The sequence below is a fragment of the Pseudomonas sivasensis genome, from assembly GCF_052938085.1.
Map to the genome: position 1 here is coordinate 3,693,732 of NZ_CP176442.1, position 57,671 is coordinate 3,751,402.

The 57,671-nt window shown below is 60.4% G+C and carries 48 protein-coding genes (2 of these 48 cut by a window edge); 19 read left to right on the forward strand and 29 right to left on the reverse strand.

The genetic code is table 11. From position 1 onward, the window contains the following. The 5 genes from ACKZ62_RS17140 to ACKZ62_RS17160 form a co-directional block, all read left to right on the forward strand. Positions 1 to 1,312, forward strand: the 3' portion of a protein-coding gene (locus tag ACKZ62_RS17140) for an ABC transporter ATP-binding protein (protein WP_032885813.1). Its footprint begins 290 nt before the window's first position; 1,312 of the gene's 1,602 nt are visible here — the last part of the coding sequence; its start codon lies off the left edge, out of view; its stop codon occupies positions 1,310 to 1,312. Between the two features lie 216 nt (positions 1,313 to 1,528). Then, positions 1,529 to 2,050 (forward strand): sigma-70 family RNA polymerase sigma factor, encoded by a 522-nt coding sequence (locus ACKZ62_RS17145; RefSeq protein ID WP_122754354.1) that lies wholly within the window; start codon positions 1,529 to 1,531, stop codon positions 2,048 to 2,050. Then, positions 2,047 to 2,997 (forward strand): FecR domain-containing protein, encoded by a 951-nt coding sequence (locus ACKZ62_RS17150; RefSeq protein ID WP_447095566.1) that lies wholly within the window; start codon positions 2,047 to 2,049, stop codon positions 2,995 to 2,997. Before ACKZ62_RS17145 ends, ACKZ62_RS17150 begins: the two co-directional genes overlap by 4 nt. A 98-nt stretch (positions 2,998 to 3,095) precedes the next feature. After that, the gene (locus tag ACKZ62_RS17155) at positions 3,096 to 5,558 is read left to right on the forward strand and encodes a TonB-dependent siderophore receptor (protein WP_447095567.1); all 2,463 of its coding nucleotides are present in this window, start codon (positions 3,096 to 3,098) and stop codon (positions 5,556 to 5,558) included. 65 nt (positions 5,559 to 5,623) lie between these two features. Further along, entirely contained in the window at positions 5,624 to 6,511 is an 888-nt protein-coding gene (locus ACKZ62_RS17160) for an AraC family transcriptional regulator (protein WP_095185938.1), read from the forward strand. Here the strand turns inward: ACKZ62_RS17160 and ACKZ62_RS17165 are convergent. The 3 genes from ACKZ62_RS17165 to ACKZ62_RS17175 all read right to left on the reverse strand — a co-directional run bounded on the left by ACKZ62_RS17165 (position 6,453) and on the right by ACKZ62_RS17175 (position 8,797). Further along, positions 6,453 to 7,040, reverse strand: a complete 588-nt coding sequence (locus tag ACKZ62_RS17165; RefSeq protein WP_032885806.1) for a LysE family translocator — start codon at positions 7,038 to 7,040, stop codon at positions 6,453 to 6,455. The two genes, ACKZ62_RS17160 and ACKZ62_RS17165, sit on opposite strands and share 59 nt — an antisense overlap. A gap of 110 nt (positions 7,041 to 7,150) precedes the next feature. After that, entirely contained in the window at positions 7,151 to 7,780 is a 630-nt protein-coding gene (locus tag ACKZ62_RS17170; protein WP_447095568.1) for a ribonuclease T2 family protein, read from the reverse strand. A 36-nt stretch (positions 7,781 to 7,816) separates the two neighbouring features. Next, entirely contained in the window at positions 7,817 to 8,797 is a 981-nt protein-coding gene (locus ACKZ62_RS17175; protein ID WP_122755931.1) for a Gfo/Idh/MocA family protein, read from the reverse strand. 126 nt (positions 8,798 to 8,923) lie between these two features. On the opposite strand from ACKZ62_RS17175, the gene ACKZ62_RS17180 reads away from it, so the two are divergent. Further along, positions 8,924 to 9,286: an NUDIX hydrolase gene (locus ACKZ62_RS17180; protein ID WP_032885802.1), complete on the forward strand. Its 363-nt coding sequence runs from the start codon at positions 8,924 to 8,926 to the stop codon at positions 9,284 to 9,286. A gap of 276 nt (positions 9,287 to 9,562) precedes the next feature. After that, on the forward strand, positions 9,563 to 10,507 hold the full coding sequence (locus ACKZ62_RS17185; protein ID WP_095185941.1) for a sensor domain-containing diguanylate cyclase: 945 nt from the start codon (positions 9,563 to 9,565) through the stop codon (positions 10,505 to 10,507). A gap of 304 nt (positions 10,508 to 10,811) precedes the next feature. Here ACKZ62_RS17185 and ACKZ62_RS17190 read toward each other — a convergent pair whose 3' ends face one another. The 4 genes from ACKZ62_RS17190 to ACKZ62_RS17205 form a co-directional block, all read right to left on the reverse strand. Beyond that, positions 10,812 to 11,255, reverse strand: a complete 444-nt coding sequence (locus ACKZ62_RS17190; protein ID WP_447095569.1) for a GNAT family N-acetyltransferase — start codon at positions 11,253 to 11,255, stop codon at positions 10,812 to 10,814. Positions 11,256 to 11,350: 95 nt separating this feature from the next. Continuing rightward, the gene (locus ACKZ62_RS17195; protein ID WP_032885840.1) at positions 11,351 to 11,680 is read right to left on the reverse strand and encodes a hypothetical protein; all 330 of its coding nucleotides are present in this window, start codon (positions 11,678 to 11,680) and stop codon (positions 11,351 to 11,353) included. Between the two features lie 148 nt (positions 11,681 to 11,828). After that, positions 11,829 to 14,330, reverse strand: a complete 2,502-nt coding sequence (locus ACKZ62_RS17200; protein WP_095185942.1) for a TonB-dependent siderophore receptor — start codon at positions 14,328 to 14,330, stop codon at positions 11,829 to 11,831. A 237-nt stretch (positions 14,331 to 14,567) separates the two neighbouring features. Then, positions 14,568 to 15,005, reverse strand: a complete 438-nt coding sequence (locus ACKZ62_RS17205) for a DUF3995 domain-containing protein (RefSeq protein WP_032885797.1) — start codon at positions 15,003 to 15,005, stop codon at positions 14,568 to 14,570. 91 nt (positions 15,006 to 15,096) lie between these two features. Between ACKZ62_RS17205 and ACKZ62_RS17210 the strand changes: the two genes are divergently transcribed. Both ACKZ62_RS17210 and ACKZ62_RS17215 read left to right on the forward strand, forming a co-directional pair. Further along, entirely contained in the window at positions 15,097 to 15,486 is a 390-nt protein-coding gene (locus ACKZ62_RS17210; protein ID WP_095185943.1) for a DUF2946 domain-containing protein, read from the forward strand. A 95-nt stretch (positions 15,487 to 15,581) separates the two neighbouring features. Beyond that, the gene (locus ACKZ62_RS17215) at positions 15,582 to 17,708 is read left to right on the forward strand and encodes a TonB-dependent receptor (RefSeq protein ID WP_032885795.1); all 2,127 of its coding nucleotides are present in this window, start codon (positions 15,582 to 15,584) and stop codon (positions 17,706 to 17,708) included. 68 nt (positions 17,709 to 17,776) lie between these two features. On the opposite strand, the gene ACKZ62_RS17220 is transcribed toward ACKZ62_RS17215, so the two are convergent. Next, positions 17,777 to 18,778 carry an ABC transporter substrate-binding protein gene (locus tag ACKZ62_RS17220; RefSeq protein ID WP_032885793.1) on the reverse strand — a complete coding sequence of 334 codons (1,002 nt, stop codon included), beginning with the start codon at positions 18,776 to 18,778 and terminating at the stop codon, positions 17,777 to 17,779. A 132-nt stretch (positions 18,779 to 18,910) separates the two neighbouring features. Further along, positions 18,911 to 19,360 (reverse strand): hypothetical protein, encoded by a 450-nt coding sequence (locus ACKZ62_RS17225; protein ID WP_032885792.1) that lies wholly within the window; start codon positions 19,358 to 19,360, stop codon positions 18,911 to 18,913. Between the two features lie 420 nt (positions 19,361 to 19,780). Here ACKZ62_RS17225 and ACKZ62_RS17230 point away from each other — a divergent pair, with 420 nt between their 5' ends. From ACKZ62_RS17230 to ACKZ62_RS17240, 3 genes are all read left to right on the forward strand, one after another. Beyond that, positions 19,781 to 20,047: a hypothetical protein gene (locus ACKZ62_RS17230; protein WP_163033237.1), complete on the forward strand. Its 267-nt coding sequence runs from the start codon at positions 19,781 to 19,783 to the stop codon at positions 20,045 to 20,047. Between the two features lie 114 nt (positions 20,048 to 20,161). Next, positions 20,162 to 20,392: a hypothetical protein gene (locus tag ACKZ62_RS17235; RefSeq protein ID WP_032885791.1), complete on the forward strand. Its 231-nt coding sequence runs from the start codon at positions 20,162 to 20,164 to the stop codon at positions 20,390 to 20,392. Between the two features lie 72 nt (positions 20,393 to 20,464). Continuing rightward, the gene (locus ACKZ62_RS17240) at positions 20,465 to 20,701 is read left to right on the forward strand and encodes a DUF2789 domain-containing protein (RefSeq protein ID WP_032885790.1); all 237 of its coding nucleotides are present in this window, start codon (positions 20,465 to 20,467) and stop codon (positions 20,699 to 20,701) included. Positions 20,702 to 20,758: 57 nt separating this feature from the next. On the opposite strand, the gene ACKZ62_RS17245 is transcribed toward ACKZ62_RS17240, so the two are convergent. The 13 genes from ACKZ62_RS17245 to ACKZ62_RS17305 form a co-directional block, all read right to left on the reverse strand. Beyond that, a complete protein-coding gene (locus ACKZ62_RS17245; protein ID WP_447095570.1) occupies positions 20,759 to 22,441 on the reverse strand; it encodes a methyl-accepting chemotaxis protein in 1,683 nt (560 codons plus the stop codon). 96 nt (positions 22,442 to 22,537) lie between these two features. Beyond that, positions 22,538 to 22,942, reverse strand: coding sequence for a TraR/DksA family transcriptional regulator (locus tag ACKZ62_RS17250; RefSeq protein ID WP_010564800.1), 405 nt, complete (start codon positions 22,940 to 22,942; stop codon positions 22,538 to 22,540). Between the two features lie 381 nt (positions 22,943 to 23,323). Next, positions 23,324 to 24,346 carry an ABC transporter permease gene (locus tag ACKZ62_RS17255; RefSeq protein ID WP_032885788.1) on the reverse strand — a complete coding sequence of 341 codons (1,023 nt, stop codon included), beginning with the start codon at positions 24,344 to 24,346 and terminating at the stop codon, positions 23,324 to 23,326. Positions 24,347 to 24,404: 58 nt separating this feature from the next. Then, positions 24,405 to 25,958 (reverse strand): sugar ABC transporter ATP-binding protein, encoded by a 1,554-nt coding sequence (locus ACKZ62_RS17260; RefSeq protein ID WP_032885787.1) that lies wholly within the window; start codon positions 25,956 to 25,958, stop codon positions 24,405 to 24,407. A gap of 65 nt (positions 25,959 to 26,023) precedes the next feature. Then, entirely contained in the window at positions 26,024 to 26,959 is a 936-nt protein-coding gene (locus ACKZ62_RS17265) for a sugar ABC transporter substrate-binding protein (RefSeq protein WP_122754346.1), read from the reverse strand. Between the two features lie 48 nt (positions 26,960 to 27,007). Next, positions 27,008 to 27,184, reverse strand: coding sequence for a hypothetical protein (locus ACKZ62_RS17270; protein ID WP_163033238.1), 177 nt, complete (start codon positions 27,182 to 27,184; stop codon positions 27,008 to 27,010). Between the two features lie 128 nt (positions 27,185 to 27,312). Next, positions 27,313 to 28,341, reverse strand: coding sequence for a Gfo/Idh/MocA family protein (locus ACKZ62_RS17275; protein WP_032885785.1), 1,029 nt, complete (start codon positions 28,339 to 28,341; stop codon positions 27,313 to 27,315). 136 nt (positions 28,342 to 28,477) lie between these two features. Then, a complete protein-coding gene (locus ACKZ62_RS17280) occupies positions 28,478 to 29,488 on the reverse strand; it encodes a bifunctional inositol 2-dehydrogenase/D-chiro-inositol 1-dehydrogenase (RefSeq protein ID WP_447095571.1) in 1,011 nt (336 codons plus the stop codon). A 19-nt stretch (positions 29,489 to 29,507) separates the two neighbouring features. Further along, positions 29,508 to 31,439, reverse strand: a complete 1,932-nt coding sequence (iolD, locus tag ACKZ62_RS17285; RefSeq protein WP_447095572.1) for a 3D-(3,5/4)-trihydroxycyclohexane-1,2-dione acylhydrolase (decyclizing) — start codon at positions 31,437 to 31,439, stop codon at positions 29,508 to 29,510. Positions 31,440 to 31,449: 10 nt separating this feature from the next. Then, positions 31,450 to 32,265, reverse strand: a complete 816-nt coding sequence (locus ACKZ62_RS17290) for a TIM barrel protein (protein ID WP_095185950.1) — start codon at positions 32,263 to 32,265, stop codon at positions 31,450 to 31,452. Positions 32,266 to 32,289: 24 nt separating this feature from the next. Then, positions 32,290 to 33,078: a 5-deoxy-glucuronate isomerase gene (gene iolB, locus ACKZ62_RS17295; protein ID WP_442117574.1), complete on the reverse strand. Its 789-nt coding sequence runs from the start codon at positions 33,076 to 33,078 to the stop codon at positions 32,290 to 32,292. Next, positions 33,075 to 33,968 carry a myo-inosose-2 dehydratase gene (gene iolE, locus ACKZ62_RS17300; protein ID WP_447095573.1) on the reverse strand — a complete coding sequence of 298 codons (894 nt, stop codon included), beginning with the start codon at positions 33,966 to 33,968 and terminating at the stop codon, positions 33,075 to 33,077. The genes iolB and iolE overlap by 4 nt, the downstream gene beginning before the upstream one ends. Positions 33,969 to 34,152: 184 nt before the next feature. Beyond that, positions 34,153 to 36,090, reverse strand: a complete 1,938-nt coding sequence (locus tag ACKZ62_RS17305; RefSeq protein ID WP_032885777.1) for a bifunctional 5-dehydro-2-deoxygluconokinase/5-dehydro-2-deoxyphosphogluconate aldolase — start codon at positions 36,088 to 36,090, stop codon at positions 34,153 to 34,155. Here ACKZ62_RS17305 and ACKZ62_RS17310 point away from each other — a divergent pair. Both ACKZ62_RS17310 and ACKZ62_RS17315 read left to right on the forward strand, forming a co-directional pair. Further along, the gene (locus tag ACKZ62_RS17310) at positions 36,089 to 36,292 is read left to right on the forward strand and encodes a hypothetical protein (RefSeq protein WP_143499427.1); all 204 of its coding nucleotides are present in this window, start codon (positions 36,089 to 36,091) and stop codon (positions 36,290 to 36,292) included. The two genes, ACKZ62_RS17305 and ACKZ62_RS17310, sit on opposite strands and share 2 nt — an antisense overlap. A gap of 82 nt (positions 36,293 to 36,374) precedes the next feature. Then, positions 36,375 to 37,283, forward strand: a complete 909-nt coding sequence (locus tag ACKZ62_RS17315; RefSeq protein ID WP_032885775.1) for a MurR/RpiR family transcriptional regulator — start codon at positions 36,375 to 36,377, stop codon at positions 37,281 to 37,283. Between the two features lie 223 nt (positions 37,284 to 37,506). Here ACKZ62_RS17315 and ACKZ62_RS17320 read toward each other — a convergent pair whose 3' ends face one another. Beyond that, complete coding sequence (locus ACKZ62_RS17320; RefSeq protein WP_339483954.1) at positions 37,507 to 38,412, reverse strand: hypothetical protein; 906 nt, start codon at positions 38,410 to 38,412, stop codon at positions 37,507 to 37,509. Positions 38,413 to 38,725: 313 nt separating this feature from the next. On the opposite strand from ACKZ62_RS17320, the gene ACKZ62_RS17325 reads away from it, so the two are divergent. Together ACKZ62_RS17325 and ACKZ62_RS17330 are read left to right on the forward strand one after the other, a co-directional pair. Next, the gene (locus ACKZ62_RS17325; protein ID WP_010564812.1) at positions 38,726 to 39,409 is read left to right on the forward strand and encodes a response regulator transcription factor; all 684 of its coding nucleotides are present in this window, start codon (positions 38,726 to 38,728) and stop codon (positions 39,407 to 39,409) included. Further along, positions 39,387 to 40,778 (forward strand): sensor histidine kinase, encoded by a 1,392-nt coding sequence (locus tag ACKZ62_RS17330; RefSeq protein ID WP_032885772.1) that lies wholly within the window; start codon positions 39,387 to 39,389, stop codon positions 40,776 to 40,778. Before ACKZ62_RS17325 ends, ACKZ62_RS17330 begins: the two co-directional genes overlap by 23 nt. A 612-nt stretch (positions 40,779 to 41,390) precedes the next feature. Here the strand turns inward: ACKZ62_RS17330 and ACKZ62_RS17335 are convergent. Next, on the reverse strand, positions 41,391 to 41,801 hold the full coding sequence (locus ACKZ62_RS17335) for an SRPBCC family protein (RefSeq protein ID WP_032885770.1): 411 nt from the start codon (positions 41,799 to 41,801) through the stop codon (positions 41,391 to 41,393). A gap of 240 nt (positions 41,802 to 42,041) precedes the next feature. On the opposite strand from ACKZ62_RS17335, the gene ACKZ62_RS17340 reads away from it, so the two are divergent. Further along, the gene (locus ACKZ62_RS17340) at positions 42,042 to 44,204 is read left to right on the forward strand and encodes a TonB-dependent siderophore receptor (protein WP_447095574.1); all 2,163 of its coding nucleotides are present in this window, start codon (positions 42,042 to 42,044) and stop codon (positions 44,202 to 44,204) included. A gap of 3 nt (positions 44,205 to 44,207) precedes the next feature. Here ACKZ62_RS17340 and ACKZ62_RS17345 read toward each other — a convergent pair whose 3' ends face one another. Together ACKZ62_RS17345 and ACKZ62_RS17350 are read right to left on the reverse strand one after the other, a co-directional pair. After that, positions 44,208 to 44,645, reverse strand: coding sequence for a carboxymuconolactone decarboxylase family protein (locus ACKZ62_RS17345; RefSeq protein WP_095185955.1), 438 nt, complete (start codon positions 44,643 to 44,645; stop codon positions 44,208 to 44,210). 96 nt (positions 44,646 to 44,741) lie between these two features. After that, positions 44,742 to 45,212 (reverse strand): Lrp/AsnC family transcriptional regulator, encoded by a 471-nt coding sequence (locus tag ACKZ62_RS17350; RefSeq protein WP_032885766.1) that lies wholly within the window; start codon positions 45,210 to 45,212, stop codon positions 44,742 to 44,744. A 123-nt stretch (positions 45,213 to 45,335) separates the two neighbouring features. On the opposite strand from ACKZ62_RS17350, the gene ACKZ62_RS17355 reads away from it, so the two are divergent. Together ACKZ62_RS17355 and ACKZ62_RS17360 are read left to right on the forward strand one after the other, a co-directional pair. Next, positions 45,336 to 46,580: a methionine gamma-lyase gene (locus ACKZ62_RS17355; protein ID WP_447095575.1), complete on the forward strand. Its 1,245-nt coding sequence runs from the start codon at positions 45,336 to 45,338 to the stop codon at positions 46,578 to 46,580. A gap of 141 nt (positions 46,581 to 46,721) precedes the next feature. Then, positions 46,722 to 47,390 (forward strand): response regulator transcription factor, encoded by a 669-nt coding sequence (locus ACKZ62_RS17360; RefSeq protein ID WP_177326421.1) that lies wholly within the window; start codon positions 46,722 to 46,724, stop codon positions 47,388 to 47,390. Between the two features lie 117 nt (positions 47,391 to 47,507). On the opposite strand, the gene ACKZ62_RS17365 is transcribed toward ACKZ62_RS17360, so the two are convergent. The 3 genes from ACKZ62_RS17365 to ACKZ62_RS17375 all read right to left on the reverse strand — a co-directional run. Next, positions 47,508 to 49,466 (reverse strand): MacB family efflux pump subunit, encoded by a 1,959-nt coding sequence (locus ACKZ62_RS17365; protein ID WP_032885760.1) that lies wholly within the window; start codon positions 49,464 to 49,466, stop codon positions 47,508 to 47,510. Between the two features lie 3 nt (positions 49,467 to 49,469). Next, positions 49,470 to 50,621, reverse strand: a complete 1,152-nt coding sequence (gene macA / locus ACKZ62_RS17370) for a macrolide transporter subunit MacA (protein ID WP_122681425.1) — start codon at positions 50,619 to 50,621, stop codon at positions 49,470 to 49,472. 474 nt (positions 50,622 to 51,095) lie between these two features. Then, positions 51,096 to 57,671, reverse strand: partial view of a non-ribosomal peptide synthetase gene (locus ACKZ62_RS17375; RefSeq protein ID WP_447095576.1) — the 3' portion only. Its footprint extends 4,752 nt past the window's final position; only the last 6,576 of its 11,328 coding nucleotides appear in the window; its start codon lies beyond the right edge, outside the window; its stop codon occupies positions 51,096 to 51,098.

The following is a 57,671-nucleotide window of genomic DNA, read 5'->3' on the forward strand; positions in this document are numbered from 1 at the left end:
GATCTTCCAGGAGCCGATGACCTCGTTGAACCCACTGCACTCCATCGAGAAGCAGATCAACGAAGTGCTCGGCCTGCACAAGGGGCTCACCGGCAAGGTTGCCACGCAGCGCACCCTGGAATTGCTCGAACTGGTGGGCATTCCCGAACCGCACAAGCGCCTAAAGGCCCTGCCTCACGAGTTGTCCGGCGGTCAGCGCCAGCGGGTAATGATTGCCATGGCATTGGCCAACGAGCCGGAACTGTTGATCGCCGACGAGCCGACCACGGCCCTCGACGTGACCGTGCAGTTAAAAATTCTGGAGCTGCTCAAGGAGTTGCAGGCACGCCTGGGCATGGCCTTGCTGCTGATCAGCCACGACCTGAACCTGGTGCGGCGCATTGCCCATCGCGTCTGTGTGATGCAGAAAGGTTGCATCGTCGAGCAGGCCGAATGCGAGACGCTGTTCCAGTCGCCTCAACACCCGTACACCCAGGAATTGCTGGCGGCCGAACCCAGCGGTGGCCCGGCCAATAATGTAGTCGGGCCGCCGCTGCTGGAGGTCGATGACCTGAAGGTGTGGTTCCCGATCAAGAAGGGCTTTTTGCGCAACACCGTCGATTACGTCAAGGCGGTCGATGGCATCAACTTTAGCCTGCCCCAAGGGCAAACCCTGGGCATCGTCGGCGAAAGTGGTTCGGGCAAATCCACCCTCGGCCTGGCGATTTTGCGCTTGATCGGAAGCAAAGGTGGGATTCGCTTCGAAGGCCAGCAGCTTGACCGCCTGACGCAACAGCAGGTGCGCCCGCTGCGCCGGGAAATGCAGGTGGTGTTCCAGGACCCGTTCGGCAGCCTGAGCCCGCGCATGAGCGTCAGTGAGATCGTTGGTGAAGGTCTGCGCATTCACAAAATGGGCACGCCGGCCGAGCAGGAAGCGGCGATTATCGCGGCGCTCAAGGAAGTGGGCCTGGACCCGGAGTCCCGCCATCGCTACCCCCACGAATTTTCCGGCGGGCAACGCCAACGCATCGCCATCGCCCGCGCGTTGGTGCTCAAGCCGCGCCTGATCCTGCTGGACGAACCTACCTCGGCGCTGGACCGCACGGTGCAACGCCAGGTCGTGGAATTGCTGCGCAGCCTGCAGGCCAAGTACAACCTGACCTACCTGTTCATCAGCCATGACCTGGCGGTCGTGAAGGCATTGAGTCACCAATTGATGGTGGTCAAGCATGGCCAGGTGGTGGAACAAGGCGATGCGCGGGCGATTTTTGCTGATCCGCAGCACGCGTATACCCGGCAGTTGCTGGAAGCGGCGTTCCTCGTTCCTGCCTGAATGCACGCAGACCAAATGTGGGAGGGGGCTTGCCCCCGATGAGGGATTGTCAGCTGATGCAGCTGTGGCTGACCCATACAATCGAGAGCCCCCCCTCCCACCTTCAGCCCTACTCCTTTAAGCCTGCCTAGTAGCGAACCAATATCATTTGCGCTCACCCCATCCTTTTGCTTTAATCGCGACCAATTCTTATTTACACCGTTTCTCTCGCGCTGGATGGCTAGTGTGTCGACCTCCTTCACCCACCTCTACGGCACCCACCACGGCTGGCTGCTCGGTCTGTTGCGCAGACGCCTGAACGACCGCTGGGATGCCGCCGACCTGGCCCACGACACCTTTATCCGCCTACTCAGCCGCCCACCGACCGAGACCGATCACGCGCGCCAGCGCTCCTACCTGGCCACCATAGCCCGTGGTTTGTGCATCGACCATTGGCGACGTCGCCAACTGGAAAAAGCCTGGCTCGATAGCCTCGCCCTGCGTCCCGAAAGTACCCAGCCGTCGCCGGAACAGCGGGCAATCATCGTCGAAACCCTCTACGAAGTGGACGCCATGCTCGCCCGCCTGCCGAGCAAGGTTCGCGAAGCATTCCTGCTGGCCCAACTGCATGGCCTGCCCTACAAAGCCATTGGCGAGCAACTGGGCGTGGGCGAACGCATGGTCAAGAAATACATGGCCCAGGCCTTGCTGCATTGCGCGATCCTCGAAGCCGAGCTGGATGGGATGCTGGTGCAATGAATACCCCCGGCAAGCTCAGCCATGCCAGCCTGGAACAGGCCGCGCACTGGTACGTGCGCCTGCAGGACCAAGGCAGCGCCCAGGAGCAGCAACGCTGGCAGGCCTGGATGGCGCAGAACCCGGAGCATCTGGCGGCCTGGCAGTATGTGGAGCGCGTCAGCCAGCGTTTCGCGCCGCTGATGGACCAAGCCCCGAGCGCCAGCCGCGCCTTGCGCAGTTCGCGGCGCCAGACACTCAAAACATTGCTGGTGTTGTGTGCCGGTTCAACCCTGGCGTGGGGCACTTGGCGCAACACCGCCCTGCCCCGGCTGGTGGGCGGCTGGAGCGCCGACTACGCCACCGGCAGCGGCGAGACCCGCGATGCCGTGCTGGCCGATGGCAGTCATGTATGGCTCAACGCCCTGAGCGCGCTGGATGTACGCTTCAATCCCCTGCAACGCCTGTTGCACCTGCGCTTTGGCGAAGTACTGATTGATACGGCCAAGGACGCCGGCCGACCCTTCCTGGTAGACACCGAACACGGCCGCCTGCAGGCCCTGGGCACTCACTTCAGTGTGTTGCAAGGCGAAGACCACACTGAGCTCAACGTCTTTGAGGGCCGGGTGCACGTGCGCACCGCCAGCCAGCAGGTGCGCATCATCGACGCCGGCCAGCAAATCGCGTTCAACCGCGATGGCTTCAACCCAACCACCGCGGTATCCCCCGCGCGTGAAGCCTGGAGCCGTGGCGTGCTGCTGGCCGACAATTTGCCCCTGGGCCAGTTGGTGGCCGAGCTCAACCGCTATCGCCCCGGCCACCTGGGCTGTGACCCGGCGGTGGCGCACTTGCCGGTGATGGGTTCATTCCCGCTGATGGACAGTGACCACGCCCTGCATCTGCTGAAAGCCGCGCTGCCGGTTCGGGTCGATCGGCTGATGCCATGGTGGGTCACCGTCGGCCCACGGTAAGTTTTTCCCCGCCGCCAGTTCCCTTTTTCAAAACTCGTTCGGTTAACCCTGTAGACGCTTTCAATTCGCCGATCGACTTGATCCAAAGGGAAACATTCATGTCGCAACCTGCTCGCTTCGCGCTGCGCCCATTGGCGCTGGCCACTTCGCTGTTTTGCCTCGGTGTGCCGGTGGTGCATGCCGCCGAATCGCCTTCGACCCAGGAGACCACGCGCAGCTACCGCATCGCTGCTGGTTCGCTGATCAGTGTGCTGAACCGCTTTGCCGAGCAGTCGGGCATTTTCATTGCCGGCCACAACAGCCTGGCCGCCGGCAAGACCAGCCCTGGCCTGTCGGGCAACTACACCGCCGCCAGTGGCTTGCAACACGTGCTGCAAGGCAGCGGCTTGCAGGCCCTGCCCCAGGGCAACAATGGCTACGTGCTGGAACTGATCCCGGCCAGCACCGGGGCCCTGGAGCTGGGCGCTACCACCATTTCTGGCCAGGACTTGGGCGCTACCACTGAAGACACCCACTCCTACACCACAGGCTCGATGGCCTCGGCCACCGGTCTACCGTTATCAATGCGTGAAACCCCGCAATCGGTCACCGTGATCACCCGCCAGCAGATGGACGATCAGGGTTCCAATAGCATTGCCGATACCCTGCGCCGCGCCCCTGGCGTGAGCGTGCAGAACTACGACAGCGAGCGCTGGGAGTTCTCCAGCCGTGGCCTGCCGATCACCAATTTCCAGTACGACGGCGTCAACTCCACCTACGACGGCGTGTACGACTACGGCACCACCAGCACCGACATGGCGGTGTACGACCACCTGGAAATCATCAAAGGTTCGGCTGGCCTGTTAAGCGGCTCCGGCGACCCGTCCGCCACCGTCAACCTGATCCGCAAAAAGCCCACCAAGGACTTCAAGGCCTCGGTCACCCAGACGTTCGGCTCTTGGGACAACTACCGCACCGAAGGCGATATCTCCGGCTCTTTGACCGAGTCTGGCAATGTACGCGGGCGCTTTGTCGGCGTGTATCAGGACCGCCAGTCCTACCTGGACCATTACCAGAACACCAAAGACATCGCCTACGGCATCCTGGAAGCGGACCTGACGCCCGACACCCTGCTGACCTTTGGCATCGACCAGCAGAACACTCGCTCGCGCGGCGCCAGTTGGACCGGTTTCCCGATGTACTTCAGCGACGGCTCGCGCACGAATTTCTCGCGCTCGTTCAACCCGGCTGCCGACTGGAGCCGCCGTGACTTCCAAAACCAGACGCTCTTCGCCTCGGTACAGCACAACTTGGCCAATGACTGGTCGCTCAAAGTCAGTCTCGACCGCAAACGCAGCCAGCACGACACCCTGCTGGCCTCCGCCAGCGGCGGCAACCCGGACCCGGTCACCGGCGACGGCATGTACATGTTCATGGGCAAGTACAAGGGCGACCAGGTGCAGAACACCCTGGACGTCAATCTCAGTGGACCGTTCAGCCTGTTCGGCCGCGAGCATGAGTTGATCATGGGCTTCATGGCCACACGCTCGAAACAGGACGTGCCGGTGTACGGCTCGATCTACCCCGGCGTGGGCGGCAGCATCTTCGACTGGCAAGGTGAATACGCCAAACCGAACATCCCACGCAGTGGCCAGAACGATATCGTGCAACGCCAGACGGGTGCCTACCTGGCCACTCGTCTGAAGCCTACCGATGACCTATCGGTGATTCTCGGCACCCGCGTGAGCAATTTCAGCGGCACCGACAGCACCGACTTCTACGACCCGACCCAGACCGACAACCGCACCACCTACCACCAGAGTGGCGTGGTCACGCCGTACGCCGGGATCGTCTATGACCTCAACGACACCTGGTCGGTGTACACCAGCTACACCCAAATCTACCGACCACAAACCAGCAAAGACGCTGACCGCAAATTGCTCGACCCAGTGGAAGGCCAAACCTACGAAGCCGGGCTCAAGGCCGCGTTCTACGACGGTCGCTTGAACGCCAGCTTCGCCGCGTTCCGCATCGAACAGGACAACGTGGCCGAGTATGTCTCAGGCTTCGATACCGACTCGATTTACCGCCCCATCGCCGGCGCGACCACCAAGGGCTTTGAAGCCGAACTGTCGGGCGAGGTGCTGGACGGCTGGAATATCGCCGCCGGCTACACCTACCAGCACACCCGCGATGCCGATGACGGCTACGTGTACAGCTCGGTGCTGCAGACCACCACGCCACAGCAAGTGGTGCGCCTGTTCAGTTCCTATCGCCTGCCCGGCGCACTGGAAAATGTCACCGTGGGCGGTGGCGTGAACTGGCAGAGCGCGTTCTTCGGCAACGTGTTCCAGCCCGATCCGAGCGATACCGTCAACTTCGGCCACGACTCGCGCATCACCCAGGACAGCTACTACCTGGTAGACCTGATGGCGCGCTACCGCTTCAACGAGCACCTGAGCACCACGTTGAACGTGAAGAACCTGTTCGACAAAAAGTACTACACGGGCCTCGGCAACTTCGGCACTGGTTTCTACGGCGAACCGCGCAGCCTGCAGCTGGCGACCAAGTGGGACTTCTAAGCTGACGCCATTGGCGGCGTGTGTAATGATCATCCCTCGTTCTTCCAAGGGATGGAGCCACCGCTATGTCACCGGACACTTGCGCGACACACTCGCCCCGCTTCTGGCGTGACGAGCGCTTGCCGTTCATAGAAGCGCGGACCATCGCCGACGGGCGCAAGGTCACTTACACCCGTCACGCCCATGAGCATTTTTCTATCGGCGCGATCACCACCGGACGCAGCTATTACCACTACGGCGCCGAGACCTTCCAGATCAGCGTCGGCACGGTGGTATTGATGAACCCTGGCGACGTGCATGCCTGCAACCCTATTGAGAACGAGCATTGGTCCTACCATATGCTCTATCTCGATACCCCGTGGCTCACGAACCTGCAATACCAACTGGGCTTCAGTACCGAACAGGGTTACCGGCCATTCAATACGCCCCATACCCGTGACCCGGTGTTGTTCAGCGGCCTGTTGGCGCTGTACAGCACATTGGTGGACGAACAGGCCGAACTGCTGCAAAAGCAAAGTGCATTGATCAGTTATTTCAGTGAAGTTCAGCAGCGCCTGAACCCATCGCTTACGCCAGTGCGGGAGGTGAACCACAAGCTGGAACGCGCCGCCGAATTCATCCGCGCGCACTGCACCCTTGCGTTGAAACTGGAAGATATTTGCCAGGCGGCCGAGCTGTCGCCGTCGTACCTGATCCGCGCGTTCAAGCAGTATTACGGGCTGACGCCCCATGCGTTTGTGGTCAATGAGCGTATCCAGTTTGCCCGCAGCCAACTACGCCAGGGCGAACTGATCGCCGATGTGGCCCTGGCCGCAGGCTTTGCCGACCAAGCGCATTTCCAGCGTGCCTTCAAACAGCACTTCGCCGCCACGCCCGGCCAGTACCGCGACCGGCTCAAGCCATCAGCAAATAACCCACACTGGCCACCAGCAACGCGGCCATTGAGCGGTTGAACACGCGCACGCCCTGGGGGTTACTCAAGTAGCGGCGCAGGAAGGTGCCCGCATAGGCCCAGCACGCCACCGACAGGTAACAGATCACCAGGTAGAGGCTTGCAAACAGCCACACCTGACCGGCGTCGCCATCAGCCACGAACAGACCCATTCCCGCCACGCAAGCCAGCCAAGCCTTGGGGTTGAGCCATTGCATAATCGCGCCGTAAAGCATTGATGGCGCAGTGGCGGTGCCCTCGGCGTCCAGGCGGCCATCATCGACGGCCAGTTTCCAGGCCATGTACAGCAAAAAGGCCACGCCGCCCCATTGAATCAATTGGGTCAGGATTGGCCAGCGCACCAACACTTCATGCAGGCCCAGGCCGATCAGCACCAACAGCAGGGTGAAACCGACGGCAGCGCCGAACACGTGTTTCTGGCTGGCGGCAAAACCGAAGCGCGCGCCGGAACTCAGGGCCACGACATTGACCGGTCCCGGTGTGATAGAGGTGGCCAGGGCGAAGGCGGCCATGGAAATAATCAAGCTCATTGCGGATCCCTTTTTATGGTGATGCATGAAGAGGGATCCACGGTATAAGGCCGAGCCGAAACGGTATTGAACAAAATCACCCTGGCCCCCAGTCTCGTGACGAGGCTGCCTCAGCGCTGCGCAGGAATGCGGATATCGCCCTCCCGGCATTGGGTTTTCACACTGCGCGGGCAGCCGGCGAACGCCAGCTCCTTGGTCAGGCAGACGCGCACTTCCGACAGCACCTTGCCTTTGCAGATCACGGCCAACCCATGATTGCCCATGCGCGGGTTGCTCTCGCGAAACAACGCCTCGATTTCACGGGCAGGCAACGAAGGCGGTGTATTGAACGGTTGCAGTTGCGGCGGAATGGCGACAACGCCCAGTGCCACATCGGTCTTTTCCAGATACGCCATTGGATCCAGCCCACTGCAAGTACCGTGCTTGGCCCATTCGTGCTTGAGCAGGGAACGCGTGGGAAACAGCGCCGCGCCCTTGTCCATCTCTTCGCGAGACAAGCGTGACTGGGAATCACAGGACGCCGGCCACCCGCCCTTCGCGTATTGCGGCCACAGACCGTGAAGCACAAAACCGTAGCCTTTACCTGAACACTGTTCGTTATTCGGGTGCGTCAGGCAAAACGTCGGCGACCATGACAGCGACAACACGTAGAAATCAAACTCTCCAGGCGTACCCTGACTTCTTGGGGCCGCCATTGCGCCTGTAGCGAACACAAGGCACAACACCATCCAGTATCTCATCCGTCTATTCCTTGAGAAAAAACACGTATATCGCATCTAGCCGGGATGATGGGGGTTGCGCTGTAGCACCTTGTCCAGAATCCGGTCGGTTTTCAATGCCTCGATGGCCAGCGAAGGATGCTCGGCTTCACCACGGATATGCGCGTTCATGGCCAACACGTGGTGCCACTGGATATGCGCGTGGCACGGCACGTCCAGCACTTCGTTGGTCTCGCCTTCAAGGCGCAGCGGTTGGTCTTCGAAAACGGCAAACGTAATGCGACCCTTACTGCCGATCAGCTCGACGTTGTCTTCGCGTCGGTCGGCAACAAAGTTCCAGCAACCCATGCCCAGCGCGCCCGAGCTGAAGGTCCAGCAAGCTGTAACCGCGTCCTCGGCCACATAGCGACCTGCCTGGCGTGCGGTAAAACCGGACACCTCGACGATATCCCCGGCCAGGTACTGGAACAGGTCAAAACCGTGGCTGGCCAGGTCGGCAAAGTAGCCACCACCGGCGATCAGCGGGTCGGTGCGCCAGTTGGCGGCGCTGGCGTCCTCGGCAGCCGGTGGTTTGCACAGGGTCCAGGTAAGCTGACGCAGCTCGCCGATGCGCCCATCCCGCAGCCAATCGCGAACTTGCTGAAAGCGCGGCAGCGAACGGCGGTAGTAGGAGACAAACAAATGCAGCCCGGCACGCTCGAAGGTACGTTGCATCAATGCGCTTTGCTCGGCATTCAGCGCCATGGGTTTCTCGACGCAGCAATGCTTGCCGGCCGCGGCCACCATCAGGCTGTATTCCAAGTGGCTGTCGGGCGGTGTGGCGATGTAGACCGCGTCCACCTCAGGGTCGTTGATCAGCGCCTGGGCGTCGGTATAGGAACGGGCAATGCCATGGCGTGTTGCATAATCGCGCACGGCGGCCTCGCGACGCCCCATCACGGCCACCAGGGCCGAACCTGGCGCTTTGTAGAAAGCGGGCCCACTCTTCAATTCAGTGACACTGCCACAGCCGATCATGCCCCAACGTACGGTGCTCATCTGTTTCCCTCGTGCGTTTTGTTCAGTCGGGCAGTATCCACATACCCATCCCTGCGCGCCATAACCACTTAGCATGACAATTGCATTACACTTTTATGACATTCATGCCGCTGCGGGACACAGACGATGAAAATCAGGGCAACGGTCATATGCGAACACGAGGGGCATATCCTCTTCGTGCGCAAGGCCAGATCAAAATGGGCGTTGCCGGGTGGCAAGGTCGAACGCGACGAACGCCCGGTGGGCGCCGCCGAACGCGAGCTGGAAGAAGAAACCGGATTGAACGTGGACGGCCTGCTCTATCTGCAGGAACTCAAAGCCCGCGACACGCTGCATCATGTGTTCGAAGCGTCAGTGGTGAACATCGCGGACGCGCGACCCTGTAACGAGATTGTCGACTGCCAGTGGCACGCTTATGGCGCGCTCGACCAGTTGGACACCACCGACGCCACCAAACACATCGTCAAATCCTTTCTACGCCGCCTGTAAATCGACGCTCTGGTCGCTGGCCAACACCCCTCGTATCACCAAGCCATTTGCTCTCTGCCGTTCGACAAAGGATTTGACGAACGCGGCAGCGGCTGCCTGCACCAACGGTACTGTCAGTGTTCAAAAATCCAGCGTCTATTTGTAGCGAAAACGCCGAAACACCCGCGCCAAAAAGCCTCCTTCACGACCTCTCGTCTGCTGCCTCGGCTTACGCTTGACTCCAAGCGACGATCAAAAGAGGCTCTTGGCTATTCGCCATCATCCCCGAGCACTCCCATGAGCATCGATCACCCAAGCCAGCCCGACAGTGACGTGTACCGAACGCTGTTGGAGTCGACCAAAGCCATCCCCTGGCGTATCGATTGGCAAACCATGACGTTCAGCTACATCGGCCCGCAGATCGAAACATTGCTGGGCTGGACCCCGCAGAGCTGGGTCAGCGTGGACGACTGGGTCGAGCGCATGCACCCGGATGACCGTGAATACGTGGTGAATTTCTGTGTGTCGCAGTCCCGCGCCGGCGTGGACCACGAGGCGGATTACCGGGCACTGACCGTCAACGGCGACTACGTGTGGATTCGTGACGTGGTGCACGTGGTGCGCAAGGACGGCGAGGTCGAAGCCCTGATCGGCTTTATGTTCGATATCAGCGAACGCAAGAAAACCGAAGAGCACTTGGTACGCCTGCAAAAGCAACTTGAGGAATATTCCTACCAGGACGGCCTGACCGGCATCGCCAACCGACGCATGTTCGACACCGTGCTTGAGCGCGAATGGGCCAGCGCCCAGCGCAGCCAGTTGCCGCTGTCGTTGATCATCCTGGATATCGATTTTTTCAAGCAGTACAACGATCACTACGGCCATATCAAGGGCGACGAATGCTTGCGCCAGGTCGCACGTACCCTGTCGCTGGCAGCCAACCGGCCACGGGATTTCATCGCGCGGATCGGCGGTGAAGAGTTTGTATGGCTACTACCGGAAACCGACGCGGCGTCGGCCAAACAGGTAGCACGACGTTGCCTGCACCTGATCTGCCAGCAGCAGATCGAGCATGGTTTTTCGGCGGTGTCGAACCTGCTGACCATGAGCCTGGGCGTCGGTACACGTATCGTCACACCAGATAGTCCGATGCTGGAATTTGTCGAGGGTGTCGACAAATTGCTCTACCAGGCCAAACGCAATGGACGGATGCGCGCGGAGTTTGCCGAGGGTGAAGTTTGACGCGGAGGTCAAATCGCGGGCAAAAAAAATCCCAAGTAGCTGATGGAAACTTGGGATTTAAAAATGCATAAACCGTGGGAGGTGAACGCCCGGCTATAGTAACGACTGTAAAAACGTGTAACAAGACTATTTCAATCCTTTCGTCGGATTGGAAGTGTTGTAAGTCCTTCAATAACCACATGTTTTTTAGGGTAGTGACGGATACAAGTGCCACTTTTTGGTGCAACTACCGGGTATATTTCCACTTATAAAAAAGGGTTATTAATAAAAATAACGACGCATCCTTCGATGGGTCCACGCGTGATTACACCCTGTTTTTTTCGTAGCGTACGTCGTCACACTCAACCTGCCCTACTTTCGACCAGCCCAGGCGTTGGTAAAAACCGTTTGCACGAATGTGGTCACGCCCGTCGGTGATCAGAAACAGTGTGGTGTGGTGTTCAAACAACACGGCTTCGGCAACAGCCATCAGTTTCCGACCGAGGCCGAGACGCTCGTGAGTCGGCAGTACGAACATCGCAAACACTTCGCCTTCGGCCAGGTAGACCATCGCAAAGGCTGCAGGTTGACCGTCTACCTCAGCGATCCATGCACAGGGCGCGTCACGAATGCTCTCGGCCAGAACTTGGGGCGTAATGCCCAGGTCGGCCATCTGCGCAACGCTCAAATGGTTTTGCACCACAGACGTACGGATGGCGAAGAGCGTGGCGACATCGTCCTGCGTCGCTACCCGGATAGTGGTTTGCATACTGGCTCCCTGTCCTTGGATAAAGGCGCAATTGTAGACAAATGAGAAGCCAGGGGTTGGGATGGTTTTGTAAGCCGAGTGCTGGTGGCCGAGGCCTATTTACGCGCCACTTTGTAGCGTACGCAATCCTGGTAGAAGCTTTGGCGGATCGCCTCCGGCTTGAGGCGTGAACGGCTGTCGTAGGTCTGTTCGGTGATGCCCATGGCCATCATGCGCATCCAGGATTTGTTGAACTTGAGGGTCTGGATCTTCTGCCGAGCGGCGTACAACGACACCCCCGACAGCTTGAGTTCCTGGGCCCTGGCAGCGGTGCCAGCGCCCCAACTGCACATGTACTTGTCACCCTCGCGCAGCTCCCGTGCCTGCACGACAGCCGCGCCCCCTGCCAGGGAGCAGGCGATCAGCATGATTCCAACATTGCGCATTTGCATCCCCGCCTAACCACCTGAAAATAAAAGCGATTCTGGCGAGAATTTTGTTACAAAGGGGCCATTAAATTGCCTTATCGAGTGAACGGGTTGTTGGCGAGTACGCTCGCCACACAGCGTTCACCCATTACAACGTTGCAGGCAGTCACCACTGATAAGTCGCACTCGCTTGCACCGTGCGCTGCGAGCCATACCAGCACCACGAGTAGGAATAGCACGACGCGACATACTCTTTATTCGCCAGGTTGGTAGCGTTCAGCGCCAGGCGCAGGTTGTCCTTGAGGTTGACGATGTTCTTGATGTCGTAGTGCACCGCCGCATCGAACAAGGTGTAGCCCGGTACTTTCAGGGTGTTAGCCGTATCGCCCCACGAAGAGCCGACATAACGCGCACCGGCGCCGGCACCAAAACCCTTGAGGTTGCCGTCATGGAAGGTGTAGTCCGCCCACGCCGAGGCGGTGTGACGCGGAACCGCGTAAGTGGTGGTGCCCTCTGCGTTGATGGCCGGGCCTACGCCGATGTCGCTGATGGGTGCATAGCGCACGGTATTGTTGGACTTGCTGATGCGGTTATCCAGGTACGCGTACGCCGCAGTGATGTCCAAGTTGTCATTGAGGCTGGCCTTACCTTCCAACTCAAAACCACGGGATTGCACTTCGCCGTCCTGGCTCTGGCAACGACCGGTACCGCACAGGTGCGTAGGGTCCGGATCGGTCGTCAGTACGTTGCTCTGGCGCAGGTCAAAGATCGCCGCCGTGATAAAGCTGTTACTGCCCGGCGGCTGGTATTTGATGCCGATTTCATACTGTTTACCTTCGGTCGGCTTGAACACCGAGCCGCCATACCCGGTGCCCGACTGCGGGTTGAAGGATTCCGAATAGCTGGCATACGGCGCCAAGCCATTATCGAAGAGATAGACCAGGCCGACACGACCGGTGAAGGCCTTGCTGTCCAGCGAGGATTGACTCTTGACGCCCGTGCGAAGAGTTTTGGTGCTGCTCTCGGTGCTGGCCCAGTCATAACGACCACCCAGCAGCAACACCCACTTATCCCACTTCATCTGCTCTTGCAGGTAGACGCCGGTCTGTTCGCTACGCGACGTGCCGTCGGTGGTGTACGCCGGTACCGCAACGGCTGCGCCGTAGACCGGGTTGAAAATATCCAGGGTTGGCCCGGCAGTGTAGGTGCCTGAGCCGGACAGGGTGTCAGTGCTGGTGTTCTGATAATCGAGCCCCATCAGCAAGGTGTGCTGCAACGGGCCCGTGTCGAATTTGGCCTGGACCTGGTTGTCGAGGGTATGAGCGTCCATGTCCACATCAGTGGCGATAGTCGAACGGCGGATAGTCCGATAATCCGTCAGCAGGTAGTTGCTGTAGAGGCTACGGTATTGGCCTTCACTGCGCAGGTAACGCGCGTTTTGGCGTACGGTCCACACGTCATCGAAGTGATGTTCGAAGGCGTAACCGATGGAGTAATACTCGCGGTCGCTCTTCTCAAAGCTCTTTTCACCGTCGTAGAAATCCACATCAATGCTGCGCCCGGTTGGACTGTGCAATACCGAGCCCCAGGCGGGCACTGATCCGTAGGACGCGCCCTTGGGGTCCTTTTGAAAATGCCCGAGCAGCGTCAGCGACGTGGCATCGTCCGGGCGCCAGGTGAACGCGGTCGACAGCGACTGGCGGCGGGTCTCGGTGTGTTCAACCTGACCATCGGCATCGTCGAAAAGTCCGGCAACACGGTACGAGTACACGCCCTGATCGTCTATCGGCCCGCTCAAATCGAAGGTGGTGCGCTTCTTGTTGAAGGTGCCGTATTCGACGCCCACTTCATGAAACGGCGTGTCCAGCGGGCGCTTGGTGACCATGTTAATTACCCCGCTCGGTGTCCCTTGACCGTAGAGCACCGACGCCGGACCACGCAGCACTTCAACACGCTCCAGGTCGAAGGCGTCTTTTTGCGGCAAGGCATCACGACTCGATGGCATCCGCAGGCCATCAAGGTAGGTGGCCGGAGCGAACCCGCGGATGGTCAATTGGTCCAGACGCGAGGCGGTAGCGCCACGGGTTTCCGGGACCACGGCGGCGCTGTAGCGCAGGATCTGGTTGAGGCTCTCGGCGTTCTGCGCACGCATCTGGTCTCGGGTCACGATGGAGATCGACTGCGGGGTTTCAATCAGCGCGGTGTCGGTCTTGGTTCCCGACAGGCTGCGCGTGGCCACATAGCCGGACACCGGCCCAGTGGGGCTTTCAGCCTGGTAGGCAGCGCTGATGGTGGTGGGCTGCAACTCCATGGCGCCGCCGTTATCCGGGATAGCTTCCAGGCGGTAGCGGTCGGCGGAAATCTTCAAGGCTTGCAGGCCGTTGCCGGCCAGCAGTTGGTTCAGGGCCACATCGGTGTCGTATTGCCCACTCAAGCCATTGCTACGCTTGCCCCGAGTCAAGCTTGCATCAAAGGCCAACACCAGCCCCGCCTGCTCGGCCAGGCTATTGAGGGCCTGGCTCAAGTCACCGGCCGGGATCTGGAAGCTACGCACAGCGCGGCTGCTTTCTTCGGCAAAGGCGGATTGGACATTCAGCAACGGCACTGCGGCAAAAGCCATCGCCACTGACAGAGCCAGTGGATGCACGGGACGAGCGAGGCGCGACATGGGAAATCCTGCGTAATAGAGGTTCTATTAACCATGACGGCCATGTCCGCAAATCGGGCAGGAATGAGATCGTTTTTTATTTGAGAAAGTTTTCCCCGTGTACTGATGCAATCAGTTGGACCGCTTTTTTGTGTAGCCCTCTGCCAGGACATGGGTGGGCTCCCACGAATTCCTCTGGTTCAAAACTGGTACTTCATCCAGTCATGATCCAGGGATCTGAAAAAAGCGATCCGTCCATCACCCCCACGCCACCACCAACAACCCTACCCCCAACGCCAGGCACAAAGGCGAATAAAACCAGGTGTCCATACTCGCAAACCGCGACCCACTGACTTTCTTGAAAAACCCGACCAACTCCGAGTCCCCAATCGCCCTGGCAAACATCACCAAGGCAATCGCGCTGATCCCCCACTGCAATGCCCCATGGGACACTGGCGAGAAATAAAGCCCAGCCCGAAGACACACGAGCAGCGCAATCGCCACCAACCCCATCGCCACCAGAAAAGTGCCCAATGCCGACGGTTTAAACGCCGGGCGTGGCCCGCTGGCGAATTCGCCGGGGAGTTGGGGGATGGCGGCGAGGCTGCCGAGTTTGCCTCCCGCCGCCCAGTACAGGTGGACCATGCTGATGCAGGTAAAAATGCCGACAATCCACCGCGCGATGACAAAGCTCATGGCTGGCTCTCCTTAAAGGTGCGAAACAGGATAGTCGCCCAGAGATTTTTTGCAGGCATTTCGTCGGCAGCTGATGCTAAAGTGCCGCCCCATGAAATTCGCCCGTGCCGACCGCTCGCTCATTGCCTGGATGCTGTATTGCTGCGTCCTGTTCAATGTGTTCGTCTGCAGTATTGGTCATGGGCAGATGGTGGGGATGCAGCTCAATGGCATCGGCGGTCAGTTCTGTACCGTGGACCCGCGTACCCAGGCGCCCCAGCCGTCCAACTCCACCGATGAGAACCTGCCCACGCTGTCCAAGGCGTTTGGTTGTCCGCTGTGCTCCTCCGGCGGGATGGGACCGGCGCTCAGTTCCAGCCTGAATGTAGCGGTGTTGCCGCAACCCCATGCGCCACCGCCGGCCATTGTGCTGGCCGCCGACATCCCTGCTCGCTTCACCTGGCCCGCGGCTAACCCGCGCGCGCCCCCTGCCTTCGCCTGATCCCTTCGCTTTCCGATCTGCACCGGCCTCCGTTTGTCCAAGGAGATACGGACGGCTGTGCATTGCTTTCAAGCCAAGTTTTTCAGGATTCAACCATGAAACATTTACCCCTGTTGGCGGGCCTGTTCGGCTGCCTGCCTGTCTGCGCCTGGGCCATTGAGCTGGCCCCGACCACCATTGATGGAGAATCAACTGCCGAGCCTGGCCTGTCCCTGGATCAGTCCAGCGGCGTGGCTTCGCGCTTGGGATTGAGCGTGCGGGAAACCCCGGCGTCGGTGGCCATAGCCAATCGCAACGATATCGAGCGTCATGGCGCCAAGACCTTCCGCGATGCAGCCAACACCCTGCCCGGCGTCAACGCCAGCGCACCGCCGGGTTTCGGTGGGTTTGTGTCTTATCGTGGATTTACCAGCAGCCAGATCACCCAAATGTTCAATGGGATCAACGTAGCCACCGGCCTGGCGCGTCCCGTGGATGCTTGGATCTATGACCGGGTGGAACTGGTCGGCGGCCCCTCCTCCTTGATCAACGGCGCTGGCTCCGTGGGCGGCTCACTGAACTACGTCACCAAGTTGGCGACCCGTGAGGACCAAGCCGCCGAAGGCCAACTGACCTATGGCAGCTACGACACGGCCGGCATGGCTTTTGGCGTGAACCAAGCGTTGACCGAACCGGGTGCCGAGGTGCAGCACTATGCGCGCCTGGATGTCAGCCGCAATACCAATCACAGCTACATCGACCGCGCTCAGCGCGATGCCTGGAGCCTGGCGTTTTCCCTGCTCAGTGACCTCACTCCCGACCTGTCACACACCCTGGCCCTGGAGTATCAGGATGAACACGAAGACAGCCCGTATTGGGGTACACCGGTGCTCAACCCCAAGGCCGGCGAGCTGAAGATCGACACACACAACCGCTTCAACAACTACAACGTGGCAGACGGTCGTTATGAACAGCGCACGCTGTGGGCACGCTCGATTATCGACTACCGGATCAACGACAGCACCACGCTGAAAAACACCCTCTACCACCTCGACAGCCAGCGCGACTACCGCAACCTGGAGACCTACCAGTACACCACCAATAACAGCGCGGTGAACCGGTCCACAGCCTACCAAGTGCGCCATCAAGGCGAACAGAACGGCAACCAGTTCGAGCTGCGCCATGACGACAGCCTGTTCGGCCTGTCGACCACTTGGTCCGGCGGCTTTGAGTACAAGGTCAACAGCACCACCAGCACGCCCTGGAATATGCCGGGTAACAGCACGGTGGATCCAAACGACTTCAATCCCGGGCACTTCTACGACATCCCGCGAACCCAGGAAAAGTTCGGTAAGGACAAGACTAATGAAGTCACCACCAAAGCACTGTTCGTGGAAAACCGACTGGGCCTAACCGATAAACTCTCGCTGCTCAGCGGCCTGCGTTACGACGCCATTGATCTGGATGTGACCAACCACCGCGTTGTCACGGCTACTAACCCACGGCACTTCAAGCGCCGTTGGGAGCCGGTGACAGGCCGCGTGGGCCTGACGTACCAGTTCATCCCCTCAGCCAATGTCTACGTGCAATACAGCACCGCCGCCGAGCAGCCCACTACCACCACTCAGGTGTTCGACGTCTCGACCGGCAAGCAGTGGGAAGTGGGCAGCAAGTTTGATTACTTGGACGGGCGTGGCTCGGCGACCGTGGCCGCCTACAGGATTGAGCGCAAGGATTTTGCCGTCACCGACCCACAGGACCCGACCACCAGCATCCCGGTCGGCGCGCAGTCGTCCAAGGGCATCGAGCTGGCGAGTTCGCTGCGCATCACACCAAAGCTTCTGGCAGAGGGCAACTTCGCCTGGGTGGATGCGGAGTACGACGAGTTCAACGAGAAAATCGCCAGCGGCGCAGTGGTTTCGCGTAAAGGCAACACGCCGACCAACGTGCCCAAGCGCGTGGGGAATGTGTGGATGACTTATGATTTCGCCGAGGACTGGCAAGGCGGCGTGGATGCGCGGTATGTCGCCGAGGTGTACGCAGATAATGCCAACACGATGACCGTCCCTGCCTACACCCTGTTCGGGACGTTCCTGCGCTACAACGTGGATGCGCACACGTCGGTGACTGGGCGGGTGCGCAACTTGACCAATGAGGTGTATGCCGAGTTTGCGCATGTATCGCCGGCTTACTACCTCGGTTCGCCGAGGACCTTTGAAGTGGCGGTGCAAACCAAGTTCTAAACAGCAACGTGTTCACAATGTGGGAGGTGCGGTGCGACGATTCGGCTTGCTCCCTCCCACATTACGGATCATTTCAGGCTGGCTTCAACTTTCCCCGCCACATCCTCCGTCAACCAAGCCTTCCACACTTCAGGGTGTTCTTTCATAAACGCCTGAGCCACGTCACGTGGCGGTGTGTGGTTCTCGCTCATGGTCGCCAAGGCTTTGTTCAGCGGCTGAATCGGAAACTCGACCTTCTCGAAAAACGCCGCAATCTGCGGGTGTTCCTTCTGAAACGGAGTAGACACACCGATGCTCAACTTGGACGCCAAAGACCGCGTAGGCTTCGGATCAGGATTATCCGCATCCGTCAGCGTTTTCCAGGCCTCCGCATCGAACGGTGGTTCTTCCAGCTGGATCAACTTATAGCGGCCCATCAAGGGCGTCGGCGACCAGTAGTAGAACAGCACCGGCTTGCCACGGCGGATCGACGAGGCAATTTCGGCATCCAGTGCCGCCCCCGAACCACTGCGAAAGTTCACATAACTGTCGTCAAGGCCATAGGCCTTGAGCTTCTGCTTGTTGACCACTTCCGAGGTCCAGCCGATGGGGCTGTTAAGGAAGCGTCCTTTGCCTGGGGATTCCGGGTCTTTGAACACGTCCTTGTAACGAGCCAGGTCTTTTACGCTTTTAAGGTCCGGTGCCAGAGGCTTGATGCCTTTGGCGGGATCGCCCTTGACCACGTATTCCGGAACCCACCAACCCTCGGTGGCACCTTTGACCGTATCGCCCAGGCCGACAACCTTGCCTTCGGCCTCGGCCTTGACCCACACCGGGCTGCGCCCTGCCCACTCTTCGCCGATGACCTGAATGTCGTTCTTGGCCAGGGCGGTTTCCAGCGTAATAGTGGTACCGGGCAAGGTGTCGGTGGGCAGGTCGTAACCCTTCTCGACAATCACCCGCAGTATTTCGGTGATCAGGCTGCCGCTTTCCCAGTTCAGGTCGGCAAAGTGTACCGGCGCCTGCGCGGCCGAGACAGACAGACTCAGGGCCGTAAACGACGCAGCCAACAGCGTTCTCAATCCTTTCATGCCCTTGCACCTCGCGATATCGCAGCAAACAGCGGACGGCTTTGCTGCTATGCGCGAAGCCTCTGAATAGTTAAGTCAACTCAACTGTAGTAGAGGTTCCGGGAGATAGGAGATGTTCGCAGTATTTGTTGGCTATTCGCTGGCCTTGAACGTTACCAGCTCACCCTTGCGCCATTTGGCGGCCTTGCCGGTCACGGCTTTGAGGGTTTTGGTCAGGCCTTCCTGCAGTTGTTCATTGGCCGCAAACACCAGCATCACGCTATGGCCTTCCTTGAAGACGATGCCGTGACCTTCGGCCGTCGACACAAAGGCATAGTCGCCCAGGCCATACACCGTCAACTTGATATCGCGGAACTTGAGTTCGAACTTGCCACCTTCGCGACTGGGCAATACCGCGGCACGAAAATGGTCACCCACCTTGAGTTCCAAGCGCGGCTTGTCATCTACGACCATCGCCGCTTCCGTGTCTATTTCGGCGATATAGATGCCTTCCGGCGTCTGCTCAGTGATGTAAACGAAACGGGATTGAAACTGTTTGACCAACTTTGCGCGCAAATCACCCAGCACGAACAACGCGTGCATATCCAGATTACTGACTGCCAAGGAAACGCCCCCACATCGAAAAGAGCGCTGTCCGCCAGAGCGGGCAGCACAAAAAAACGGCCATCTCGGCTCGATCACACAACACAATCATAGAAAAAACTGAAGAAGATCTCGCGGCTGCGCTCCAGGAGACTAGTGCAGACGCACACGATGGGCCTCATGCAAGGTCATCGCGAATCGCAGGAGATCACAGGTTCAATAACCAGAGAATACTGGTCGACCCGCTTCAGAAAATAACACTATTAAAAACGCAGTTTCCGACAGCGTATACAAACAAAAAACGCCTCGGCGTGGAACCAGACGCCAACTGCCGACGACAATACTAAAACAGCAACACAGGTTAAAACCACCTGTAACGCTGCTGCTGGGTCAACAAAGATCGATCGACAGGAGCTGACCATGCAACGACGCCAATACAACGCTATGCCTTCCAGCACTCGTTCATCATGGCAGGACGAACATCCATACTACTGCTTGCACAGTCCCAACGGGTACCCTCAATCAGTTCTTTACCAAGTAGTACCCGCCGGAAGAAACTTCTTTCATATCCGCGAAGTGACCAGCGGCAGGATCAAAGGCTTTCGCAGCGACCACATCGAGGCCTGTGAACTGGCCAAGCGGCTGGAGGCCTCCCTGCTCGGGGGGATCGTTTCGTCACCCGGATGACTTTACTGCGCCGCCACCCCTCAACAACTGCCATACTGGCCTGTCCATTGAAATTGGCCCCGTTCGGGTCGGGTTTCATCAGTGCAGTTGGTTACCTCGAAGGGAAGGCTATACGTGACGGAATTTGATATTGGCGAATTTTTCATCCACGGCGACGCAAGGGAAGTAGACGGTGAGTTTCAAGCAGTGATCGTGATGCGCGCCAAGCCACCGTTGACCACTGTCACCACGCATCAGGTGGAAAAGGACCGTTGGTTCAAGACGCTGGATTCCGCCGCCATCGCTGGAAAAGAATCCGCCCAGGCGCTCAAGACTGCGGTGGATTCAGGCGCGCTGACCTCCTGACAATCCGATCGAACTCTACCGCGCCACAAGCCTCCCATGCATAACCATCTAGAAACCTGCAGGGAGACCGATATGGACGCGCCAATACCTACACTCGAAACGTTATTCGAACAACTGGGCCTGGACTCGTCGCCGCAAGCCATCGACGCCTTCATTGTCGCGCACCCGCTGAGTGACGACGTGAAGTTGATCGACGCACCGTTCTGGACGCCGCAACAGGCTCAGTTTCTGAAGGAAGAACTGCGTGAAGACGCTGACTGGGCCATCCCCGTAGATGAGCTCAACCAGCGCCTGCATCAACCGCAGTAACCCACTCGACGCAGGCGGCCTGCGGCTCGCAGGCGCTTGCCCTACCTGTAACCGTGCCTAACGCACAGCCTTCGCCGCCTCCGGCTTATAGCCCAGACGCAAGCCACCCCAATGCCGCCCACGGACCATGATAGGTACCGACAAATCGTGCATCAACTCGCCGGTATCGCGGGTGTAGGTCTGCAACAACACCGCTTGTTGATGGCTGCCGCAACGAATCCCGGTGCGGTCGTCGAACTTGCGCTTGGTGCGATTCTGCACCGCGTCGACTTGGGTATCACCGGTCAGCGCCTGGGAAAACGCGTTGTTGTGGGTCGGCACATAGCCTTGGGGCGTGCAGGCAATCGCAAACACTAACCCTTCGTGACGTGGCAGCAGCGCTTCCTGAATCGCCGGCAACACCTGGTCGGTATAACCGTCGAACCGCGTGTGGTACTTGCTCGGGCTGGTTTTGGGGATCAGCGTGTAGCTGCGGTCGAACAGGTCGTCCAGGCTGATGCGGTTTTGCTGCACATCCGCCTCGAACTGCTCGGCAATGCGGCCAGCCCCCTCCCGCGCCAGGTCGTAGACACGCTGGTGATAGTCATCGAGCCCGACCTCGGCGAGGCGCTCGCTGATGGTTTCCGCCTGCCCTTCCATTTGCACAGCGGCGTCGGCCAATTGGCGGGTTTGCTGGTCGCTTATATCCAGGTCGCTGCGCATCTGTTCAACGGCGTGGAATAGGCTGTCGAGTTGGGCGCGGTTGGTGTCGGCGCCCTGGGCGATCTCATTGACCTGCCCTTCCACATCCGCTGCCAGGCTGGCGATGCTGTGAAGTTGTTCGCCAGCCTGCTCCACCTGCTCGACACCGGTGTGCAAGTCCGCCGACAGCTGGCGAATCTGCTCCACCACCTGAGCCGTGCGCTGCTGGATATCCGCCACCATCAACCCAACTTCATCGGTGGCGGTGGCCGTACGACCGGCCAGGCCACGCACTTCGTCCGCCACCACGGCAAACCCGCGCCCATGCTCGCCCGCCCGCGCCGCTTCAATGGCGGCGTTAAGCGCCAGCAGGTTGGTCTGGCTGGCGATGGACTGGATCACCAGGGTGACGCGCTGGATTTCTTCGCTGCGCTGGCTCAAGGCCTCGATCAACTCGCGGCTGGCATTGGCACGCTGGCTGAGCTGGTGCATGCGGATGATCGACTGGGCCAGAACTTCACGACCTTCAGTGCTGCGCTGATGGGCTTGGCTGGCAGCATCCAAAGCCTCGCGGCTCAGTTGGGAAGTGACTTTTTCGGTGCCGATCATCACTTCGGCACTGCTGACAATCTGCTTGGCGGCGCTCAATTGCGATTGCACGCGCGCAGCCAGCTGCTTGACCGAATACGCCACTCCGGCGGCGGACAGTGCGTTATGGCTGGTGGTATAGGACAGGTCGCGGGTCAGCTCGCCTATCGCATCGACGGCGGCAGACTGCTCGATCACAGGCTTGGGACTTTTCAGGCGGGGCAACCAGATGACCAGCAAGGCCAGTGGCAGGCAGAGGTACAGCGGCAGGCTGGCATAAGCAAGGCCCAGCAGTACCAGCACCAGGGCAGTGCTCTGCAAGAGCGGCATCAACCAGCCGGGCAACCCGCGCACCACCGCTTGGGGTGGCACTGCTGCGCCCATCAGAGTTCCGTCTCCAGCCATCTTCATTACCCCACTGCTTGTCGTTATTGTGTCTGCATTTAACGCCACTATCGGGCCATTATCCATGGGCCTTTAGTGGGGTGGGCTGCAGCAGATCAATAGACGGGCGTAACGGGGGTCTTTCTCTGGGGAACCGCGCGGGCGGCCCCCAGCTTCACCGCATCAGGCTTGGCGCTGATGCTTGTCGATCTGCTCGTGGCGCTCTTGCGCTTCGATGCAGTACTTGGTGGTCGGGCTGATCAACAGGCGCTTGAGGCCGATAGGCTCACCGCTGTCATCGCACCAGCCAAAGGAATCTTCCTTGATGCGTTCCAGTGCACGCTCAAGCTGCGGCAGCATGCGCTGGTCGCGGTCGATGGCGTTTACCAGCCAGGTGCGCTCTTCTTCAACGGAAGCGGCGTCGGCCGGGTCAGCCGGAGTGTCCAGGCTTTCAATGGCGATACGGTTCTGTTCAATGCGCTCGTGGTGCTCCACTTTCATGTCTTGCAGCAATTGCTCAAAAAAAGCGTGCTGTTCGGCATTCATGTAGTCATCCGCCGGCATGGCCAGCAACTTTTCCTTTGTCATTGATTTCTCTATAAAAAATACGTGCATTAAGGCGAATAAGGGAGCGTTCCGGCCGACCTCTGCAGGTCTCGGAAGGGCGCCATCCATTCCAAGCGCCACCCGGCACTCAATTTACGAGGGGCGGCAGTCTAAGGCCGACTTGAGGGCGCAGCAACTGAAAAGACAGGCATTTTTACCGATACAACCCCAAAAGGCACCAGGACGGGCTTGGCGAATGTTTATCGGAGTGCGTTTATAGCAAGAAATTCAGTGTTGTGGAGCTATATAGAAGACAAACGGTTGAAACAGACTGTTGATGATTAAATGTGGGAGGTGCGGTGCGACGATTCGACTTGCCCTCAGTCGAATCGTCGCACCGCACCTCCCACATTTTGTACCGCGTCAGCGTTTGAGTTTGCGTTTGTTGCGGTACTGGTCGATCACCACCGCCACCACGATGATCAAGCCTTTGATGATGTCCTGGATATACGCATCCACCCCCACAAAGGTAAACCCGCTGGCCATCACCCCAAGGATAAGCGCGCCGATCACCGTACCGGTAATACGCCCTACCCCGCCCGCCAGGCTGGTGCCGCCGATGACCGCTGCCGCAATCGCGTCCAGCTCATAAGACATGCCCATGCCCGCCTGACCCGTGGCGGCGCGTGCCGACGCCACCACACCTGCCAGGCCTGCCAGGAGGCCGGCGATGCTGTAGACGATGATCAGGTGACGCTTGACGTTGATCCCCGAGGTCCGCGCCGCCTGCATGTTGCCGCCGATGGCGTAGGTGTACTTGCCGTACTTGGTGTAGCGCAGGGCAATATGGAAGATCACCGCCACCACCAGGAAGATGATCACCGGCATCGCGCCATGACCAATAGCCGTGTACGAGTCCGAGAGCATGCTCACCGGCTGGCCTTCCGTGTAATAACGCGCCAGACCACGGGCCGAAACCATCATGCCCAGTGTCGCGATAAACGGCGGGATACCGGTGACAGCAATGATGCTGCCGTTGATCGCCCCTGCCAGCAGCCCCACACCCAACCCCATCGCCACCGGAATCCACACGGGCAGATCGGTCAGCGACGGGAACACCGCCCGGGAAAAGTCAGAAGTCTGAGCCAAACTGGCGGCAATCATCGCCGACAGCGCCAGCACCGAGCCCGAAGACAGGTCGATCCCCGTGGTGATGATTACCTGCGTCACCCCGATGGCCAGCAGGCCGATGATCGATACTTGCAGGATCATCAGCACCAGCCGCTGGGAGTTCATCAAAAAGCTCTGGTCACGCACGATCCAGCCGAACAACTCAAACACCAGCCCGATGCCGATCAGCACGAGGAAGATACTCAGCTCGGTGGGCAGTCGCCGCCGGTTCTTGACCGGTGCCGTGGCAGGCTTGTTGTCTGTTATCGCGTTCATAGCCAATCACCTTCTTATTCTATGGTGCGGACCAACCGCAGGCCCGCACGGCTGTTCGTCAGTGGACTACGGTCATACCGGAGGCCAACTGCATGACTTTTTCCTGGGTCGCATCCGCACGGTCCAGGGTGCCCATCAGTTCACCCTCGTGCATCACCATCACCCGGTCGCTCATGCCCAGCACTTCAGGCAGCTCCGAGGAAATCATGATCACCGCCATGCCTTCGCTGGCGAGGAAGGAGATCAGGCGATAAATCTCGGCCTTGGCACCGACGTCGATGCCTCGGGTCGGCTCATCCAGGATCAGCAACCGCGGATTGGTCATCAACCACCGGGCGAGCAAGGCTTTCTGCTGATTGCCACCGGATAAGGTGTCGATGCACTGCTCAAGAGACGGGGTTTTCACCCGCAGCTTCTTGCACATGTCTTCGCACAGCGCACGCAGGGCTTTCTGCTGGATAAAACCGTTACCCGAATAGTGCGGCAGTACCGCCATCTCCATGTTTTCCAGCACCGACAGGCACGGGAACAGGCCGCTGAGCTTGCGGTCCTCAGTCAGCAGCGCAAAGCCTTTCTCGATGGCCATGTGCGGGTCGGTAATGCGTACCGGCGCGCCATCCAGGGTGATCTGCCCGCTGCTGCTTGGGGTGATGCCAAAGATGGTTTCCGCCACGTTGGTACGGCCCGAGCCCATCAACCCGGCAATACCGAGGATCTCGCCAGCATGCAGGTCGAAGGAGACGTCCTTGAACACGCCATCCAGGGTCAAGTCGCGCACCGACATCAGCAACTCGCCGATAGGCGTCTCGCGCACCGGGAACAGCTGGCTCAGCTCGCGACCCACCATCATCGAGATCAAGCTGTCGCTGTTCATGCTGTCAGCACGTTGCAGGCCGATGTAATGGCCGTCGCGGAACACCGCCACTTCATCGGCGATGGCAAACACTTCGTTCATTTTGTGCGTGATGTAGACGATGCCTTTGCCCTGCGACTTGAGGTCGGCAATGATCGAAAACAGGTGGGCCACTTCCTTTTCGGTAATGGCCGAAGTCGGTTCATCCATGATCAGGATGTCGGAGTCGTAGGACACGGCCTTGGCAATCTCGACCATCTGCCGTTCGGCGATGCTCAGGTTACCCACGTGTTCCTCGGGGTCCAGGTTGATGCGCAGGCGCGCCAGCAACTCGGCGGTGCAGCGGTGCATTTCGCGGTGGTTGACCATGTGCAGGCTGTTGAGCTGCTCGCGGCCGATCCAGATGTTTTCGGCGATGCTCATATGGGGCATCAGGTTGAGTTCCTGGTGGATCATCGCGATCCCGGCTTTCTGGGCCGCCAGGGGTGTTTCAAAGACGATGGGCTTGCCGCGCAGACGGATTTCGCCAGCATCCGGCTGATAGATACCGGCGATGATTTTCATCAAGGTCGATTTACCCGCACCGTTCTCGCCCATCAGCGCCAGCACTGTGCCGGGGCGCACACGCAGTTGTACGTCGGCCAAGGCGACGACGCCGGGAAAGCCTTTGCTGATGTTGACGATTTCCAGCAGGTAGGGTTCTTCCTGCGCCAGCGGCTGGATACCGGGAGGCTGCGAGACAACGGCTTGAGCGAGCATAGGGAGGTACTCCATCAGCAGGGCGGGCACGACCGCCCTGCCGGTTCATTGTTGTTATGTCTGGGCTACTTGAACTTGGCGACGTTTTCCGGAGTGATCAGTTGGAACGGGATGATCACGTTCTGCTCGACCGGCTCTTTCTTGGCCATCTTGCGCGCCGCTTCCACCGAGCCCACCGCCTGGCCCTTGGCGTCCTGGAACGCGGAGGCGGCCATGTCACCCTTGGTGATCGCATTCAAGCCGTCCGGCGTACCGTCGACCCCGGCGATCAGCACACTGCCTTTTTCCTTGCCGGCCGATTTCAAAGCCATGGATGCGCCGATCGCCATCTCATCGTTGTTGGCCAACACCGCATTGAACTCGCGGCCTTGGGTCAGCCAGTCGTTGACCAGGGTCATGCCTTTGTCCCGCAGCCAGATACCGGTCTGTTCCTGTTCGATCTTGATGTCCGGGTACTTGGCCAACACTTCCTTCACGCCCTTGGTGCGATTGGTGGTGGAGTTGTTCGCCAGGTCGCCCAGCAGGATCACGATCTTGCCCTTGCCGCCGAGTTTTTCAGCGATGTACTGCATTTGCAGCTTGCCGGCCTCGACGTCATCGGAGGTTACGGCCACTACGTCCTTGGGCAGGTCTTTCTGGTCCGGACGGCGGTTGACGAACACCAGCGGGATGCCCGCCTTGGTCGCGGCGTTGATGATGTTTTTGGTGGAAGCCGTGTCGACCGGGTTGACGATGATGGCGTCGACTTTCTGACTGATAAAGTTCTCGACCTGGCTCAGTTGCTTGACCACATCGGCGCGGGCGTCTTCGAACTGCAACTGCACGCCGTCGCCCTTGGGATAGGACTTGGCTTGCTTATCCATGTCTTCGCGCAGGTAAGTGAGGAAGGTGTCATCGAACGCGGACATGCTCACGCCGACCTTGATGTCGGCGGCGCTAGCAAAACCGCTGGCCAGCATCATGGATAAAGCCAGCGCGGTAAAACGGATCGGGGTCTTCATGAACGGTCTGTCTCCACTTTCTTGTTGGTTTTTTGGACGTTGCGTTTATCAGAGCTCGGCGGGCAGTCGAACGACCGGGGCGCCAGGAATGCAGCAGACCAGCGCGCCTTGGTTTTCGACGCACAGCACATTAAGGAAGGAGAAGTAGAACGGCCGGGCGCGGGGCAGACCGCGGGGCGTGTGGGCAGGGCGTAAAACTCGCAGTACAGCGTTGAAGATTTTCATCTGACGGTACCTGGTTGTTTTTGATCTTGTTTTTGTTGAGTCGCCGGGGTCGAGCCCAAGACGTACTTTATGCAACCTGGAAAAGACTTTATTGGAAAATAATTTCCATATCAACCTGTTTTAGAATTTTATTCTATTTTTGTTGAAACCACCTGCTGACGCTCGGCGCTCAGGCGTGCGGCGTCCAATATACGGGTGGTTTCCAGCGCGTCATAGGCATCTACCGGCAAGGGTCCCTGCCCTTGCACGGCCGCTTGCAGTTGCCGGTAAAACTGCGTCCAGCAGCCCTTTTCTGAAGGCACCCGTTCACGCTCATCACCTTGCTCAAACCAGCCCCAGCGGCGGTGCTCCTCGGCGCCCCAGTGCTCGCCTTCGGTTTTCGGCGATTTGCCCGCCATCAGCGCTTCTTCCTGGCCATCCAGCCCGTCCACCGTGTAACAACCCAAGGTGCCACTCACCCGAAAGCGCGGGGCCTGGCTGTTTTGCAGGGCGTTGCCCCAGAGATGGGAAATAACCCCGTTGGCATGGGTCAGGGAGACGAAGAAACCGTGGTCGACGCTGGGGTGTTCGGCGGTGTAGTGCAATTGTGCGAACACCCGGTCCACCGGGCCAAACAGTTGCAGCGCCTGGTCCACCAGATGACTGCCCAGATCACGCAGCCACCCCCCGCCACTGGCATTGCCCACCGCTTGAGGGCTGAAGCGTTCCACGCGGGATTCGAAACGAGTGATGGTGCCCAGTGCACCGGCGTCGATGAGCTTGCGAAGGGTCAGGTAATCCGAGTCCCAGCGCCGGTTCTGATAGACGCTGAGCAACACTTCATGGCGTTCGGCAGCGGTGATCAACGCCTGAGCCTGTTCAGCGTTGGCGGCAAAGGGTTTGTCGCTGACCACCGCCACACCGTGTTCGATGGCCTCCAGCACCAGCGCCGGGCGGCCCTTGAGGGTGGTGGAAATGACCAGCGCATCGACACCGGCTTCGACGATCTGGCCAATGCTGTCAAAGGCCTTCACACCTGGAAGATCAGTACTTAATTGCTGGCGCCGCTCTGGTGAGCGCGTCACCACGCCGACAAACGTCGCACCCGGCAAAGTCGCAATCAGCGGCGCATGAAAAAAGCGCCCTCCGTGGCCGTAGCCGACTAGTCCGATTCGCATGATCAACTCCTGAGTTGAATTGGAAACCCAATCAACTGTGGGAGGGGGCTTGCCCCCGATAGCGGTGGATCAGAAACAAATTTATTGCTGACCCACCGCTATCGGGGGGCAAGCCCCCTCCCACATTGACCGAGTGTTAGCCGTAGAAGTGCGGACGATCCGGCAAGCTCACCTTCACAATCTGCTCACTGCCCTGCGCCTCAATACACGCATCCGCTGCCACCGCCGCCGCAAACCCATCCCACGCCGACGGCCCACCCACCTGCCCGGCGCGCACGCTATCAATGAAGGCCTGCAACTCCACGTCATAGGCACCGATAAAACGGTCCTTCCAGTCCATCAAAATTGCGTTCGACAGTTTGGCACCGCTGCGCAATTGCACTTGTGAAGGCTCCGGCAATTTGGCGATGCCAGTCTCCCCTACCACTTCGCACTGGATGTCGTAGCCGTACTGGCAGTTCACAAACACTTCCACATCGATACGGGTGCCCTTGGCGGTTTCCAGCAGCACGATCTGCGGGTCACGCAGGTGGGCCAAGGCCTTGCTGGTCTTGCGCGGGAACACCACTTGCACTGATACGTAGTCGTCGTTGAGCAACCAGCGCAGCACGTCCAACTCGTGGATCAGGGTGTCGGTGATCGCCATATCAGTCTTGTAGTTCTCACCCACCGTCGGGTTGCGGTGCGCGCAATGCAGCATCAATGGCTCGCCGATCTGGCCGCTGTCGATCACGGCCTTGAGGGCGCGATAGCCTTCGTCATACGGGCGCATGAAGCCCACCTGCACCAGGCGCTTGCCGTGGGCCACTTCGGCCTCGACGATCTTGTGGCAGCCTTCGGCAGTCACCGCCAGGGGCTTTTCACAGAACACCGGCTTGCCGGCGGCGATGGCCGCGAGCACGAATTCTTCATGGCTCGGGCCCCACGAGGTCACCAGCACCGCTTCCACCTGCGGCGAGTTGATCAGCGCGTGACCGTCCGGATACACCTCGGCGTCCAGCTTCAACTCCGCAACCACCTTGGCGGCCTGCTCAAGGTTGATATCGGTCACCGCCACCACCTGGCTGTTGAGCAAGGTCTGGCTGCAACGACGAATATGGTCGCGGCCAATGGCGCCGGTACCGATCACTCCAAGCTTCAAAGACATACAAACACTCCTCTTGTTATTAGTACTGCCGGGCCTTCGCCAGGTGTTCATTGAGTTTTTTCGCCGCTGCGTTGGTGCGCTCACTGGTGGAAACCTGCGCCACGCCTACCCGCCACCACGACAGGTAGCCGTGGATCATGGTCTTGGGCAGCACTTTGATGTCGATCAGGGTCGAGACGGTTTGCGTGCGCGCATCGGCCAGGGCCGCTTCAAGCTGCTCCACGGTGCTGACCTTGTAGGTCTTGCAGCCGTAGGCCGCCGCACTCATGGCGAAATCCACCGGCACCAGCGCGCCGTCGAGCTTGCCGCTCTCGGGGTCGCGGTAGCGGAATTCAGTACTGAAGCTGTCCATGCCATTGCCGATCTGCAGGTTGTTGATGCAGCCGAAGGCCATGTTGTCCAGCAGCACTACGTTGATCTTGCGTCGCTCCTGGATGGAGGTGGCCAGCTCCGAGTGCAGCATCATGTAGGAGCCATCGCCGACCAGCGCGTAGACCTCTTTGGTCGGCTCGGCCAGCTTCACGCCCAGGGCAGCATTGATCTCGTAGCCCATGCACGAGTAGCCGTATTCGACGTGGTAGGTGTTGACCCCCTTGCTGCGCCAGGCGCGCTGCAAGTCACCAGGCAAACTGCCGGCGGCGGCCACGATGATCGCGTCATCGGCCAGGGTTTGATTGAGCACGCCGAGTACGCGACTTTGGGTCAGGCACGAGCCGGTCAGCTCGATAAATTCGCGCAGTACAGCGCGGTCCAGGTGGTCATCGACCTCAGGCACAAAGTCATCACCCTGGTATTCCACCTGGTGCACACGGTCCACTTCGGCGTCCAACTGCGCCTTGGCCTCACTGATCTGCGAGCCCCATCCGGAGCGATAATCGCCGAGGGCATCGGCCAGCGCTTGCAGGGCCAATTTGGCATCGGCCAACACCTGCACGCCGTCCAGCTTCAAGGCGTCGGCGGGGCTGATATTCAAGTTGAGAAACGTCACCTCGCCATGTTTGAACAGTGACTTGGATGAGGTGGTGAAGTCGGTATAGCGGGTACCGATACCGATGATCAAGTCGGCCTCTGGCGCCAGCAGGTTGGCGGCCAGGCAGCCGGTTTCACCGATACCGCCCACGTTCAGCGGATGGCTTGAGACCACCGCACTTTTGCCCGCTTGGGTTTCAGCGAACGGAATATCAAAACGCTCGGCAAACGCCTGCAACGCAGCATTCGCGCCGGAGTACTTCACGCCGCCGCCACAGATAATCAGCGGCTTGCGCTTGCCTCGGAAAGCCGCCAACGCATCGCCAATCATCGCGGCGGTGGCCGGACGGCGGTCGATACGGTGCACGCGTTTTTGCAAGAAATAATCAGGGTAGTCCCAGGCTTCGGCCTGCACATCCTGGGGCAGCGCCAGGGTTACCGCGCCGGTTTCAGCAGGGTCAGTGAGCACGCGCATGGCGTGAATTGCGGCGGTCATCAGTTGCTCAGGACGGTTGATACGGTCCCAGTATTTGCTCACCGAGCGGAACGCGTCGTTGGTGCTGATGCTCAGGTCGTGGAACTGCTCGATCTGTTGCAGCACCGGGTCGGGCTGGCGGCTGGCGTAGACATCACCGGGCAACAGCAGCAACGGGATACGGTTGGCGGTGGCGGTCGCCGCAGCGGTCAGCATATTCGCCGCGCCAGGGCCGACAGAGGCGGTGCACGCGTAGATCTTGCGGCGCAGGTGCTGCTTGGCAAAACCAATGGCGGCGTGGGCCATGCCCTGCTCGTTGCGGCCCTGGTGCACCACCAGATCGCCGCTGTCCTGCTCCAGCGCCTGGCCCAGGCCCAACACATTGCCGTGGCCGAAAATGGTAAACACGCCGGCGACAAACTTGCTCTGCACGCCATCGACTTCGATGTATTGGTTATCCAGGAACTTCACCAGGGCCTGGGCCATGGTCAGTCGTGTTGTGGTCATGTCGCGCCCCTTAACGATTTTGCAGGTGGGCGATGCTTGCCCCCAACGCCTGCTGTATATCCGCCAACTCATGCACGCTTGTGGCAAATGGCTCGAACGACAGGTAGCCGCTGTAACCGGTGCTGAGCAACGTGTCGATCTGTGCGGCATTGCCGAGGATGTCGCCCTCGCCGACCAGCACGCGGTGGCCGTCGCGGATCGAGTTGAGCGGCGCCTCGGCATCTTCCACGCCGGAGATATGCACCAGGCCGGTCAACTCCGGGAAGAACTCATGTTCATTGGCCAAGTGGTGGTGGAAGGTGTCGTGCACCACGCGGAACACATCCAGGCCGCCAATGGACTTGATTGCGTCCACCGCCACACGCTTGCGGCGCAGGGCAGACTCTTCGAAGCCCAGGGGTTCGACGAAACCGAGAATCCCGTACTCGCGCAGGATCGGCGCCAGCTCGCTCAATGCAGTGCGCAAACCGGCGGCGCGCTGGGCATCGTTGCGCGTGTCGCCCGGTTCATTGAGCGGGCACATCACCAGGCCTTGGGCACCACATTCACGGGCGTAGGTAGCGAGTTTGATCGCCTGGGCGCGGCGCTCGTCGTTCCACACATCAAAGGGGTACAGCGCGTTGATCGACAGCACCGTAATGCCCTGCACCGCGCATAACTCACGCACGCGACTGGCCGGGGTGCCGTATTCGATTTCACGGTTTTTGAGGTCATTGCGAATTTCGATGGCATCGCACTGGAGCGCGGCCGCCAATTGGATGAAATCCGGCAGGGACAGGTTGGGCGCGACCATGCGGTTCAGGGCAAAGCGTAGAGGCGACTTCATTGTTGTTCTCCGTCTAGAACCGTTTTAAAGGTCAAGCAGCCAACTGTGCTGCGGGTCGTTGTGGAAATGCCAGGCGCGCTTGGGGCCGGCCATGACGTTCAGGTAATAAGACTCGTAGCCGTACGGCACACTGACCGGGTGATAGCCCTTGGGCACCACCACCAAGTCACTGTTTTCCACGGCCATGGCTTGGTCGATGCTGCGGTCGTCGGTGTAGACCCGCTGAAACACAAAACCCTGGGGCGGGTTGATCTGGTGGTAGTAGGTCTCTTCCAGAAAGCTTTGGTGCGGCAGATCGTCGGTGTCGTGCTTGTGCGGCGGGTAGCTCGACGAATGCCCCGACGGCGTGCGTACTTCCACCACCAGCAGCGAATGAGCCGGTGAGGTGTCGGGCAGGATGTCGCACACGTAACGGGTGTTGGCGCCTTTGCCACGTACGCTGCGCTTGCAGTCTTGCGGGCGGATCAGGCGCGGTTCGTAACCGCCGGCACCGGGAGCAGCGCAGACGGCAATTTGTACGTCGCTCAAGGCGGTGACCTGGGCATCGGTGCCCGGCGGCAGGTAGGCGGCGAACGGGGACTTTTCTTCGAACACTGACTGGCGATCACCAAGGTTCTGCCAGTTGAAGCCCTCGCCTTCGATGTTCACCCGGCCGCTGAGCAGCACCAGGCACAGTTCTTTATCGCCAGCGCTGACCGGCAGGGTTTCGCCGAGGCTCAGGCGGTAGGCTTTGAACCCTACGTATTCCAGACGGCCCTCTTCCAGGGCAACCATGGTTTGCCCGCGTTTGTTGCTTTTAACCAACAGACTCATTGTCCAACCCTCTCAGTGAGAAGAGCACGCAAGGTGTCATAGCCCTTTTTCGCGTAGATATAGCTGGGCGCCACTGCCGGATCCTGCTCGGCCTCCACCACCAGCCAACCTTCGTATTTGGCGGCCAGCAGCACATCGAGCAACTCGGCAAAATCGATATCGCCATCGCCGGGCACGGTGAAAGTGCCGTTGACGATGCAGTCGGGGAAGCTCCACATCTGGTTGCGCGCCAGTTGCACCACCGGTTTGCGCACGTCCTTGAAATGCACGTGGCACACGCGGTCAATGTGTTTGCGCAGCACGTCAAGGGGTTCGCCGCCGCCCATGTAGCAGTGGCCCGAATCGAACAGCAGGCCGACTTCCGGCCCGGTGCGGCGCATCAACTCTTCGATGTCTTGCGGGGATTCGACGTACGCGCCCATGTGGTGGTGGTACGCCAGTCGCACGCCTTGGGACAAGGTGAAACGCGCTAACTCAGTGAGCTTGTCGGCGTATTCCTGCCAAGCCAGTTCGCTATGAAAGCGCGGGCGTTCGATCAGGCGAATGCGCGAGCCCTGGATCGAATCGGCCACCTCGCCGTACACCAGCACCTTGGCGCCGTTTTGTTTCAGCAGTTCGACGTGGCCGGCAATGGCTTCGATTTCTTCAGCCACCGAGCGGCGCGCCAGACGGCTGGAATACCAGCCGGAGACCAGCGCCAAGTCATAGGGGCGCAATACGTCGCCGACGCCCTTGGCATCCTTGGGGAATTTGCCGTTAAGTTCGAAACCTTCGTAGCCGATTTCCTTACCTTCGCTCAGGGCAGTGCTCAGCGGAGTTTCACCGCCGAGGGCCGGAAGGTCGTCGTTGCTCCAGGAGATCGGGTTGATGCCAATTCGGATTGCGGGCATGGCTGCACCTTTATTATTTTCAGGTATCACTGAGATCTGCTTTCTGCTTTATGTGGGAGGGGCTTGCCCCCGATAGCGGTAGTTCAGTTACAGAAGTGTTGTCTGACACTCAGCCATCGGGGGCAAGTCGAATCGTCGCACCGCCCCTCCCACATTGGATTGCATTTCAAATTAGGAACTGGGTTTAGCCTCGCGCACTGCGCCAGGCGTTGATCAGTTGCTCAAAGGTCGCCTGTACCTGCTGAATCAACGTCTCATCATCAATCTCCCCCGCCATCCACAAACGGCTCGGTTCCTGGAAGATCGTGCGGCCCACGGCAAACCCACGGCAGGTGGTGCTTTGGCTGGCTTGCTGGAAGCCGTCAGCGAGAAACTCAGCCGAGGCATTCAAGCCCAGCAACACCACGCCACGGCAGTACGGGTCACGCTCCTGGATCAGCTCGTCGAGCTTTTTCCAGTCCTCGGCCGACTGCGCCTCGATTTTCCACCACGCCGGGTAGATGCCCAGGTTGTACAGGCGCTTGAGGCTGCGGTAGAGCGCGTCCGGGTAGGTGGACGGGTGATCCTTGGGCGGGATGACTTCCAGCAGCAATTCATGGCCGCTGACCAGGGACGCCTCGTACACCGCCTTGAGCTGGGCTTCCTGTTCCAGGCGCAGCAAGGGTTCGTCATCCGGGTGGAATTGCACCAGGCACTTGATGATCTGTTCCTGAGGCCAGGCGATCAGGTTGCTGCCAATCGAACGGCCATGCTCGAAGGCCAAGGGCCGCGAGTTCTGCACTTCCACCGGGCGGGCGATCCACCAGCCACGACCGCTGGCGGCGTTGAGCGCGTCCTGACCAAAACGCTGGTCGGCCAACAACCCCACATCGGCGGCAACGCCCTGCTCGGCGAGCTTTTTTTCCACGCGTTCGATGGCCTGGATAAACAGCTGCTTGATATCGCTGATGCGTGCCGGATCCTGGCCGCCTCTTTGCGCCAGGTCGACCAATTGCCAGCGGTGGTCGAAGGCGAAAATAAACAGTTGCTTCCATTGCTTGCGCGGCACGCTGACACGGTGCAGACGTTGCAGGGTCACGTCCTGGTCCGGCCGGGTGATCGGCACCGGGCTGTTGAACAGGTAATCAAGCTCGGCTGGCGTCGGCATGGCCGGAGCGCAAGCGTGGCGCGAGACCACTAGGCCGCCACAGGCATTGGCCAGTTGGCTGCAACGTTCGTCGCTGGCGTCATTGATCCAGCCGCTGAGAAAGCCCGACATAAATGCATCGCCAGCGCCCAGCACATTGAGCACTTCCACACGCACGCCAGGGTAGATCGCGCCGTCTTCCAAGCGCGCAGGAATCGCACCGTGGATGACCGTGCACCCCTGCGGTCCGAGCTTGACCACCAACGTGGCAGGCGTAAGTTCGCGCACGGTGCGCAGCGCGGTGAGCAGGTCTTCGCTGCCGCCGGCGATCAGGAATTCTTCTTCGGTGCCGACGATCAGGTCGAAACGCGGCAGGATTTTCTGCACATGCTGGCTGACATTCTGGTCCGCGACAAAACGCGTCTCGCCATCTGCCTTGCCTGCCAGGCCCCACAGCACAGGGCGGTAGTCGATATCCAACACGCGCTTGACGTTGTGCTTGGCCGCATAGTCCAGCGCTTGGATGCTGGCCTTGTACACACCGTCGGTGGAGAAATGCGTGCCGGTAATCAGCAGCGCTTTGCTGGAGGCAATAAAGGCTTCGCTGATGTCTTCGGCGCGCAGGGCCATGTCGGCGCAGTTTTCGCGGTAGAACACCAACGGGAAGGTTTCGCGGTCCTTGAGGCCCAGCAGCACCAGGGCAGTGAGCCGTTCCGGGTCGACCTTGATGCCGCTGACATCACAGCCTTCGCGGGCCAGGGATTCCACCAGGAAGCGACCCATATGATCGTCACCCACGCGGCTCAGCATCGCCGACTTAAGGCCTAACCGCGCAGTGCCGAAGGCGATGTTGGCGGAGGAACCGCCGAGGTATTTGGCGAAGCTGGACACGTCCTCAAGCCGCGCACCTACTTGCTGTGCATAGAGGTCGACGCCCAGGCGCCCGAGGCAAATCAGATCCAATTGACGCCCACTGGCAAAACGAGTCTGGCCCATGCTGGCTCCTGTTATTTTTATCAGCCTGCGTGGTGCCGCCGTGGTGACGGCTCACGCTCTTGGTGAGAGCAGACTAGAACGTTCAGCGGGCTCAATCAATATTTATTCCAGAATTATTTTTAGTGGAATATTTTTTCCAATAAGCCAGCATAATGGCACCCTAGCCCGCGTGCATCGTTTCAGCAGCCCACCGGGGCCGTGATGCCGGGGTATTTTTTTGCGCCTACCCTGTAGACTTGCGCCACCCATCAGCGCATCAGACGAACACGCCAGAAGGATTGCCCATGTCCCGCACCGATCCCGAGACCACCCTGGAAGCCCCTCTCGCCAGCCCTCCGGTCAATGCCGAACGCCTGTTGCAGCTGATCACCGACGAATATGAAAGCCTGCCTCGGCAACTCAAGCGCATTGCCAGCTACATGAGCCAACAGAGCGACCGCATCATGGTTGACCGCATCAGCGACATCGCCCGCGAATGCGAAGTGCATCCCTCGGCGATCGTGCGGTTTTCCCAGCGTTTCGGCTTCAGTGGGTTCAGTGAAATGCAGGCACTGTTTCGCGAGGCCTACACCCACAAGACCACGCCGGTACAGAACTACCAGCAGCGCATTCGCAGCATGATTGCCAACAAATCCCAAAAGGCCAGCGGCGGCGACCTGGCGCGCGAATGCGTCAACGCCACGCTGTCGGGTATTGAGCGTCTGGGGCTGGAGTTGGATGACGTCGCGTTCGACAAAGCCGTGGACCTGGTGGTCAATGCCGACAATATCTACGTGGTGGGTGTTCGCCGTTCGTTCGCGGTGGCCGATTACTTGGTCTACAACCTGCAGCACACCAACAAGCGTATCCATCTGATCTCGGGTCTGGGCGGCAGCTACCGCGAGCAGATGCGCAGCGTGCGCGCCAATGATCTGGTGATCGCCATCAGCTTCACGCCCTACGGCAAAGAGACCCAGCACTGCCTGCGCATTGCGCAACACCACCAGGCAAAGACCCTGATCATCACCGACAGCAACCTGTCGCCCCTGGCCAAGCGGGCGAACGCAGTGTTGTTGGTGAATGAAGGTTCGTCGTTTGCCTTCCGCTCATTGAGCGCGACCCTCTGCCTGTGCCAGGCGCTGTTTATTGCGGTGGCGTATCGGTTGGAGTTGAAGGTGGACGAAATTCACGAGCAAGTCGGGTTCGACGACTGACTATCAAACACCGCAAAGCAAATGTGGGAGGGGGCTTGCCCCCGATGGCGTTGGAACAGTCGATGTTGCTGTCGACTGACACTTCGCTATCGGGAGCAAGCCCCCTCCCACAATGGACCGAGCTGGGTCCGGATCAGTGCATGAAAATCGCGATCAGGATGATCACCGGGATCGGCACGCCGAGGAACCAAAGTAGTAATGAGCGCATGTTGTTCTCCTTGAATTAACGAACGTAGTTTTCGGTTTCGACGTACACCACGGCATCGCGACGACGACCACCAAAGGTCGCAGCGAAGCTGGCAAAGAACGCACCGATCAACAGGGCAACAAAGGTCCAAAGCGAGGTGTAAGCGGCGACCTTGGCGGCGGTATCAGCAGCCTGTTTGGCTTTGAGCTTGGCGTCTTCGACGGCTTTACGGGCATCGCCGTAAACCTTGTCGATACGCGCTTCGGCCTCGGCCTGGCTGAGGTTGGTCCGCTGGCTGATCAACTGGGCCAGGTAGGCGCGGTCTTCAGCGGCCAGTTGGCCGTCGTTGCTCAGGGTGCGGGTGAAGATGCGGGCGACTACGCCGTGGGCCGCGTCATCGCTGACGGCAACTGGGCGGTCATCGCGAAATAGGCTGTCGACGTAATAGTCGAAGTCGCCGCCGTTCACGCCTTTAGCCGCACTGCCGGCCGCTTGAGTGATTCCGCTGGCAGCACCCGCCGCCACGCTGGCACCGGCTTTGACGCCACCGCTGACAACACTGCTGACCGAACCGACCACCAGCACTGCGGTAACCAACGTGGCTACCGCCCAGGCCAGGAAGCCATGGGCTGTGTCGCGAAAGTACACCTCGTCGCCATGCATCCCGGCCCACTTCACACGTAACCGGCCGGCGATATAGCCACCCAAACCGGACGCAACGATCTGGGTAAACGCCAGCCAGACAATGGTGGAAATGCCAAGCCCCTTGGCACTGATACCGCTATCGGCCCACGGCGACACCGCCGAAAAGCCCAGGCCGAAACCCAGCAGTACCAAAATCAGCGACAGCGCAGCTGCCGCCGCGGCTCCTGCAAAAATAGCCCCCCAGGAAACCCCGGAGAGCGTGCTCGACTCTTGCAGCGTGGATGAGGATGTGATCATTGTTGTTTTGCTCCCGGCAGGAAAAATAGTGTTACAAGTCTCAAAAGGGACAGTGCAGGCACCATGCCAGCGAGTAATAAAATTAAAATCGTTAAAATTCAACACGTTAACTCGATTGAACTTAACCGAACCATGCAAGTTGCAAGATAGGGCTTTCACCAGCGGGCGTTATGCAAGCCCTGCCCAACTTTATGAGCGCCAACCGTGGAAACAGGGTGAGCTTCAGAAACATGAAGTTTTATTTAGGAAGCGTTCAGCCATTTCTTGGCAAAATGCCCCCACTTCTAGTGTGAATCGCTCACCAGGTAATCCTATGACCCGCATTTTGACCATCGAGGATGACGCCGTAACGGCCCGCGAGATCGTCGCCGAGCTGAGTAGCCATGGACTGGACGTAGATTGGGTGGACAACGGCCGCGAAGGCCTGGTCCGCGCCGTGAGTGGTGATTACGATCTGATCACCCTCGACCGCATGCTGCCCGAACTCGATGGCCTGGCCATCGTCACCACCCTGCGCACCATTGGGGTGTCGACGCCGATCCTGATGATCAGCGCCCTCTCCGATGTCGACGAACGCGTACGCGGCCTGCGCGCCGGGGGTGATGACTACCTGACCAAGCCGTTCGCCTCCGATGAAATGGCCGCCCGCGTCGAAGTGCTGCTGCGCCGCAAAAGCACGGTCAAGGAGTTCGAAACCGCCCTGCGCGTGGCCGACCTGGAACTCAACCTGATCAGCCGCGAAGCCAGTCGCGCCGATCAGCCCCTGAGCCTGTTGCCCACCGAATACAAACTGCTGGAATTTTTGATGCGCAACACCGGGCAGATCCTGTCGCGGATGATGATCTTCGAGGAAGTCTGGGGCTATCACTTTGACCCAGGCACCAACCTGATCGACGTGCACATCGGCCGCCTGCGCAAGAAAATCGATCCACCGGGCCTCACGCCGCTGATCCGCACGGTACGAGGTTCCGGTTATGTCATTGCTGAACCCCTCTAAGGGCTGGCGTTCTTCCAGTAGCCGTCTGCTGGCGCTGTACAGTTCGCTGTTCGTGGCCTGGAGTTGCATCCTCATGGGGGTGCTGTATTACGAAGTCTCCGGTTACCTGAGCGACCTCTCGCGCCACTCGCTGATGCAGCGCCAGCACCTGTTCCAGCGTTTCGACGGTGAAGAACTGGTGGAGGCGCTGACCACCAGCATGACCTTCGACATGAAGGGCGTGGACGCCTACGGCCTGTTCGACGAACAATTTCGACCCTTGAGCGGGCCGATCCGCGCGATACCACCCGACTTGCCCCTGGACGGCAAGATCCACACCCTGACCAATTGCGTTGACTCCGACGATCCCAAACTGCCCAAGGACAGCTGCGACGCCGTCGCCACCCACACCGACGAAGGCCGCTGGCTGGTGCTGGTGCGCGCCAACGGTTCGCTGTTTGGTGTGACGCGGATCATCTGGCATGCATTGCTGTGGGCATTGTCCCTGACGATCATCCCCGGCGCTGCCGGCTGGCATTTGCTGCGCCGCCGTCCGTTACGGCGGATTCGCGGGATCCAGGCCAGCGCCGAAGCCATCGTCGCCGGCGACCTCACGCACCGCTTGCCATTGTCCAACCGCCGTGACGAACTGGACATGCTCGCGGCCATCGTCAACGCCATGCTCGACCGCATCGAGAAGCTGATGAACGAGGTCAAGGGTGTGTGCGACAACATTGCCCACGACTTGCGCACCCCGCTCACACGCCTGCGCGCGCAGTTGTACCGCATCAAGCAGCAGGCCGAAGCCGAGTCGGCGCATGCGTTGCAACTGGACGACGCCATCGCCGAAACCGACACCCTGATGGCGCGCTTTCGCGGGCTATTGCGTATCTCGGAGCTTGAAGACCACCAGCGCCGCTCAGGCTTTCTGGTGATGGACCCACTGCCGCTGCTGCGCGAGTTACACGACTTCTACCTGCCCCTGGCCGAAGAAGGAGAGCTGCATCTAGTGCTCGACACCCCGGAATCCTTGCCGTGGATCACCGGCGATCGCGCACTGCTGTTCGAAGCCCTGGCCAACCTGCTGAGCAACTCAATCAAATTCTCCCCTGCGGGAGGCGAAGTGATTTTGCGCGCGGTCAACGATGGCGGCAGCACGCGCATCGAAGTGCACGACTCCGGGCCGGGCATACCGGCGGCGGAACGCAAAGCAGTGTTCCAACGGTTTTATCGCGTGGATGAGAGCGACCAACAAGGTGGGTTCGGGTTGGGCTTGTCGATTGTGGCGGCGATCATCAACTTGCATGGGTTCAAGTTGGAAGTAGGCAGCAGTGCAAGCGGGGGCGCGCGGTTGGTATTGGAGTGCCGCCAACAACTTATGCCCGAATAGCCTTAACCGAGTGAATGTGCGTGTTGTGGTGCGCCATTCATTATTCTGCTGTTCCCGTTATCTTGCTGTACCAGCTATCCCGTGGTGCCAGTTGTCTGCGGTGACAGCTATCTGTAGTGACAGCTATCTGTGGTGACAGTTGTCTGTAGTACCAGTTGCCTGTAGTGACAGTTATCTGTGGTGAGCGGGCTTGCCCCGCGCTGGGTGGCGAAGCCGCCCCAAACCAGGCGACCCGGACGCTGCCTGATACTACGCGGTGCGCTTATTGGGGCCGCTTCGCAGCCCGGCGCGGGGCAAGCCCGCTCACTACAGAAGCGCGCTCATGAGGTCAGAAATTCGCCCGCAGCGCCTCAACCCCGCCCTTGTAAACCCCGGCAAATTGGAGTGCCAGTTGTCTGTGATGACAGTTATCTATGGCGATAGTTATCTGTGGTGACAGTTGTCTGTAGTGACAGTTATCTGTGGTGAGCGGGCTTGCCCCGCGCTGGGTGGCGAAGCCGCCCCAAACCAGGCGACCCGGGCGCTGCTTGACACTACGCGGTGCGTTTATTGGGGCCGCTTCGCAGCCCGGCGCGGGGCAAGCCCGCTCACTACAGAAGCGCGCTCATGAGGTCAGAAATTCGCCCGCAGCGCCTCAACACCGCCCTTGTAAACCCCAGCAAATAACTCTTCGACCGCAGCATCCGTGGTGCCCGCCGCCGGTGTGAATACGCCCGACCAGGTTACCTTCGCCGACGATTCGCTCAGCGCTTCAACCTGCAACGTCGCCAGGTACGCAGTCACAGGAAATGACGATTCCTCGATGGTGTAGCTGTAGGTGCGCGCCACGTTATCAAAGGTCTGCAAACGTTCTACGATCACACCACCGTCGCCAGTGGTCAGGTGACGCAAGCGGCCGCCTTCGCCTGGCTCGCTCTTGGCGATCAGCGGCAACCAGTCCGGCAGGCTGTTGAAGCCGCCAACCAATTGCCAGACCGTGTCGGCCGATACCGGGATTTCAATCACTGCAGATGCTGTTGCCACGGTAAATCTCCAAGTCGTAGGAAAACGTCGTCCAGACTGCCACGCCACGCGCCTCAATGCATCAACTCCCTCAAGCAGCGGCGAACACAACACCTTTAAGCGTTCTTGCTGAAATCTAATCCCTAAGCCGCCTTCCACCGTTGCGGGTGAGGTGAAAGAACCATTCTCGATAACTTGTAAAACCGCGCCGTAATGCCTAGCTTATGCGCCCCCCGCCCTGCGCTTTAAGGCCCTGCCCCCATGGTTTTGCGTTTTCGTCCCGTCGTTAGTTCACGTTTCGCCCTCGGCCTGTTGCTCAGCGGCGGTATTGGCAACAGCCTCGCGGCAGAGATCGAACTGCCGGCCGTGAAGGTTCAGGGCCAGGATGAGTCCGGTTATCGCGCCGATACCGCCTCGGTCGGCGGCTTCACTGAAGCACCGCTGCTGGAAACCCCGGCCTCGATCAGCGTGTTCAACGCCGACCTGATCAAGGACCAGCAAGCGCGACTGCTCAGTGAGGTGCTGCGCAACGACGCCTCGGTAGGCGACAGCTATGCGCCCATCGGCTACTACGAAAACTTCGTGGTGCGTGGCTTCTCGCTGAATGCGGCAAGCAGTTACAAGATCAACGGGCGCACCATCACCGGCGAACAGAACGTGGCCCTGGAAAACAAGCAACAGGTCGAAGTGCTCAAGGGCCTGGCCGGCCTGCAAAGCGGGATTTCCGAGCCCAGCGGCGTGATCAACTACGTGACCAAGCGCCCTGAGGATGTGCGCTCGGTCACGGTGTCCACCGATGACCGCGGCAGTGGCTATATCGCCACCGACGTCGGCGGCTGGTTTGGCAGCGAGCAGCAATTCGGGCTGCGCGCCAACGTCGCCCATGAAGACCTCAATTCCTACGTGGAGCATGCCAACGGCCAGCGCGACTTTGTGTCCCTGGCCTTCGACTGGAACATCAACCCCGACGCGGTGCTGCAACTGGACGCGGAATACCAGAACAAGCAACAACGCTCGGTACCGGGCTACCAGTTGCTGGGCGGCACTGAGGTGCCCCACGACGCCTCGCCGAAAAAACTGCTTGGCCACCAGAGCGGCTCCAAGCAAGTCGGCATCGACTCGTTGAACCTCAACGGCAGGTTTGAATACCGCTTCAGCGACCAGTGGAAAGGCAGCGTCAGCGCCGCGCGCAGCAAGGTGGTGATCGATGATTACAGCTCGTTCGCCTGGGGCTGCTATGACTCGACCAGTTGCACCTCAAGCGTGCCGAACACCTTCAGCCCCGAAGGAAACTACGACGTCTACGACTACCGCAGCCCCGACGACACCCGCCGCGACGACGAAGTGCAGGCGGCCATGACCGGGTTGTTCGACACTGCAGGCATCGGCCATGAGCTGACCTTCGGCACCAGCGCGTTCCGTCGGGTGATCGACAAGCGCAACCCGGTCAACGAGTACATCGGCACCAGCAACATCGACGAAGACACGCCGACGTTCACCCCCACCGACAAACCGCTGAATCCAAGCCACCGCAACCTCGACAGCCGCCAATACGGCGTGTTCGTCACCGACCGCATCCGTTTCAATGAGCAATGGCAAACCATCCTCGGTGGCCGCGAAGTGCGCCTGGATGAAAAAGCCTTCGACGCTGTCAGCGGCGACCAGACACGCCATACCCAGCAATACGTGTTCCTGCCCCAGGCTTCGCTGATCTACACACCCATTGAAAACCTCTCGCTGTACACCAGCTACAGCAAAGGCCTGTCCCTGGGCGGCACCGCGCCGTGGTTCGCCACCAACGCTGCTGAAACCCTGGCACCCACCACCTCACGCCAGATCGAAGCCGGGGTGAAATACGACTGGCGCCGCATCAGCTTCGCCGCTGCCGTGTTCCAGACCCGCCAGGCCTACCAGTACGCCAAGCCCGGTGCTGCCGGCGACTTCACCTATGTGCAGCAGGGCGAGCAGAAAAACACCGGATTAGAACTCTCGGCCAACGGCTGGGCCACTGAACGCCTGCAAATCTCCACCTGCGTGGCGGCGATTCGCGCACGGGTGACCGGCAGCGGCACGCCGCAATACGAAGCGCATCAGGCGATCAACGTGCCGAAGCTGCGCGCCAGTGTCTACGCCGACTATGCGTTGCCGTGGGTGAATGGGTTGGCGGTGCTCGGCGGCGTGCAATACAGCGCCAAGAAGTACGCCAACCGCAGCGGCAATGTGGAGGTGGGAGATTATGCGGTGGTCAACGTCGGCAGCCGCTACACCACCAAGGTCGACGGCTACGAGACGGTGTTCCGCCTGAGCGTCGACAACCTGTTCGACAAGCGCTACTGGCGCGACGCGGGTGAGTACATGGGCGATGACTATCTGTTCCAAGGCGCGCCACTGACGGCGCGCCTGAGTGCCTCAATCAACTTCTGACGCTTACTTGGGCATCTTGCGAAAACCCACCGCCAGACGGTTCCAGCTGTTGATGGTCGCGATCGCCACGCTCAGGTCGATCTGCTCTTGGGCGCTGAATTCAGCGGCCAGCGCGTTGAAGTCTTCGTCCGGGGCGTGGGTCTGGCTGATCAGCGTCAGGCTTTCAGCCCAGGCCAGCGCCGCACGTTCACGGGGGGTGAAGAACGGCGTTTCACGCCAGGCTGACAGGGTGTACAGGCGACGCTCGGTTTCGCCGCCCTTGCGGGCATCGGCGGTGTGCATGTCCAGGCAGAAGGCGCAGCCGTTGATCTGCGACACACGCAGGCGGATCAATTCCAGCAACGGCAACTCGATGGAGAGTTTGCCGACCGCCGCTTCAAGGGCAAGCATGGCTTTCATGGCGTCCGGGGAAGCGGTGTAGAAGTCGGTACGGGATTGCATGGGAGAACTCCAGAACGGTGGGATTGGTGGCTAGGTTAGTCACCGTCGCGGCCGTCAGGAATATCCAATTCCGGGGAAGATCAGGTAGCCAATGCATCAGCCCGGCAACGGAATCACCCGCAACGGCCGCACCGACTTATAAGAAAAACTCGAATAGATCTCTTTGACGCACGGCAGCGTCTGCAACACCTCCCGCGCAAACTCGCCAAACGACTCCAAATCCTTGGCGACCACTTCGAGCAAAAAATCATAGCGCCCCGATACGTTATGACAGGCCACGATTTCCGGAATCTCCAACAACCGCTGCTCAAACGCCCGGGCGATATCCTGGGTGTGGCTTTCCATCATGATGCTGACAAACGCCGTCACCCCATACCCCAGCGCCTTGGGCGAAAGAATCGCCTGGTAACCGCTGATCACCCCGCTCTCCTCCAGATGACGGACCCGACGCCAGCACGGTGAAGTGGTCAGGGACACGCGTTCGGCGAGTTCGGCCACGGTTAAACGGGCATTGCCTTGCAGGGCGTTCAATAACGCTTTGTCGGTGCGGTCCAAGGTGACGGGCATGATTTGCCTCTGTTCATTATTTTTAGGGTTTTTTCATCCCTTAACGCGGGATTTGTCGGCAAAGTTTGGAAAATTCAGCCTTGGTTATGAGCATAGCATTGTAGGAAATAAGGAGCGCCCGACATGAACAATAAACATAATGCATTCGGCTTTTCTACCCGCGCCATCCACCACGGCTACGACCCCAAGGACCACCACGGCGCGCTCGTGCCGCCGACCTACCTGTCAGCCACGTTTGCGTTTCCCACTGCCGAATACGGCGCCGCCTGTTTTGCCGGCGAAGCCGACGGCCACTTCTATACACGCATTTCCAACCCGACTCTGGCGCTGCTGGAATCGCGCATGGCCACCCTGGAAAACGGCGAGGCGGCAGTGGCGTTCAGCTCCGGCATGGGCGCAATTGCCGCGACGTTCTGGACCCTGCTGCGGCCAGGCGATGAGGTGATCGTCAGCCAGACCCTCTACGGCTGCACCTTCGCCCTGCTGCATCACGGTATCGGCGAGTTCGGCATCAAGGTGCGGCACGTGGACCTCACCGACCTGGCCGCCCTGCGAGCGGCGCTCAGCCCCGCCACTCGTATGATCTACTGCGAAACCCCGGCCAACCCCACCCTGCAATTGGTGGACATCACAGCCGTGGCCGCCCTCGCCCATCAACAGCCAAACGTGACCGTGGTGATCGACAACACCTACTGCACGCCGTACTTGCAACGCCCGCTGGAACTGGGTGCCGATGTGGTGGTGCACTCGGCCACCAAGTACCTCAGCGGCCACGGCGACATCACCGCCGGCATCGCCGTCAGCAACCTGGCCACGGCCCAGCGCATTCGCCTGCAAGGTCTCAAGGACCTGACCGGCGCGGTGATGTCGCCCCAGGATGCGTCGCTGCTGATGCGCGGGCTCAAGACCCTGGCCCTGCGCATGGACCGCCACTGCAGCAACGCCCAGGCCGTGGCCGAAGCGTTGCAGGCGCACCCGGCGGTGGAGTGGGTCACGTATCCGGGGCTGCCCTCTTTCCCGCAATACGAACTGGCGGCGCGGCAAATGAGCCAGTCGGGCGGCATGATTGCTTTCGAGCTCAAGGGCGGGATCGATAGCGGTCGGCGCTTCATGAATGCCCTCAAGCTGTTCACCCGCGCGGTCAGCCTCGGCGACGCTGAATCCCTGGCCCAGCATCCGGCGAGCATGACCCATTCCACCTACACCCCGGAACAGCGCGCGCACCACGGCATCAGCGAAGGCCTGGTGCGTTTATCGGTCGGGCTTGAGGACGTTGCCGACCTGCTGTCGGATGTGCAGCAAGCACTGGCCACATGCACGCGCGCCTTGCCGCGCCGAACGCTGATGGCGGCGCATGCGGTGAGATGAGTTTGTTTTGCCCTGACGGCGGTCGGACAGGTCCGGCCGCCGTTGGCCGTGCTTAATCTGGTTTTTTTCCCAATTGGATCCCCATCCCGCCGCCAGGCTGTACTAGCATACGTCCTGCACTCGACATTCATGGACGAACTGATGAACTCAAACCTGTTCCCACATATAGGCAAGGTCATCGCCAGCACCGGCAGTCGCCATTTCCCACGCATGCTGCATGACCTGATTCTCACCCAACTGGCAGTGGACGCCACCCATATCACCCAAATGCGCGTGAGCCCCGAAGGGCACACCCGCCGCAAGATCAGCCCGGTCTACACCGATTCGGTGGCGGCCCTGGGCGAAGCACAACCCGCCGCACAACTGCACCTCACACGCCGCAAAGACGACGTGCGCTACGTGCTGTCGGTGTACCGCTCGCACCAGTCCGAAAGCTTTTCGCCTCAGGAGCGCAGCATGCTGCAGGACTTCTCCACCCTGCTGCTGCCGATGGTGGAAAAACACATCGCCGCGATCCAGCCCTGCCGCCAGGACAGCGATCCGAGGGAGCCGCAAAACCAGGGCATCGACACCCTGCGCCGACGCATTGAAGAACGCCTGGTGCAATCGGGTCTGACCCTGTCCAACCGCGAGCTGGAAGTGTGTGTGGGCCTGCTGGCCGGGCGGACGGCGCCGGAGTTGGCGGAGCAACTGGCATTGAAGGTCAACACGATTGAAAGCTACCTCAAGCGGGCGGCGATCAAACTGGGGATCAGCGGACGGCATTCGTTGTTGCGCTGGATGTATTCCACGGACGACATCACCAGTTAAACCGGTGGGAGGGGGCTTGCCCCCGATAGCGGTGTGTCAGCCATAGATGCATCAACTGACAGCCCCTCATCGGGGGCAAGCCCCCTCCCACACTTGATCTTCACCGGCCAACAGAAATCAGTCCCTGGCCAATGCCTCAATCGGGTCCAGCCGCGCCGCGTTCCGCGCTGGCACAAAGCCGAACACAATGCCGATCAGTGTCGAACAGGCGAAGGCTGTGACGATTGAGCCGACCGAAAACACCATTTCCCATTCCTTCACAAACAGCGAAAACAGAAACCCCAGCGCGTAGGACAGCGAGATACCAATCAAGCCGCCGATCAGGCACACCATCACCGCTTCCACTAAAAACTGCTGACGAATGTCCGACTGCCGCGCGCCCACTGCCATGCGAATACCGATCTCACGAGTACGCTCGGTGACCGACACCAGCATGATATTCATCACGCCAATCCCCCCCACCAGCAATGAAATCACTGCGATCAACGACAACAGCAGCGCCAGGGAGCGGCTGGTTTTTTGCACCGTCTGCATGATGCTGTCGAGGTTGTTGGTGAAAAAATCCTTGGTGCCGTGGCGTTGCAGCATGAGCTTGTTGACGTTGTCTTCCACCACCTTGCTCGGCTGACCGTCCTTGATGCGCACGGTGATGCTGTCCAAGTGGCGCTGGCCTAAAAGACGCCCCGCCGCGGTTTCGTAAGGCACCCACACGTTGAGCGCCTTGCTGGCGGCGAACATGTTTTTGTTGTCGGCCGTCACGCCAATCACTGTGCACGGCAGGTTGCCCACCAGGATCACCTGGCCCAGCGGGTCCACGTTCGGCCCGAACAGACGGTGCCGGGTGTTGTGGTCGATCACCACCACCTGGGCCTGGCGCCGTGCATCGCTTTCGCTGAAGGCAATACCGGCTTCAAGCTTCAGCCCCTTGACCTTGAAGTAGCGGTCGCTGACGCCATTGACTTGGGCATCCAGATCAATATTGCCGTAGCGCAGCAACAGGCTGCGGCCCACCACCGGCGTGGCACTGTCCACGTAGTACAACTGGTTCAACGCGTCCACATCCGACGGCATCAGGGTTTCGATGGCCGAGGCGCGGCTGTCGCCGAAACTGGTGCCGGAAAAGATATCGATGGTGTTGCTGCCAATCGCCTGGATGTCCTTGAGCACATAGCGCTTGGCGCCTTCGCCGATGGCCGAGATCGACACCACCGAGGTGATGCCGATGACAATGCCGAGCATGGTCAGCAAGGTGCGCATGCGATGGGACACCAGCGCGACCCAGGCCATGTTGAACGCTTCCTTGAACAACCCAAGGCTCGCCACCAACCGCCGTGCGCCGCTGCGCCGGGGCTCTATCGGCGCCTCGGCAGGCGCGTCCAATCCACTGCGGGTGTTGGCCTTGTCACTGATGATCTCGCCGTCACAGACCTCGACAATACGCTGGGCATTCGCCGCCACCTTGGGATCGTGCGTGACGATAATCACCGTGTGCCCGGCCGCGTGCAGCTCGGCGAGGATACGCATCACCTCCTTGCCGCTGTGGGTGTCGAGGGCGCCGGTGGGTTCGTCAGCGAGGATCACTTCACCGCCATTCATCAAGGCCCGGGCGATACTCACCCGTTGCTGCTGCCCGCCCGACAACTGGCTGGGACGGTGGGTGGTGTGGCTGGCCAGCCCCAGGCGTTCGAGCAACTCCCGTGCGCGACTGTGGCGTTGAGTCTGTGGGGTGCCCGCGTAAATCGCCGGCATTTCCACGTTGTGCAAAGCACTGAGGTGCGCCAGCAAGTGGTAGCGCTGGAAGATGAACCCGAAATAATCGCGGCGCAGTTCCGCCAGTTGTTCATCACCCAACGAACGGGTTTCGATGCCATTGATCTTGTAACTGCCGGCAGTGGCGTAATCCAGGCCGCCAAGGATATTCATTAAGGTGGATTTACCGGAACCGGACGCACCGATAATCGCGATCATTTCCCCGGCCTGAATCGTCAGGTCGATACCCTTGAGCGCAATGAACTCACGCTCGCCGGCCATGAAACTGCGGGTGATGCCCTTGAGTTCCAACAGTGGCTGGCTCATCCGTCAGTTCCCCGCCACAGCAGGCGACGCATCACCGATCACCACTTTATCGCCCTCGGCCAGGCCCTCCAGGATCTGCACCTTGACGTTGTTGTTGATGCCGGTTTTTACATCACGGGACACCGCCTTGCCCTTGGCATCCAGCACCCGCAGCGCGTAACTGCCGTCCTTATTGCGCGCCCCGAGCGCCGCCACCGGCACCATCAACGCGGCCTGGGCGGTGTCGAGCACGATACGCACCTGGGCGGTCATGGCGATGCGCAGGCGATGGTCGGGGTTGGGCACATCGAACAACGCGTTGTAGAACACCGCCGTGTTCTGCTTGGGCGTGCCGGCGGTCTGGGTTTCAAGGAAGTTCTGCGGCGCCGGCTCGGTGCCGCGCAGCTTGGCGTAGTAGCGTTTGTCGGCTTCACCGAGGATGGTGAAATACACCTGCTGACCGGGGCTGATATGAATCACATCCGCCTCCGACACCTGGGCCTTGACCGTCATGGTGTCCAGGTCCGCCAACTTGAGCAGCACCGGCGCCAGTTGGCTGGCGATCACCGTCTGGCCTTCCTGGGTGACGATGCCCACCACATCGCCGTCGATGGGCGCATTGATGCGGGTGTAATCCAGGTTGATCTTGGCGGTGTCGATCTGGATATGTGCGCTTTTGATCTGCGCATCCAGGGCCAACAGATTGGCCTGCTGCACTTGGAAGGTCGATTCGGCATCTTCAAAGTCCTGGCGCGATACCGACTCGTCATCCTGCAAGCCTTTGTAGCGTTCATACACCGACTTGGCCTGCTTGAGCTGAGCCGCCGTGGCCCTGCGCTGGGCCTGGAGGTTTTCCTCATCCACTTGGGCTTTGCGCAGGGTGTTTTGCAGGATCAACGGGTCGATTTCGGCGAGCCATTGGCCCTTTTTTACCTTGTCGCCCACTTTGACCTTGAGTGACTTTAACTGGCCGGAGACTTGGGCGCCGACGTCGACTTGCTTGATGCCTTCGAGTAGGCCGGTGGCCAGGACGGCGTTTTCGATGTCGCCGCGTTCGGCGGTGGCGGTGAGGTACAGCGGTGCGTCGGCCGGTGCCTGGACGGTGTAGATGATTAGGCTGATGGCTACGGCCAGTACGGTGAATATGCCGATTTTGCGGAATTTAGAGTTTTGCATAGATGACCATAGAAAGTGGTTTGGCCCGGCCTATTGGGTTGGGCTTTTTTTGATTGGGTACATATCCGTTTCTGCAGGAATGGAAATGCACACCGAAAGATCGCTATCGGGGGCAAGCCCCCTCCCACCTGTGAAAGCAGTTCGACTCAATAAATCGGTCGGCTCTAAGGCCGCCGCGCTCTTGATTTTGATCTGCGGTCGCCCCGTAAAACCACGCTGGCCGAACGCAGGTTTTGGAGCGGCGGCCCGAGTTCCAAAGCCGGAGTGAGGGCACACCGAGCCTAGGCGAGGTGCCGAGTGGTGGGGCGAAGGCCTTTTGGTTACTTTTGGCTGGGCCGGCATTCCGGCCTTTCCAAAAGTGACCCGCTGTAAGAGCGGAACCACAAGCCGCCGTTACCGCAGGAATGGATATGTGCACCGAAAGATCGCTATCGGGGGCAAGCCCCCTCCCACATTTAAAGCGGTATACCCTCTTCACGAAACCACCTCCCCAATCACCGCAGTGTCCAACCACCACCGCGCCAGCCCGTGAACATTCGGCGCCTTGAGCAATGTGAAGTGATTCCCCACCCCATACCAAACCTCCAAAGAGCTGCCCTGCTTACGCCACCCCTCAATCATCCCCCCCTGCTCCCGCTGATTGCCCACCGCATCCAACGCCGGATCCTGCGCCAACACCAACCGCACCACCCCGCGATATCGCTGAGTCGGCCGATACTCCGTACGCAACGCCGCCGCATAAGTCCGGGCCGGTCCCGCCATCGCATCAACACTGGCACGGGCCGGCAACAACCCCACCCCAACCATTCCCCCATGCAGGCTCTGGCGCTGCGCCACTTCGTCGCCAACCGCGAAGGTTTCACGGTCAATCCCCAAGGGTTTCCCCGCCGCCAGCTGCATCGCCTCGATCAACCTCAACAACGCCGCCGTCGTCGTATAAGCCCGACCCGCACTACCCGGCGCTTCGCTGTCGATCACCGTCAACGACGCCACTTCCCGTCCAGCCGCCTGCAACCGCAGCGCCATCTCCAGTGCCACCCAGCCGCCAAACGAATGCCCGACCAGATGCACCGGCCCATGCGGGCACTCATGTTCCAGCGCGTGCAGATAACAGCGCGCTGCCGCTTCCACCTGGCTGTGGGGCACCGCCTCGCCATCCAACCCACGTGGCTGCAAGCCAAACAACGGCCAGTCCCGTCCAAGCGCTTCGCTCAGGCCCACAAACCCGGTGACGCTGTCCCCTGCCCCCGGCACGCAGAACACCGGCGCATACCCGGCCCGTCCGCTCTGGATCCGCAGCAACGATTGATGCGCCGTTTCCCTTACCGGTGAACACCCTGCCAATGCTTCTGTCATCGCCGCACCCAGCGCACGGATATGCGGCGCCTGCATCATGCTCTGGTGATCACCCGGCACTTCAACCTGACGCAACTGCCCAGGCGCAAGGGCGTCATCCCAACCCAGCGACACACTGCGCCGCGACAACTCGGTCGGCCGCTCTATAGCGCTGAACAGGTGCACAGGCACCGGCAGCGGAAACAAGCTGTAGTGCGCCAGCGCATGCCCATGCCCGACTTCGCGCTCGATAAAGCTCAAGAGGTCCGCATCCGCAGCCGCCGCCATTTGCGCGTATAGCAAACCTTGATCGCGACAGCGTTGCAGCACACCTGCAAAGTCCAACTGTCCAATCTGCGCGTCCAACTGTTCAATCCTTGCCAGCTCATCCACACCTCCCTGTGCGTTCCAATAGGCGCGGCACTGCAACAGCAAATGCCGCTTAAGCGCGTCTGGCCCGCTCCAACGCGCCTTGCCCTGGTCGGTCAGGCGCGGCACGTAGCTGTCGATCAAGCCAAGGAACGCCACCGGTTCATCCAGCCCCAGTAGTTGCATCGCCACTTCATAGGCCAGCACACCGCCAAATGACCAGCCGGCGATGCGATACGGCCCATGGGGCTGCAAGCCGCGAATCAGGCCCACCATGCGCGCCGCCAAGCCTTCCAGGGTGTTGAGGTGCGCCTCGCCGAGCGCCACACCCGGTAGGCCATAGATCGGGTAATCACCCGGTAAATGCTGGCCCAGCGCCGGGAAATACACGTCCATGCCGCTGAATTCATGCACCAGGAACAACGGCGCTTGCGAGCCGCTGCTGCGCACCGTAATCACCGAGCTGTCGCGCACCGGCTCAGCGGTGCGCTGGCGCAGCATGGTCGCCACCGACGCCACGCTGGCGTGCTGGAACAACTCGGCCAGGCTCACTGCCAGCCCCGCTTCGTCCATCAGGTTGACCAGGCGAATCGCCAACAACGAATGCCCGCCCAGTTCAAAGAAGCTGCCATGCCGGCCCACCTGCTCCAGCTTCAGCACCTCGCCCCATAATTGCGCCAAGGTCTGTTCCAGGGCGTCGGTCGGTGCTTCGAAATCACGACTGACCAGCGCGTCCAGAGCCGGCACCGGCAAGGCTTTGCGGTCAACCTTGCCATTGGCAGTCAACGGCAAGCGGTCCAGCGGCACATAGGCCGATGGCAGCATGTAGTCCGGCAGTTGCCCTTGAAGATGGGCACGTACGTTGTCGATGCCGACCGGTTCGGCAGCCCAGGTGAAATACGCCACCAAGCGCTTATCCCCCGGCGCGTCTTCACGGGCCAACACGACCGCGTCCTGAATACCCAAGCAGGTCATCAGGCGCGCTTCGATCTCTCCCAGCTCAATACGGAAACCACGGATTTTCACCTGATCGTCATTGCGCCCGATGCATTCGAGCAGGCCCTGCGCCGTCCAGCGGCCGAGGTCGCCAGTGCGGTACATCAAAGCGCCTGGGTTGAACGGATCCTGCACAAACTTTTCAGCGGTCAGTTCAGGACGGTTCAAGTACCCCTTGGCCACGCCGTCACCACCGATGCAGATTTCACCGGTCACGCCCTGGGGCACTGGCTGCAAGTGCGCATCCAGCACATAAATCTGGGTGTTGGAGATCGGTCGCCCCACCGGCACGCTGTCGGCGTCGTCGGCAAGTGCGCGCACTTCATAGGTGGTGGCGTAAGTGGTGGTTTCCGTCGGGCCGTAGCAATGCACCAGGCGCAACGTCGGCGCCTGGGCCAACAGGCTGCGGAACGCCGCCGGATCGGCACGCTCGCCGCCGCACAGCAGGATGCGCAAACCCGCCAACGCGTCGGGAATCAGTTGCACGTACTGGTTGAACAGCGCAGTGGTGACGAACAACACCGTCGCGCCCTTTAACGCCATGCCGAATGCCACAGGGTCGAGCAAGGTGGCGTGATCGATCACCTGCACTTGCCCGCCATTAAGCAGTGGCCCCCATACATCCATGGTGCTGGCGTCGAACGCCGGGTTGGAGGCGAAGACCACGCGGTCGCTGGCATTGAAATCGGCATAGCCGTTGTTGAGTACCAACCGCGTGATGCCCCGATGGGGCACCAGCACACCCTTGGGAACGCCGGTGGAGCCGGAGGTGTACATGATGTACGCCTCGCTGTCCGAAGACTGCGACAAATCCGGGTTATGGCTAGGTTGTGGATCGAAGGCCAGGGTGTCCACGTCCAGGCGTTGCGCCGCGTATTCGATCACCGCGTCGCTGTGGGTCAACAACCAGCGCGCACCGCTGTCCCGCACCATGAACGCCTGACGTTCGGCGGGCGCGTTGATGTCCAGCGGCACATAGGCGGCCGCGCACTTCAACACGGCCAGTTGGCCGACCAGCAGCGCGACAGAACGCGGCAGCAGGATCGCCACGTTGTCGCCAGGTTTTACGCCCAGTCCTAACAGGTAATGGGCCAGGCAATTGGCGCGGGTATTGAGCTCGCCGTAGCTCAGGCGCTGCTCGCCATGCACCACGGCCAATGCGTCCGGACGCGCCTGGGCCTGGGCTTCGAACAGACGCTGCACGGTGTGTTCACGGGGGAAGTCGCGGGTGCTGGCATTGAACGCTAGCCGCAGTTGATGCTGTTCGGCGGCGGGCAGGATCGGCAAGCGGCTGATGGCGACATCGCTGCCCTGTTCCAGCGCCTGCACCAGTTGCTCCAGGGCCACATTCAGGTACTCACACAGGCGCCGGGCGCCCTGCCCCGTGGCTTTCAAAGTGAAGCCATCGCCCAGGTCATCCACGCTCATCGACAGGCCGTAGTTGCTGTGTTCCTCGGCCTTGAGCAGCTCAATACCTTGCCATGCCTCGGTGACTGCACCGGCCTGCGGCGCGCTGTGCCGATAGTTGAATAGCACACTGAACAGCGGCGTGGTCACCGGCACGCCGCTGCAACGCTGGGCCAATGCCAGCGGCGCGTGTTCATGGCTGAGCAGTTGGCTCAGCCGCGCATGGGTGGCACGCGCGGCGTGGCGTACCGAGTGCTCGCCCAGGTCGACCCGCAATGGCAACGTATTGATAAAGACGCCCATGGCCCGTTCGGCGCCCTCACCGCCTTGCAGGCGGCCAAGCATCACCGTGCCGAACACCACCTGCTCACGGCCGGACACCTTGCCCAGCACCTGGGCCCAACCCAGGTGCATCAGGCTGGCGGCGCTGACGCCGGATTGGCGCGCCTGAGTGCGCAGGCGCTGGCTTAATTCGGGAGCAATCGTCAGACGGGCCTGCTCATCGATGCCCAGCTTGGCCACTTCCGTGGGCTCGTCGATCTGGCCGAGCATTTCGCGGAAAAACCCTTCGTGATCGTCTGCGCCCAAGCGCATCTGCGCCACATAGTTGCGATACGGCACAGGCGTTCCCAGGCGGTGTTGAGTGCCCAACAGAAACGCCTGCATCTCGTGTTGCAGGATCTCCAGGGCGATGTGGTCCATGACCAAGTGATGGAACAGCAAGGTGGCGACCACACGCGGGGTTTCTTCGCTGCACACCAGGCGCATCAACGGCGCTTGGGACAGGTCGAGGCGTTGCGGCAGCGGCGCGGTTTCAACCCGCAGCGACGCCTTGCGCCAGACCACCTGCACCGGTTCTTCCAGGCCGTCCCAGTGGAACGACGAACGCAGGATGTCGTGGCGCTCGATCACCGCCTGCAACGCCAGGGCAAAGGCGTCCAGACGTTGACGGCTGTCAAAGGCAAACTGCGCCTGCAACACATAGGCATCGCCTTCCTGCACGGCGCGGTGGTGATAGAGCATGCCGGCCTGCAACGGCGTCAGGGGGTAGATATCCTGCACATTCGCCGCACCGCCGGGGATGCAGGCGACGAGGCGGTCGATGGCGACTTGCTCCAGCGAGATCAGCGGCAACATGCCCGGCTTGATCGACGTGCAACCGTCAACGATGCCATTGACCGGCACCGCCACTTCACGACCAGTGCCCAACGCCGCCGCCAGTGCCGACAAGGTTGGCTGACCGAACAGCACTTTTACGTCCGCCGACAAGCCAAGGCCGCGCATGCGCCCCATCAGGCTCACCGCCAGCAACGAATGCCCGCCCAGTTCGAAGAAGTTATCGTGACGGCCCACACGTTCCACCTTGAGCAACTCGGCCCACAGGCTGGCCAGGGCGATTTCCGTGTCGCCCTGGGGCGCTTCGTATTCGCGCACCACCACCGAATCCAGGCCCGGCGCGGGCAGCGCCTTGCGGTCGAGTTTGCCGTTGGGACTCAGGGGCAATGCGTCGAGATGAACGAAGATCGCCGGCACCATGAATTCAGGCAGGTGATGCAACAACTGACTGCGCAGCACGTCGATGTCGGTGAAGGCACCGGTGTAGTACGCCACCAGACGGTCTTCGCGGGCGATCACGGCGGCCTCGTTGACTGCTGGGCACTCGGTCAGGCGCGCCTGGATCTCGCCCAGTTCGATACGCAGGCCACGGATTTTCACCTGATCGTCGTTGCGGCCCAGGTACTCAATATGCCCATCGGGCAAGTAGCGGCCAACGTCGCCGGTGCGGTACATGCGGCCGCTGGTAAATGGATCTTGAAGAAAGCGTTCGGCGGTCAGTTCCGCACGGTTCAGGTACCCCCGCGCCACTTGCACGCCACCGATAAACAGCTCGCCGACCACGCCCAGCGGCACCGGCTGCAACTGCGCGTCCAGCAGGTACATGCGGGTGTTGGCAATGGGCTTACCGATGGGAGTGTTGTCCGGCGTCACCGGGCCCGCGCAGTTCCATGCCGTCACGTCGACGGCCGCTTCGGTCGGGCCATACAGGTTGTACAGGCCGATCCCCGGCAACTGCGCCTTGAACCGGCGCACCAGGCTGCCCGGCAAGGCTTCGCCGCTGCACATCACCCGCACCAGCCCGGCCGCCTGGCTGACGTCGCCATGGGCCAGGAACACGTCGAGCATCGACGGCACAAAGTGCAACGTGGTGATGTGTTCGGCCTCGATCACCTCGCACAGGTACACCGGGTCTTTATGCCCGCCAGGACGGGCCATCACCAGGCAGGCGCCGGTGAACAGCGGCCAGAAGAATTCCCAGACCGACACATCAAAGCTGAACGGGGTTTTCTGCAAGACCCGGTCCTGGGCGGTGAGCCCATACTCGTCCTGCATCCACAGCAGGCGATTGACCACGCCGCCATGGTCGTTGATCACGCCCTTGGGCTGGCCAGTGGAGCCGGAGGTGTAGATCACATAGGCGCTCAGGCCCTGCACCGCGGGGTTATCCACGGATTGCGCGTGCCAGCTCGGTTGGTCCAGATCGACCACCGGCACCGCGCCCACCAGCTCACGAGTAGCGCCCTGGATCAGTACAACAGCGGGTGCGCTGTCGCTGAGCATGTAGGCGATGCGCTCCAGCGGGTAAGCCGGGTCCAGCGGCACATAAGCGGCGCCGGCCTTGAGGATCGCATACAGGCCGATGACCATCTCCAGGCCGCGCTCCACGCAGATCGCCACCCGCGAATCCGGCTGGACACCCAGCGCCAGCAAGTGATGGGCGAGTTGGTTGGCCCGCGCGTTGAGCTCGGCGTACGTCAGTTGCTGTTCGCCAGCCTTGAGCGCAATCGCATGGGGCGTGCGGGCCACCTGGGCTTCAAACATGCCGTGCAAGGTCTGGTCGAGGTTGTAATCCACCTGGGTGGCGTTGAAATCGAACAGCACGTG

What these genes read in the sequence shown, in the direction of transcription:
- ACKZ62_RS17170 (WP_447095568.1), bottom strand. Translation starts at nt 7,780, where the DNA reads ATGAGATACTGGATGGTGTTGTGCCTTGTGTTCGCTACAGGCGCAATG.
- ACKZ62_RS17275 (WP_032885785.1), bottom strand. Translation starts at nt 28,341, where the DNA reads ATGCGAATCGGACTAGTCGGCTACGGCCACGGAGGGCGCTTTTTTCAT.
- ACKZ62_RS17230 (WP_163033237.1), top strand. Translation starts at nt 19,781, where the DNA reads ATGCAACGACGCCAATACAACGCTATGCCTTCCAGCACTCGTTCATCA.
- ACKZ62_RS17270 (WP_163033238.1), bottom strand. Translation starts at nt 27,184, where the DNA reads ATGAAAATCTTCAACGCTGTACTGCGAGTTTTACGCCCTGCCCACACG.
- ACKZ62_RS17245 (WP_447095570.1), bottom strand. Translation starts at nt 22,441, where the DNA reads ATGGATAATGGCCCGATAGTGGCGTTAAATGCAGACACAATAACGACA.
- ACKZ62_RS17165 (WP_032885806.1), bottom strand. Translation starts at nt 7,040, where the DNA reads ATGAGCTTGATTATTTCCATGGCCGCCTTCGCCCTGGCCACCTCTATC.
- ACKZ62_RS17145 (WP_122754354.1), top strand. Translation starts at nt 1,529, where the DNA reads ATGGCTAGTGTGTCGACCTCCTTCACCCACCTCTACGGCACCCACCAC.
- ACKZ62_RS17345 (WP_095185955.1), bottom strand. Translation starts at nt 44,645, where the DNA reads ATGCAATCCCGTACCGACTTCTACACCGCTTCCCCGGACGCCATGAAA.
- ACKZ62_RS17365 (WP_032885760.1), bottom strand. Translation starts at nt 49,466, where the DNA reads ATGAGCCAGCCACTGTTGGAACTCAAGGGCATCACCCGCAGTTTCATG.
- ACKZ62_RS17200 (WP_095185942.1), bottom strand. Translation starts at nt 14,330, where the DNA reads ATGTCGCGCCTCGCTCGTCCCGTGCATCCACTGGCTCTGTCAGTGGCG.
- macA (WP_122681425.1), bottom strand. Translation starts at nt 50,621, where the DNA reads ATGCAAAACTCTAAATTCCGCAAAATCGGCATATTCACCGTACTGGCC.
- iolB (WP_442117574.1), bottom strand. Translation starts at nt 33,078, where the DNA reads ATGAGTCTGTTGGTTAAAAGCAACAAACGCGGGCAAACCATGGTTGCC.
- ACKZ62_RS17360 (WP_177326421.1), top strand. Translation starts at nt 46,722, where the DNA reads ATGAACTCAAACCTGTTCCCACATATAGGCAAGGTCATCGCCAGCACC.
- ACKZ62_RS17150 (WP_447095566.1), top strand. Translation starts at nt 2,047, where the DNA reads ATGAATACCCCCGGCAAGCTCAGCCATGCCAGCCTGGAACAGGCCGCG.
- ACKZ62_RS17310 (WP_143499427.1), top strand. Translation starts at nt 36,089, where the DNA reads ATGCTGGCTCCTGTTATTTTTATCAGCCTGCGTGGTGCCGCCGTGGTG.
- ACKZ62_RS17330 (WP_032885772.1), top strand. Translation starts at nt 39,387, where the DNA reads ATGTCATTGCTGAACCCCTCTAAGGGCTGGCGTTCTTCCAGTAGCCGT.
- ACKZ62_RS17325 (WP_010564812.1), top strand. Translation starts at nt 38,726, where the DNA reads ATGACCCGCATTTTGACCATCGAGGATGACGCCGTAACGGCCCGCGAG.
- ACKZ62_RS17195 (WP_032885840.1), bottom strand. Translation starts at nt 11,680, where the DNA reads ATGCGCAATGTTGGAATCATGCTGATCGCCTGCTCCCTGGCAGGGGGC.
- ACKZ62_RS17225 (WP_032885792.1), bottom strand. Translation starts at nt 19,360, where the DNA reads ATGCACGCGTTGTTCGTGCTGGGTGATTTGCGCGCAAAGTTGGTCAAA.
- ACKZ62_RS17340 (WP_447095574.1), top strand. Translation starts at nt 42,042, where the DNA reads ATGGTTTTGCGTTTTCGTCCCGTCGTTAGTTCACGTTTCGCCCTCGGC.
- ACKZ62_RS17215 (WP_032885795.1), top strand. Translation starts at nt 15,582, where the DNA reads ATGAAACATTTACCCCTGTTGGCGGGCCTGTTCGGCTGCCTGCCTGTC.
- iolD (WP_447095572.1), bottom strand. Translation starts at nt 31,439, where the DNA reads ATGACCACAACACGACTGACCATGGCCCAGGCCCTGGTGAAGTTCCTG.
- ACKZ62_RS17290 (WP_095185950.1), bottom strand. Translation starts at nt 32,265, where the DNA reads ATGAAGTCGCCTCTACGCTTTGCCCTGAACCGCATGGTCGCGCCCAAC.
- ACKZ62_RS17350 (WP_032885766.1), bottom strand. Translation starts at nt 45,212, where the DNA reads ATGCCCGTCACCTTGGACCGCACCGACAAAGCGTTATTGAACGCCCTG.
- iolE (WP_447095573.1), bottom strand. Translation starts at nt 33,968, where the DNA reads ATGCCCGCAATCCGAATTGGCATCAACCCGATCTCCTGGAGCAACGAC.
- ACKZ62_RS17305 (WP_032885777.1), bottom strand. Translation starts at nt 36,090, where the DNA reads ATGGGCCAGACTCGTTTTGCCAGTGGGCGTCAATTGGATCTGATTTGC.
- ACKZ62_RS17160 (WP_095185938.1), top strand. Translation starts at nt 5,624, where the DNA reads ATGTCACCGGACACTTGCGCGACACACTCGCCCCGCTTCTGGCGTGAC.
- ACKZ62_RS17260 (WP_032885787.1), bottom strand. Translation starts at nt 25,958, where the DNA reads ATGCTCGCTCAAGCCGTTGTCTCGCAGCCTCCCGGTATCCAGCCGCTG.
- ACKZ62_RS17280 (WP_447095571.1), bottom strand. Translation starts at nt 29,488, where the DNA reads ATGTCTTTGAAGCTTGGAGTGATCGGTACCGGCGCCATTGGCCGCGAC.
- ACKZ62_RS17320 (WP_339483954.1), bottom strand. Translation starts at nt 38,412, where the DNA reads ATGATCACATCCTCATCCACGCTGCAAGAGTCGAGCACGCTCTCCGGG.
- ACKZ62_RS17265 (WP_122754346.1), bottom strand. Translation starts at nt 26,959, where the DNA reads ATGAAGACCCCGATCCGTTTTACCGCGCTGGCTTTATCCATGATGCTG.
- ACKZ62_RS17175 (WP_122755931.1), bottom strand. Translation starts at nt 8,797, where the DNA reads ATGAGCACCGTACGTTGGGGCATGATCGGCTGTGGCAGTGTCACTGAA.
- ACKZ62_RS17185 (WP_095185941.1), top strand. Translation starts at nt 9,563, where the DNA reads ATGAGCATCGATCACCCAAGCCAGCCCGACAGTGACGTGTACCGAACG.
- ACKZ62_RS17355 (WP_447095575.1), top strand. Translation starts at nt 45,336, where the DNA reads ATGAACAATAAACATAATGCATTCGGCTTTTCTACCCGCGCCATCCAC.
- ACKZ62_RS17190 (WP_447095569.1), bottom strand. Translation starts at nt 11,255, where the DNA reads ATGCAAACCACTATCCGGGTAGCGACGCAGGACGATGTCGCCACGCTC.
- ACKZ62_RS17205 (WP_032885797.1), bottom strand. Translation starts at nt 15,005, where the DNA reads ATGAGCTTTGTCATCGCGCGGTGGATTGTCGGCATTTTTACCTGCATC.
- ACKZ62_RS17240 (WP_032885790.1), top strand. Translation starts at nt 20,465, where the DNA reads ATGGACGCGCCAATACCTACACTCGAAACGTTATTCGAACAACTGGGC.
- ACKZ62_RS17250 (WP_010564800.1), bottom strand. Translation starts at nt 22,942, where the DNA reads ATGACAAAGGAAAAGTTGCTGGCCATGCCGGCGGATGACTACATGAAT.
- ACKZ62_RS17315 (WP_032885775.1), top strand. Translation starts at nt 36,375, where the DNA reads ATGTCCCGCACCGATCCCGAGACCACCCTGGAAGCCCCTCTCGCCAGC.
- ACKZ62_RS17180 (WP_032885802.1), top strand. Translation starts at nt 8,924, where the DNA reads ATGAAAATCAGGGCAACGGTCATATGCGAACACGAGGGGCATATCCTC.
- ACKZ62_RS17210 (WP_095185943.1), top strand. Translation starts at nt 15,097, where the DNA reads ATGAAATTCGCCCGTGCCGACCGCTCGCTCATTGCCTGGATGCTGTAT.
- ACKZ62_RS17155 (WP_447095567.1), top strand. Translation starts at nt 3,096, where the DNA reads ATGTCGCAACCTGCTCGCTTCGCGCTGCGCCCATTGGCGCTGGCCACT.
- ACKZ62_RS17220 (WP_032885793.1), bottom strand. Translation starts at nt 18,778, where the DNA reads ATGAAAGGATTGAGAACGCTGTTGGCTGCGTCGTTTACGGCCCTGAGT.
- ACKZ62_RS17255 (WP_032885788.1), bottom strand. Translation starts at nt 24,346, where the DNA reads ATGAACGCGATAACAGACAACAAGCCTGCCACGGCACCGGTCAAGAAC.